Annotated in this window: 53 protein-coding genes (2 of these 53 only partly in view); 22 read left to right on the top strand and 31 right to left on the bottom strand. The window is 68.2% G+C overall.

Going from position 1 to position 56,349, the window contains the following annotated elements; translation table 11 throughout:
• On the bottom strand, nucleotides 1-932 hold the 5' portion of the coding sequence (locus tag AB0J62_RS18135; protein ID WP_363871602.1) for a LacI family DNA-binding transcriptional regulator. Its footprint begins 88 nt before the window's first position; 932 of the gene's 1,020 nt are visible here — the first part of the coding sequence; the start codon lies at nucleotides 930-932; its stop codon lies beyond the left edge, outside the window.
• A gap of 321 nt (nucleotides 933-1,253) precedes the next feature.
• On the opposite strand from AB0J62_RS18135, the gene AB0J62_RS18130 reads away from it, so the two are divergent.
• From AB0J62_RS18130 to AB0J62_RS18105, 6 genes are read left to right on the top strand one after another with little or no spacing between them, the layout of a single operon-like run.
• Nucleotides 1,254-2,066 carry an endo alpha-1,4 polygalactosaminidase gene (locus AB0J62_RS18130; RefSeq protein WP_363871599.1) on the top strand — a complete coding sequence of 271 codons (813 nt, stop codon included), beginning with the start codon at nucleotides 1,254-1,256 and terminating at the stop codon, nucleotides 2,064-2,066.
• 30 nt (nucleotides 2,067-2,096) lie between these two features.
• A complete protein-coding gene (locus AB0J62_RS18125) occupies nucleotides 2,097-3,389 on the top strand; it encodes an ABC transporter substrate-binding protein (protein ID WP_363871596.1) in 1,293 nt (430 codons plus the stop codon).
• Nucleotides 3,389-4,315 carry a sugar ABC transporter permease gene (locus AB0J62_RS18120; protein ID WP_363871593.1) on the top strand — a complete coding sequence of 309 codons (927 nt, stop codon included), beginning with the start codon at nucleotides 3,389-3,391 and terminating at the stop codon, nucleotides 4,313-4,315. Before AB0J62_RS18125 ends, AB0J62_RS18120 begins: the two co-directional genes overlap by 1 nt.
• Nucleotides 4,312-5,130, top strand: a complete 819-nt coding sequence (locus tag AB0J62_RS18115) for a carbohydrate ABC transporter permease (protein WP_134105143.1) — start codon at nucleotides 4,312-4,314, stop codon at nucleotides 5,128-5,130. The genes AB0J62_RS18120 and AB0J62_RS18115 overlap by 4 nt, the downstream gene beginning before the upstream one ends.
• A 3-nt stretch (nucleotides 5,131-5,133) precedes the next feature.
• Nucleotides 5,134-6,048, top strand: a complete 915-nt coding sequence (locus AB0J62_RS18110) for a carbohydrate kinase family protein (protein ID WP_363871589.1) — start codon at nucleotides 5,134-5,136, stop codon at nucleotides 6,046-6,048.
• Nucleotides 6,045-7,334: an alpha-glucosidase/alpha-galactosidase gene (locus tag AB0J62_RS18105; protein ID WP_363871586.1), complete on the top strand. Its 1,290-nt coding sequence runs from the start codon at nucleotides 6,045-6,047 to the stop codon at nucleotides 7,332-7,334. The genes AB0J62_RS18110 and AB0J62_RS18105 overlap by 4 nt, the downstream gene beginning before the upstream one ends.
• On the opposite strand, the gene AB0J62_RS18100 is transcribed toward AB0J62_RS18105, so the two are convergent.
• Nucleotides 7,298-8,254, bottom strand: a complete 957-nt coding sequence (locus AB0J62_RS18100) for a nitronate monooxygenase (protein WP_363871583.1) — start codon at nucleotides 8,252-8,254, stop codon at nucleotides 7,298-7,300. The two genes, AB0J62_RS18105 and AB0J62_RS18100, sit on opposite strands and share 37 nt — an antisense overlap.
• Before the next feature lie 80 nt (nucleotides 8,255-8,334).
• On the opposite strand from AB0J62_RS18100, the gene AB0J62_RS18095 reads away from it, so the two are divergent.
• A complete protein-coding gene (locus AB0J62_RS18095) occupies nucleotides 8,335-9,588 on the top strand; it encodes an SGNH/GDSL hydrolase family protein (RefSeq protein ID WP_363872006.1) in 1,254 nt (417 codons plus the stop codon).
• Between the two features lie 51 nt (nucleotides 9,589-9,639).
• On the opposite strand, the gene secA is transcribed toward AB0J62_RS18095, so the two are convergent.
• Nucleotides 9,640-12,630: a preprotein translocase subunit SecA gene (secA, locus tag AB0J62_RS18090; RefSeq protein WP_363871580.1), complete on the bottom strand. Its 2,991-nt coding sequence runs from the start codon at nucleotides 12,628-12,630 to the stop codon at nucleotides 9,640-9,642.
• Between the two features lie 196 nt (nucleotides 12,631-12,826).
• The gene (locus AB0J62_RS18085; protein WP_363871577.1) at nucleotides 12,827-14,041 is read right to left on the bottom strand and encodes a crosslink repair DNA glycosylase YcaQ family protein; all 1,215 of its coding nucleotides are present in this window, start codon (nucleotides 14,039-14,041) and stop codon (nucleotides 12,827-12,829) included.
• A 210-nt stretch (nucleotides 14,042-14,251) separates the two neighbouring features.
• On the opposite strand from AB0J62_RS18085, the gene AB0J62_RS18080 reads away from it, so the two are divergent.
• Nucleotides 14,252-15,064 carry a serine protease gene (locus AB0J62_RS18080; RefSeq protein ID WP_363871574.1) on the top strand — a complete coding sequence of 271 codons (813 nt, stop codon included), beginning with the start codon at nucleotides 14,252-14,254 and terminating at the stop codon, nucleotides 15,062-15,064.
• Between the two features lie 67 nt (nucleotides 15,065-15,131).
• Here AB0J62_RS18080 and raiA read toward each other — a convergent pair whose 3' ends face one another.
• The 5 genes from raiA to mtrA all read right to left on the bottom strand — a co-directional run bounded on the left by raiA (nucleotide 15,132) and on the right by mtrA (nucleotide 21,016).
• Nucleotides 15,132-15,758 carry a ribosome-associated translation inhibitor RaiA gene (gene raiA / locus AB0J62_RS18075; protein ID WP_363871571.1) on the bottom strand — a complete coding sequence of 209 codons (627 nt, stop codon included), beginning with the start codon at nucleotides 15,756-15,758 and terminating at the stop codon, nucleotides 15,132-15,134.
• Between the two features lie 238 nt (nucleotides 15,759-15,996).
• A complete protein-coding gene (locus AB0J62_RS18070; RefSeq protein WP_363871568.1) occupies nucleotides 15,997-16,725 on the bottom strand; it encodes a phosphoribosyltransferase family protein in 729 nt (242 codons plus the stop codon).
• Between the two features lie 24 nt (nucleotides 16,726-16,749).
• The gene (locus tag AB0J62_RS18065; protein WP_363871565.1) at nucleotides 16,750-18,522 is read right to left on the bottom strand and encodes an LpqB family beta-propeller domain-containing protein; all 1,773 of its coding nucleotides are present in this window, start codon (nucleotides 18,520-18,522) and stop codon (nucleotides 16,750-16,752) included.
• Nucleotides 18,519-20,090 carry an MtrAB system histidine kinase MtrB gene (mtrB, locus tag AB0J62_RS18060; protein WP_363872002.1) on the bottom strand — a complete coding sequence of 524 codons (1,572 nt, stop codon included), beginning with the start codon at nucleotides 20,088-20,090 and terminating at the stop codon, nucleotides 18,519-18,521. The genes AB0J62_RS18065 and mtrB overlap by 4 nt, the downstream gene beginning before the upstream one ends.
• A gap of 248 nt (nucleotides 20,091-20,338) precedes the next feature.
• Nucleotides 20,339-21,016, bottom strand: a complete 678-nt coding sequence (mtrA, locus tag AB0J62_RS18055; protein WP_130445425.1) for an MtrAB system response regulator MtrA — start codon at nucleotides 21,014-21,016, stop codon at nucleotides 20,339-20,341.
• A 280-nt stretch (nucleotides 21,017-21,296) separates the two neighbouring features.
• Between mtrA and AB0J62_RS18050 the strand changes: the two genes are divergently transcribed.
• The 5 genes from AB0J62_RS18050 to AB0J62_RS18030 are packed head-to-tail and all read left to right on the top strand — an operon-like array spanning nucleotide 21,297 to nucleotide 26,335.
• Nucleotides 21,297-22,307: a hypothetical protein gene (locus tag AB0J62_RS18050; RefSeq protein ID WP_363871561.1), complete on the top strand. Its 1,011-nt coding sequence runs from the start codon at nucleotides 21,297-21,299 to the stop codon at nucleotides 22,305-22,307.
• Nucleotides 22,304-22,936 carry a DUF4129 domain-containing protein gene (locus AB0J62_RS18045; protein ID WP_363871558.1) on the top strand — a complete coding sequence of 211 codons (633 nt, stop codon included), beginning with the start codon at nucleotides 22,304-22,306 and terminating at the stop codon, nucleotides 22,934-22,936. The genes AB0J62_RS18050 and AB0J62_RS18045 overlap by 4 nt, the downstream gene beginning before the upstream one ends.
• Entirely contained in the window at nucleotides 22,933-24,075 is a 1,143-nt protein-coding gene (locus tag AB0J62_RS18040; RefSeq protein ID WP_363871555.1) for a DUF4350 domain-containing protein, read from the top strand. The genes AB0J62_RS18045 and AB0J62_RS18040 overlap by 4 nt, the downstream gene beginning before the upstream one ends.
• Nucleotides 24,072-25,043, top strand: a complete 972-nt coding sequence (locus tag AB0J62_RS18035; RefSeq protein ID WP_363871552.1) for a MoxR family ATPase — start codon at nucleotides 24,072-24,074, stop codon at nucleotides 25,041-25,043. Before AB0J62_RS18040 ends, AB0J62_RS18035 begins: the two co-directional genes overlap by 4 nt.
• Nucleotides 25,043-26,335: a DUF58 domain-containing protein gene (locus AB0J62_RS18030; RefSeq protein WP_363871549.1), complete on the top strand. Its 1,293-nt coding sequence runs from the start codon at nucleotides 25,043-25,045 to the stop codon at nucleotides 26,333-26,335. The genes AB0J62_RS18035 and AB0J62_RS18030 overlap by 1 nt, the downstream gene beginning before the upstream one ends.
• Here AB0J62_RS18030 and AB0J62_RS18025 read toward each other — a convergent pair.
• From AB0J62_RS18025 to AB0J62_RS18010, 4 genes are read right to left on the bottom strand one after another with little or no spacing between them, the layout of a single operon-like run.
• Complete coding sequence (locus tag AB0J62_RS18025; protein WP_363871546.1) at nucleotides 26,302-26,754, bottom strand: hypothetical protein; 453 nt, start codon at nucleotides 26,752-26,754, stop codon at nucleotides 26,302-26,304. The genes AB0J62_RS18030 and AB0J62_RS18025 overlap by 34 nt on opposite strands.
• Complete coding sequence (locus tag AB0J62_RS18020; protein ID WP_363871543.1) at nucleotides 26,751-27,548, bottom strand: VOC family protein; 798 nt, start codon at nucleotides 27,546-27,548, stop codon at nucleotides 26,751-26,753. Before AB0J62_RS18020 ends, AB0J62_RS18025 begins: the two co-directional genes overlap by 4 nt.
• Entirely contained in the window at nucleotides 27,548-27,880 is a 333-nt protein-coding gene (locus tag AB0J62_RS18015; RefSeq protein WP_134105160.1) for a metalloregulator ArsR/SmtB family transcription factor, read from the bottom strand. Before AB0J62_RS18015 ends, AB0J62_RS18020 begins: the two co-directional genes overlap by 1 nt.
• Before the next feature lie 32 nt (nucleotides 27,881-27,912).
• Nucleotides 27,913-29,082, bottom strand: a complete 1,170-nt coding sequence (locus tag AB0J62_RS18010; RefSeq protein WP_363871538.1) for an MFS transporter — start codon at nucleotides 29,080-29,082, stop codon at nucleotides 27,913-27,915.
• A gap of 58 nt (nucleotides 29,083-29,140) precedes the next feature.
• Between AB0J62_RS18010 and AB0J62_RS18005 the strand changes: the two genes are divergently transcribed.
• Complete coding sequence (locus AB0J62_RS18005) at nucleotides 29,141-30,109, top strand: winged helix-turn-helix domain-containing protein (RefSeq protein ID WP_363871535.1); 969 nt, start codon at nucleotides 29,141-29,143, stop codon at nucleotides 30,107-30,109.
• Here the strand turns inward: AB0J62_RS18005 and AB0J62_RS18000 are convergent.
• The 5 genes from AB0J62_RS18000 to AB0J62_RS17980 are packed head-to-tail and all read right to left on the bottom strand — an operon-like array spanning nucleotide 30,095 to nucleotide 35,677.
• A complete protein-coding gene (locus AB0J62_RS18000) occupies nucleotides 30,095-31,030 on the bottom strand; it encodes an ABC transporter ATP-binding protein (RefSeq protein ID WP_363871532.1) in 936 nt (311 codons plus the stop codon). The two genes, AB0J62_RS18005 and AB0J62_RS18000, sit on opposite strands and share 15 nt — an antisense overlap.
• Before the next feature lie 3 nt (nucleotides 31,031-31,033).
• Nucleotides 31,034-31,975 carry an ABC transporter ATP-binding protein gene (locus AB0J62_RS17995; RefSeq protein ID WP_363871529.1) on the bottom strand — a complete coding sequence of 314 codons (942 nt, stop codon included), beginning with the start codon at nucleotides 31,973-31,975 and terminating at the stop codon, nucleotides 31,034-31,036.
• The gene (locus tag AB0J62_RS17990; RefSeq protein WP_363871526.1) at nucleotides 31,975-32,859 is read right to left on the bottom strand and encodes an ABC transporter permease; all 885 of its coding nucleotides are present in this window, start codon (nucleotides 32,857-32,859) and stop codon (nucleotides 31,975-31,977) included. The genes AB0J62_RS17995 and AB0J62_RS17990 overlap by 1 nt, the downstream gene beginning before the upstream one ends.
• Complete coding sequence (locus AB0J62_RS17985) at nucleotides 32,856-33,878, bottom strand: ABC transporter permease (RefSeq protein ID WP_363871523.1); 1,023 nt, start codon at nucleotides 33,876-33,878, stop codon at nucleotides 32,856-32,858. Before AB0J62_RS17985 ends, AB0J62_RS17990 begins: the two co-directional genes overlap by 4 nt.
• Complete coding sequence (locus AB0J62_RS17980) at nucleotides 33,875-35,677, bottom strand: ABC transporter substrate-binding protein (protein WP_363871520.1); 1,803 nt, start codon at nucleotides 35,675-35,677, stop codon at nucleotides 33,875-33,877. Before AB0J62_RS17980 ends, AB0J62_RS17985 begins: the two co-directional genes overlap by 4 nt.
• 211 nt (nucleotides 35,678-35,888) lie before the next feature.
• On the opposite strand from AB0J62_RS17980, the gene AB0J62_RS17975 reads away from it, so the two are divergent.
• The 5 genes from AB0J62_RS17975 (at nucleotide 35,889) to AB0J62_RS17955 (ending at nucleotide 41,392) form a co-directional block, all read left to right on the top strand.
• On the top strand, nucleotides 35,889-37,340 hold the full coding sequence (locus tag AB0J62_RS17975) for an amidase (RefSeq protein ID WP_363871517.1): 1,452 nt from the start codon (nucleotides 35,889-35,891) through the stop codon (nucleotides 37,338-37,340).
• Nucleotides 37,341-37,506: 166 nt separating this feature from the next.
• The gene (locus tag AB0J62_RS17970) at nucleotides 37,507-38,109 is read left to right on the top strand and encodes a helix-turn-helix domain-containing protein (RefSeq protein WP_363871514.1); all 603 of its coding nucleotides are present in this window, start codon (nucleotides 37,507-37,509) and stop codon (nucleotides 38,107-38,109) included.
• 2 nt (nucleotides 38,110-38,111) lie between these two features.
• A complete protein-coding gene (locus AB0J62_RS17965) occupies nucleotides 38,112-38,996 on the top strand; it encodes an ABC transporter ATP-binding protein (protein ID WP_363871511.1) in 885 nt (294 codons plus the stop codon).
• The gene (locus tag AB0J62_RS17960; protein ID WP_363871508.1) at nucleotides 38,993-40,579 is read left to right on the top strand and encodes an ABC transporter permease; all 1,587 of its coding nucleotides are present in this window, start codon (nucleotides 38,993-38,995) and stop codon (nucleotides 40,577-40,579) included. The genes AB0J62_RS17965 and AB0J62_RS17960 overlap by 4 nt, the downstream gene beginning before the upstream one ends.
• Before the next feature lie 39 nt (nucleotides 40,580-40,618).
• Entirely contained in the window at nucleotides 40,619-41,392 is a 774-nt protein-coding gene (locus tag AB0J62_RS17955; protein ID WP_363871505.1) for a DUF899 family protein, read from the top strand.
• Here the strand turns inward: AB0J62_RS17955 and AB0J62_RS17950 are convergent.
• Nucleotides 41,364-42,131, bottom strand: coding sequence for a DUF1206 domain-containing protein (locus AB0J62_RS17950; protein ID WP_363871502.1), 768 nt, complete (start codon nucleotides 42,129-42,131; stop codon nucleotides 41,364-41,366). The two genes, AB0J62_RS17955 and AB0J62_RS17950, sit on opposite strands and share 29 nt — an antisense overlap.
• Before the next feature lie 28 nt (nucleotides 42,132-42,159).
• Nucleotides 42,160-43,155, bottom strand: coding sequence for a stage II sporulation protein M (locus AB0J62_RS17945; RefSeq protein WP_363871499.1), 996 nt, complete (start codon nucleotides 43,153-43,155; stop codon nucleotides 42,160-42,162).
• Between the two features lie 73 nt (nucleotides 43,156-43,228).
• Here AB0J62_RS17945 and AB0J62_RS17940 point away from each other — a divergent pair, with 73 nt between their 5' ends.
• Nucleotides 43,229-44,191 (top strand): RDD family protein, encoded by a 963-nt coding sequence (locus AB0J62_RS17940; protein ID WP_363871496.1) that lies wholly within the window; start codon nucleotides 43,229-43,231, stop codon nucleotides 44,189-44,191.
• A 54-nt stretch (nucleotides 44,192-44,245) separates the two neighbouring features.
• Here the strand turns inward: AB0J62_RS17940 and ahcY are convergent, their stop codons facing one another.
• Nucleotides 44,246-45,682, bottom strand: coding sequence for an adenosylhomocysteinase (gene ahcY / locus AB0J62_RS17935; protein WP_363871493.1), 1,437 nt, complete (start codon nucleotides 45,680-45,682; stop codon nucleotides 44,246-44,248).
• Between the two features lie 274 nt (nucleotides 45,683-45,956).
• On the opposite strand from ahcY, the gene AB0J62_RS17930 reads away from it, so the two are divergent.
• Nucleotides 45,957-46,316: a MerR family transcriptional regulator gene (locus AB0J62_RS17930; protein WP_350848619.1), complete on the top strand. Its 360-nt coding sequence runs from the start codon at nucleotides 45,957-45,959 to the stop codon at nucleotides 46,314-46,316.
• Here the strand turns inward: AB0J62_RS17930 and AB0J62_RS17925 are convergent.
• The 8 genes from AB0J62_RS17925 to AB0J62_RS17890 form a co-directional block, all read right to left on the bottom strand.
• Nucleotides 46,313-47,272 (bottom strand): cation diffusion facilitator family transporter, encoded by a 960-nt coding sequence (locus tag AB0J62_RS17925; protein ID WP_363871489.1) that lies wholly within the window; start codon nucleotides 47,270-47,272, stop codon nucleotides 46,313-46,315. The genes AB0J62_RS17930 and AB0J62_RS17925 overlap by 4 nt on opposite strands.
• 39 nt (nucleotides 47,273-47,311) lie before the next feature.
• A complete protein-coding gene (gene manA, locus AB0J62_RS17920) occupies nucleotides 47,312-48,460 on the bottom strand; it encodes a mannose-6-phosphate isomerase, class I (protein ID WP_363871486.1) in 1,149 nt (382 codons plus the stop codon).
• Nucleotides 48,460-49,536: an SIS domain-containing protein gene (locus AB0J62_RS17915; RefSeq protein ID WP_363871483.1), complete on the bottom strand. Its 1,077-nt coding sequence runs from the start codon at nucleotides 49,534-49,536 to the stop codon at nucleotides 48,460-48,462. Before AB0J62_RS17915 ends, manA begins: the two co-directional genes overlap by 1 nt.
• A 10-nt stretch (nucleotides 49,537-49,546) precedes the next feature.
• Nucleotides 49,547-49,750 (bottom strand): Trm112 family protein, encoded by a 204-nt coding sequence (locus tag AB0J62_RS17910; RefSeq protein ID WP_130444460.1) that lies wholly within the window; start codon nucleotides 49,748-49,750, stop codon nucleotides 49,547-49,549.
• Nucleotides 49,751-51,136: a phosphomannomutase/phosphoglucomutase gene (locus AB0J62_RS17905; RefSeq protein WP_363871478.1), complete on the bottom strand. Its 1,386-nt coding sequence runs from the start codon at nucleotides 51,134-51,136 to the stop codon at nucleotides 49,751-49,753.
• Between the two features lie 37 nt (nucleotides 51,137-51,173).
• Entirely contained in the window at nucleotides 51,174-51,929 is a 756-nt protein-coding gene (locus AB0J62_RS17900) for a ThuA domain-containing protein (protein WP_363871475.1), read from the bottom strand.
• Nucleotides 51,922-53,010 carry a Gfo/Idh/MocA family oxidoreductase gene (locus AB0J62_RS17895; protein WP_363871472.1) on the bottom strand — a complete coding sequence of 363 codons (1,089 nt, stop codon included), beginning with the start codon at nucleotides 53,008-53,010 and terminating at the stop codon, nucleotides 51,922-51,924. Before AB0J62_RS17895 ends, AB0J62_RS17900 begins: the two co-directional genes overlap by 8 nt.
• A 90-nt stretch (nucleotides 53,011-53,100) precedes the next feature.
• A complete protein-coding gene (locus AB0J62_RS17890; RefSeq protein ID WP_363871469.1) occupies nucleotides 53,101-53,547 on the bottom strand; it encodes a metallopeptidase family protein in 447 nt (148 codons plus the stop codon).
• A 31-nt stretch (nucleotides 53,548-53,578) separates the two neighbouring features.
• Here AB0J62_RS17890 and AB0J62_RS17885 point away from each other — a divergent pair, with 31 nt between their 5' ends.
• Nucleotides 53,579-53,962 (top strand): DUF3499 domain-containing protein, encoded by a 384-nt coding sequence (locus tag AB0J62_RS17885; RefSeq protein WP_363871466.1) that lies wholly within the window; start codon nucleotides 53,579-53,581, stop codon nucleotides 53,960-53,962.
• Between the two features lies 1 nt (nucleotide 53,963).
• Here AB0J62_RS17885 and AB0J62_RS17880 read toward each other — a convergent pair whose 3' ends face one another.
• A complete protein-coding gene (locus AB0J62_RS17880) occupies nucleotides 53,964-55,448 on the bottom strand; it encodes a DUF5719 family protein (protein WP_363871463.1) in 1,485 nt (494 codons plus the stop codon).
• Nucleotides 55,445-56,349, bottom strand: partial view of a glycosyltransferase family 2 protein gene (locus AB0J62_RS17875; RefSeq protein ID WP_363871460.1) — the 3' portion only. Its footprint extends 2,011 nt past the window's final position; 905 of the gene's 2,916 nt are visible here — the last part of the coding sequence; its start codon lies off the right edge, out of view — the gene reads right to left on this strand; it ends in the stop codon at nucleotides 55,445-55,447. Before AB0J62_RS17875 ends, AB0J62_RS17880 begins: the two co-directional genes overlap by 4 nt.

Below are 56,349 nucleotides of genomic sequence, written 5' to 3'. Positions count from 1 at the left end.
AGCTGGTTGAGCGTCAGGGCCGCCGCCTCGCCGAAGGCGAACGGGTCGGCGCGGACGGTGGTCAGGCCGGGATGGACGTACTCGGCGAGCTCACTGTCGTCGAAGCCGGCGATGCTCAGGTCGTCCGGAACGGTCAGACCGGACGCCTGGGCCGCGCCGAGACCGGCGATCGCCATCCGGTCGTTGGCATAGAAGATCGCGGTCGGCGGCTTCGGCAGCGCGAGCAGCCGGCGCGTGGCCTCGATCCCACCCGCGGCAGTGAAGTCACCGGTCTCGGTCAACGGCTCGAGGCCGGCCGCGGCCAGGGTCTCGACAAAGGCGGTGGTGCGCGCGGTCGCATGCACGAAGGCGGGCGGACCGGCGACCTGGGCGATCCGGGTGTGACCGAGCTCGATCAGGTGCTCGACGACTGCCCGCGTCCCGGGCCGGTCGTCCAGGGTGACCGCTGGGAACGGCGACTCGCCGTCCGGCCGGTTCAGCGTGACCGCGGGCAGACCGAGCTCGACGAGCAGATCGATCCGCGGATCGTCGTGCCGGAGGTCGGACAGGAACACCCCGTCGACCCGCCCGTCCCGCGCGAGCCGCCGGTACCCGTCCTGCTCGGTCTCACCGGCCATGACGACCTGCAGAACCAGCGCCTGACCACGCGTGGACAGAACGCTCTCGACCCCGGCGATGAACGCCGGGAAGAACGGGTCCGACGACAGCACGGCCGGGTCCCGGGTGATGACCAGGCCGAGCGCGAACGCCTTCGAGACCGACAGCGAACGGGCCCGGTTGCTCGGCCGCCAGCCGAGCTCGTCGGCGGCCGCGAGAATCTTGTCGACGGTCGCCTGCGCGAGTCCGGGCCGCCCGTTGAGCGCGAACGACACCGATCCTTTGGACACACCGGCCCGCCGGGCCACATCCGCGATCGTCGGGCGCTTACTCACTGGATCCTCCGTTTAAACCGGTTTAAACAGAACTTAAACCGGTTTAAATCCATCCGTCAAGGGCCGGGCGCGCCCGGAGAAGGGGACACCTGACCGGGCTCCTCGCTCGTCCTCGGCATGCGCAGTGCCGCGCTATCAGCGGGAATTCGCGCACTAGTTTGCAAGTTTGCCCTTGACCACACCGTCGTCCCGTCGCTTAACTTGTTCGGCAGTGACGCACCCAGCCGGTAGCAGGCCGAGGCCTGAAGTCCGGTTTTCCGGCGCCAGGGTTCAGGTGAGGCCCGAGGCGGGGTCGCGTCCCCGGGACCGATGGAGCAAATCGTGTCCAGACTCTCTCGCCGCCTCCTCGCCGGAGTCGCGGCCATGTTGACGCCGGCCCTGGCAGTCACAGGAACCGTCCTCGCCCGCACCTCCGCCGACGCGGCCGTCACCCTGCCGCCGACGCACGCCAAGTTCGACTACCAGATCGGCGGGGCCTATACGCCGCCCGCCGGCGTCCAGGTGGTCACCCGCGACCGGACCGCCGCACCGGCCGCCGGGCTCTACAACATCTGCTACGTCAACGCCTTCCAGGTCCAGCCCGGCGAACAAGGGCAGTGGGACTCCGACCTGCTGCTCCGCGACGCCAAGGGCAGGCTCGTCATCGACCAGGACTGGGGCGAACCGCTGCTCGACGTCCGTACGGCGGACAAACGGAACCGGATCGCCGCCAAGGTCAACGGCTGGATCGACGGCTGCGCGGCCAAGGGGTACAAGGCGATCGAGCCGGACAACTACGACAGCTACACACGCTCGAAGAAGCTGCTCACCGCTGCCAACGCGAAGGCCTACCTGACGCTGCTCGCCACGCACGCGCACGCCAAGAACCTGGCCATCGCGCAGAAGAACACGGTCGAGCTGGCCGGGTTCCGGCAGGCGGTCGGCCTGGACTTCGCGGTCGCCGAGGAGTGCGGCCAGTACGACGAGTGCGGCGACTACGTCGATGCCTTCGGCAACAACGTGATCGTGATCGAGTACACCGACAGCGGCCGGTCCACGGCCTGCTCGCAGTACGGCGGGACGTTGACGATCGTGCAGCGCGACGTGGACGTCTCGACTCCGGGTGAGCCCGGATACGTCCGCAAGACCTGCTGAATTCCCTCCTCCATCGCTCTGGAGATCCTCATGCATGCTCGAACTCTGTCCCGCCGCGACATCCTCCGGGCCGCGGCCGCCGCAACCGTCGCGGGATCTCTGGCCGCGTGCGGCAAGAACGACGACGAAGGCGCCGATGCCAACGGTGTCGTCACGCTCGACCTCTGGCACGGCCAGGTCGACACCGGTAAGGCCGCGATCGATTCCTTGATCACCGCGTTCAACAGCAGTCATCCGAAGATCAAGGTGGTCGGCGGCGGTGGCGGGGTCACCGCGGACAGCATGCTGCAGAAGGTCACCGCCGGTCTGGCGGCGGGGTCCTACCCGGACATCGCGTACATCTTCGGGTCGGACCTCGCCAGCCTGACCAAGAGCCCGAAGGTCGCCGACCTGACCGGCGCCCTGAAGATCGACGACTACTGGCCGGCCGCGAAGGACGCGGTCAGCGTGAAGGGCAAGGTCCGGGCCGCGCCGGCCCTGCTCGACTCGCTCTGTGTGGTCTACAACAAGAAGCTGTTCGCCGCGGCCGGCTTACCGGCGCCGAAGGACGGCTGGACCTGGGACGACTTCGTCGCCACCTCGAAGCAACTGACGAACCCGGCGAAGGGCATCTTCGGCACCGGCTGGCCGGGCGTCGGCGACGAGGACACCGTCTGGCGGATCTGGCCGATGATCTGGGACCTCGGCGGCGACGTCGTCAGCGGCGACGGGAAGAAGGTCGGCTTCGACTCGGTCGGCGCTCAAGCCCTGCAGACGCTGGACCGGTTGCGCACCGACAAGTCGCTGTACGTCGACCCGAAGCCCGGCAGCGAGCAGCTGTACCAGGTGTTCCTCGGCGGGCGGATGGGAATGGTTGCCACCGGCCCCTGGCAGCTCCCGGAGCTGAAGGACAACGGTCTCGACTACGGCGTCGTACCGCTGCCGTCGTACTCCGGGAAGCCGTTGACGATCTCCGGGCCGGACACCTGGACCGTCTTCGACAACGGTAAGGCGAAGGTGAAGGCAGCCACCGAGTTCGTCGCCTGGCTGGCCGAGCCGGCGCAGGACATCCAGTGGGACATGAAGGGTGGCAGCCTGCCGATCACCAAGGCCACCGCCGACCTGCCGCAGTGGAAGAAGCATTCCGCCGAGACGAACGGGCTGGACGTGTTCGTCAAGGCGCTCGACACCGCGAAGGTGCGGCCCACGATCACGACGTACCCGCAGATCTCGCAGCACGTGGGCGAGGCGATTGCCGCCGTACTGCTGGGGAAGCAGAGCCCCGCGGATGCGTTGAAGCAGGCCGTTGATCAGTGCAACCAGGTGCTGGCGGTGCCGAGCTGATGGCCAGCGTGGTCGGCACCTTCACCGTCGACCCGCGGAGCCGGGCGGCCGCGAAACGCCGAGCCCGGACCGAGGGTGCGACCGGGTGGGCGTTCGTCAGTCCATCGGTGGTGATCATTCTCGGGCTCAGCGTCGTACCGGTGTTGTGGTCGTTGCTGTTGTCGTTCCAGGTCAACGATCTGGTGTCGCCCAGCGAATGGGTCGGGTTGGCGAACTACAAGGCGTTGCTCAAGGATCCGACATTCGGGTCGGCTGTCTCGCACACGCTGATCTACACCGTTCTGTATGTGCCGCTCAGTGTGATTGCGGGGTTGGCGATCGCGATCGCGCTGGACCGGAAGATCGCGTTCATCGGGCTCTATCGGACGTTGGTGTTCGTGCCGTTCGTGGTGTCGGCGGCGGCGCAGGGCGTGCTGTTCTCGTTCGTGCTCGACCCGGAGTTCGGCGTCGCGAACTCGCTGCTGCACAAGCTCGGGTTGCCGGCACAGGGGTTCTTCAGCGATCCGGGCCAGGCGCTCTATCTGCTGGTCGCGATCTCGTTGTGGAGCGGGACCGGGTTCTGCGTGATCGTCTATCTGGCCGGCCTGCAAGGAGTTTCGAGCGAGCTGGTCGAGGCTGCGCGGATCGACGGCGCCGGGCGGTGGGGTGTACTGCGGCACGTCACCCTGCCCGCCTTGACGCCGGTGACGATCTTCCTCGTGCTGTTCCAGACGATCAACGCGTTGCAGGTGTTCGATCTGGTGTTCGTCACCACGAAGGGCGGGCCGCTCGGGTCGACGACGGTGATCGTGTACTTCATCTGGGAGAGGGCGTTCAAGACGTTCACGGCCGGCTACAGCGCGGCAGCGGCGTACACCTTGGCGGTTGCGTTGCTGGTGGTCGGTGTGGTCCTGCAGGTCTACCGCCGAAGGGTGGCCTCTCGATGAAGCGTCTGCCCTTCAGTGCTTGGCATTTCGTCCTTGCGCCGCTGGCCTTGCTGTTTGCCTTGCCGTTGGTCTGGTTGCTGGTGAGCTCGGTGATGAGCAACGCCGAGATCAACCGGTTCCCACCGGCGCTGTGGCCGCACGGGATCAATCTCGGCGGATACCGGTACGTGCTCGGGAACGCGTTGTTCCCGCGATGGTTCCTGAATTCGTTCATCGTCTCGGCGGTTGCGGTGACGGCGAACCTGGTGCTCGGCTCGCTCGGCGGGTACGCGTTCGCACGGATCCGGTTCGCCGGGTCGAAGGTCGTGCTCGGGCTGATGCTGGCCACGATGGTGATCCCGTTCCAGCTGACGATGATCCCGACGTTCCTGGTGATGAAGGAGCTCGGGCTGATCGACACGCTCGGCGCGCTGATCGTGCCGTCGCTGGTCACGCCGCTGTCGGTGTTCCTGTTCCGGCAGTTCTTCGTCTCGCTCCCCCGCGAGCTCGAGGAGGCGGCCTGGATCGACGGGTGCGGGCGGCTGCGGATCCTGATCTCGATCGTGCTGCCGTTGGCGCGGCCGGCGCTGAGCACCGTCGCCGTCCTGACGTTCCTCGCGACCTGGAACGACCTGACCTGGCCGCTGATCGCGATCAACAGCGACTCGACATACACGCTGCAGCTCGGCTTGACCACCTTCCAGGGCCAGCATCACACCCAGTGGGCGGCCGTAATGGCCGGCAACGTCATCACCGTGCTGCCTGTGCTGCTCGGCTTCCTCCTGGCCCAGAAGGCGTTCATCCGCTCTCTGGCCTCTACCGGACTCAAAGGCTGATCCATGACTTTCGATCTTCTCGTGATCGGTGACGCGAACCCTGACGTTGTGGTCGGGCCGGTCGCGCAACCGATCCTCTTCGGCCAGAAGGAACGGCTGGTTCCTTCCGGCTCGCTCGTGCTCGGCGGCTCGGCTTCGATCATGGCGTGCGGCGCGGCGCGGCTCGGACTGCGCGTCGCCTTCGCGGGCCGGGTCGGTGACGACGCGGCCGGCGAGTTCGTCCGTACGGCGCTTGCCGAGCGCGGGGTCGACGTGTCCGCGCTGGTGACCGACCCATCACTCCCGACCCCGCTCACCACCATCCTCACGTCGGGCGACGATCGCGCGATCCTCACCTCCACCGGCTGCCTGCCGGCGGTCACGGCGGACGACATACCAAACAGTATGGTCCGCTCGGCGCGGCACGTGCATGCGGGCTCGTTCTATCTGCTGCCCGAGTTGGCAGTCGGGCTGGCGAGGATCTTCAAGGAGGCCAAAGCCGCCAAGGCGACCACCTCGCTCGACCCGAACGACGACCCGGCGGGCAAGTGGGACCGGATGGTTCTTGATCCGATCCTGCGCGTCACCGACTACTTCCTCCCCAACGCCGCCGAAGCCCTCGCCCTGACCGGCCATCACTCGGTAGTGGACGCCGCCGGCATCCTGGCCCGTCGTGGTCCGCTCGTCGTGGTGAAGAACGGCGCGGAAGGCGCTCTTGCCCACAACGGCTCCAAGGTCATCACCGCACCGGCGGTGAAAGTGGAGGCTGTTGACACCGTCGGCGCAGGTGACAGCTTCGACGCCGGCTGGGTGGCCGCCGTACTCAACGGCATGAAACCCGACCGCGCCCTGGCGATCGCTGCCGCCTGCGGTTCGCTCTCCACCCGCGCCGCCGGCGGAACCGCCGCTCAACCGACTTGGGAAGAAGCCACAGCATGACGAGGATCGCTTTCATCGGCGCGGGCAGCGTCGTGTTCACCCAGGGCCTGCTGGCCGACCTGTTCGACCTCGACCTGGGTCCGTTGCACATCGCGCTGCACGACATCGACCCCGAGCGGCTCGACACGGCGGCAGCGGCCGCGTCGTACCTCGCTCAGGGCCGGCCGGTGCAGATCACCGCGCACCTCGAACGCCGGGCAGCCCTGGAGAACGCGGACTTCGTGATCAACATCGTCCAGGTCGGGATGAACGAGGCGACGAAGATCGACTTCGAGATCCCCGCGCGGTACGGGATCCGGCAGACGATCGGGGACACGCTCGGCGTCGGCGGCGTGTTCCGCGCGCTCCGGACCTTCCCGGTACTGCGTGGGCTCGCGGCCGACATCGCCGACGTCTGCCCGGACGCGTGGCTGCTGAACTACACCAACCCGATGGTGATGAACGTCTGGTACCTGAAGGCCCTCGGCGTGCGGAACGTCGTCGGCCTCTGCCACTCGGTGTACTGGACGATGCACGGCCTGTCCGAGCTGGTCGGCGTGCCGTACGAGGACGTCACCTACCTGGCCGCGGGCGTGAACCACCAGTCCTGGGTACTGCGGTTCGAACGCGGCGCCGAGAACCTGTACGACCGGTTGGACGAGGCGATCGCCGCGGACCCGGAGCTCCTGCGGCGGGTGCGCGTGGACATGTACCGGCGGCTCGGGTTCTATCCGACGGAGACGAGCGAACATTCCTCGGAGTACGTCCCGTGGTATCTCGGCCATGCCTCGGAAGTCGATCGCCTGCGGTTGCCGATCGGTGCCTACCTGGAGATCGTCGCGGAGAACCTCGCGTCCTACGAGCAGACCCGCAGCGCCCTGAAGGCCGGCGAGCCGCTGACTGTCGACCCGACGATGGAGTACGCCCCGCAAATCATCCACAGCATCGTGACCGGCACCCCCCGCACCGTCTACGCCAACGTCCCCAACACCGGCCTGATCACCAACCTGCAGTCCAACGCCGTCGTCGAGGTCCCCAGCCTGGTTGACGCTACGGGCGTCCGACCCACCGCAGTCGGCGACCTCCCGCCCCAGTGCGCCGCCCTCAACCGCTCGTACCTCAACGTCGCCGAGCTGACCGTCCAGGCCGCCATCGACCAGGATCCCCGCGCGATCCGCCAGGCCGTCATGGTCGACCCGGCGACGGCCGGCACGCTACCGGCCGAACAGATCTGGGCCCTGTGCAACGATCTGGTCGTTGCTCACAACAACTACTTGGACCCGTCGTTGAGGGCGGCCCTCAAGTAGTCGCGGTACGTCGCGAACTCCTCGATCACCTCGGCGGCCGTCGGCTGACCCGTCAATGCCCCGACACCCTGGCCCGCGTAGATGGATGCGCGGGCCGGGTCGGCGGTCTTCGACCCGTCCACGTACTCGGCATGACCGGCGTCGTCCGACTTCAGCTCGTCCTCGCGGCCTTCCCAGTTGTCGAAGTACGCGTTCCGCAGTGCCCGGCCGCCGAACTCGTCCGGCCACCCGGCCCGTGATGCCGCGTCGAAGACCGTGCCGTAGACAGTGGCCGTCTCGTCGGCCGCGATGATCGCCTGACGCGCCGATTCCTTGGTCTGGGCCTCGACGCAGGTGATGAACGCGGTCCCGATCCAGCCGCCGGCAGCACCGGCCGCCATCACAGCCGCCAGACCGCGTGCTCCGGAGATCCCGCCGCCCGCGAGCACCGGCAGGTCGGTCAGGTCGAGGATTGCCTGCAGCAACGGCAGCGTCGCCACCGCGTTCCGCCCGTGCCCGCCGGCCTCGGCACCGCGGGCCACGATCACATCAACGCCCGCGTCGATCGCCGCGCGCGCATCCGCGACCGTGCCGGCCTGGGTCGCGACGACGATCCCGGCAGCCTGCAGCGTCCCGACGTACGGCGTGTAGTCGCCGAAGCTGAGCGAGACCAGCGCGGGCTTCAATTCCAGCACTGCCTCGAGATGCTCCGGGCGGTCCTGCACCGACCACGCCATCAGCCCGACCCCGTACGGCTTCCCGCTCTCCGCTGCGATGGCGCCCTCGGTCCGGATCCAGTCAGCCGTCACGGCAGAGCCGGCGCCGAGCATCCCCAGCCCACCCGCCGCCGAGATCGCCGCGGTCAGCCGGCCGCCACTCACATTCGCCATCGGCGCACCGATCACCGGCACGGACAGTCCGAACGTCTCCGTCAGCCACATGTGCTCATCATCACCCATCACAACCTCGGCATCCCCCTGCGCATCGAGAGAGTGACGAAAGGAACGCTGACGTGCGGTTGATGCGGAGTTGGTGCGCGCTCGCTGGAGTGCTGGCTGTGCTCGCGATCGTGGTAGCCCACACCTCGCTGGTGCCGGCCACGGCGCGACAGACCCCGCCTACGGCACCACCAACGTGGAGTACTGCGTGGATGACCGCGCTACAGCAACCCAACGCGAACCAGAACTGGTCCAAGCAGGGTTTCGCCAACCAGTCGGTGCGCCAGGTGATCCGGCTGAGCTCGGGCGGGTCCGACGTACGGATCAGGATCAGTAATCAGTACGGCGTACAGCCGCTCACCCTCGCAGGTGCGACCGTGGCCAAGGCAGCAAAGGGCGCGGCGGTCGTGTCTGGCTCGGTGCGCCCGGTGCAGTTCGGAGGCACAGAGTCGGTCAGCATCCCGGCCGGCGGCAAAGTCGTCGGCGACGCGGTGACGCTGCCCGGCCTGACCAGCGGAACTCAGCTGGCAATCACTCTGTACTTCGCCCAGGCGACCGGCCCGGCCACCTTTCACGAGTTCGGTAGGACGGGAGCGTCGTACCGGGCAGCGGGCGACAAGCTCACGGAGACCAGTGGTACGGCGTACCGGGAGACAAGCGGCGGCTGGTATTTCCTGGCCGGCGTCGACGTCACCCCAACGGGCAGCGGTTCGGTGGTCGCGTTCGGGGACTCGATCACGAACGGCTACACCAGCGCACCAGGGACGAGGTACCCGGACCTGCTGGCCGCGCGCCTTGCCGCCGCGGGCCGTCCGATGCCGGTCCTCAACGCCGGACTCGGCGGCAACCGGCTGCTGACCGATTCCGCCTGCTACGGCGAGAAGGGTCTGGCCCGGTTCCACCGCGACGTACTCGACCAGCCCGGTACGACGACCGCGATCGTCCTGATCGGCATCAACGACCTCGGGTACCCCGAAATCGCGCCGACGTCCTGTACGAGGCCGAACCCGGCGATCACTCCCGCGCAGCTGATCGCCGGCTACCGCACGCTGATCGACGATGCGCACTCCCGCGGCATCCGCGTCGTCGGAGTGACCCTGACTCCCTTCCGCGGCGCCTCGGTCTACACCGCCCACAGCGCGCAACTCCGGACGGCGGTCAACGCCTGGATCACCACGAGCGGCGAGTTCGACGCCGTCGCCGACTTCGTGAGCGCTCTCGCCGACCCGGCCGATCCGACCCGGCTGGCGCCGGAGTACGACAGCGGCGACCACCTGCACCCCAACGCGGTCGGCTACCGGGCGATGGCGGACGCCGTCGACCTCAAGTCTCTCTGAGCACAGCGAAAGGGCCGGTCCGCCTGGACCGGCCCTTTCGCTACGTGCTGCTCAGAACTTGTAGACGTCCGACTGCGGGTCGCCGTGGCAGCGCTTGTACTTCTTGCCGGAGCCGCACGGGCAGGCCGCGTTGCGCGGAGTCCCGGCGTACTCGAGCTTGCCGTCCTCGACCGCGTCCTCGTGCCGCGCGACCTCGTCGTCACCGTCGATGGTCGGCGCGGAGTACGACAGCCGCTGCGGGCGGCTCTCGGTGCTCAGGCCCTTGGCGCGCAGGCGCGGCGTGTCCCGCGGCCGCGGCGTGTCCTGAGGCCGCTCCTCGTCGCCGCCCTCGGTCCGGCCGGGGAACTCCGCCACCGGCGCACCCGGGGTGAGGATGTCCTCGATCCGGCGGCCGGCCAGGTTGTCCTCGTCGGCCAGCGCCGCCTCGGAGGCCAGCTCCATCTCGGCCCGCATCGCCTCGATGTCGACCTCGACGTTGAAGATGAAGCCGACCGACTCCTCCTTGATCGATTCCATCATCGACGCGAACATGTCGTAGCCCTCGCGCTGGTACTCGACCAGCGGGTCGCGCTGCGCCATCGCGCGCAGACCGATGCCCTCGCGCAGGTAGTCCATCTCGTACAGGTGCTCGCGCCACTTGCGGTCCAGCACGCTCAGCACGACGCGCCGCTCCAGCTCGCGCATCGCCTCCTCGCCGAGCAGCTCCTCGCGCCGTTCGTACGCCGCGGTCGCGTCCTCGATGAACCGCTCGATCAGGAAGTCCTGGGTCAGACCGGCCTTCTCGCCGCCGGCCTCCTCGATCAGGTCCTCCTCGGTCAGCTCGGTCTGGTACAGCGTCCGCATCGCGGTGAACAGCGCGTCCAGGTCCCAGTCCTCGGCGAACCCGTCCGCGGTCGCGCCCTGCACGTACCCGGTGACGGTCTCCTCGAGCATGTCCTGCACCTGGTCGCGCATGTCGGCGCCCTCGAGCACGCGGCGACGCTCGTCGTACACGACGTGGCGCTGCCGGTTCATCACGTCGTCGTACTTGAGGATGTTCTTCCGCGTCTCGAAGTTCTGCGCCTCGACCTGGGCCTGCGCGGAGGCGATCGCCTTGGTGACGACCTTATTCTCCAGCGGCTGGGTGTCGTCGTTGTTGCGCGACATCGCCCAGTCGACCATCTCGCGCTTGAACAGCCGCATCAGGTCGTCCTCCAGCGACAGGTAGAACCGGGACTTGCCCGGGTCACCCTGCCGGCCGGCGCGACCGCGCAGCTGGTTGTCGATCCGGCGGGACTCGTGCCGCTCGGTGCCGAGGACGTAGAGGCCGCCGAGCTCGCGGACCTCTTCCTGCTCCTCCTTCACCTGCTTCTCGAACTGCTCGAGGAGGTTCGGGTACTCCGCCTCGTACTCCTCGGCGTCCTCCGCCGGGTCCAGGCCGCGGGCCCGCAGCTCCTTGTCGGCGAGGAACTCCGGGTTGCCGCCGAGGATGATGTCGGTACCACGACCGGCCATGTTGGTGGCCACCGTGACCGCGCCCTTGCGGCCGGCCTCGGCGACGATCGCGGCCTCACGGGCGTGTTGCTTCGCGTTCAGCACCTCGTGCGGGATGTTCTCCTTCAGCAGCTGCCGGGACAGCCGCTCGGACTTCTCGACCGACGTGGTGCCGACCAGGATCGGCTGACCGGTCGCGTGCACCTCGACGATGTCCTTGACCACCGCGTCGAACTTGGCGTCCTCGGTGCGGTAGATCAGGTCCCGCTCCTCGACCCGGATCATCGGCTTGTTGGTCGGGATCGGGACCACGCCGAGCTTGTAGACCTTGGAGAACTCGTTCGCCTCGGTCATCGCCGTACCGGTCATGCCGGCCAGCTTGGTGTAGAGGCGGAAGTAGTTCTGCAGCGTGATCGTCGCGAGGGTCTGGTACTCCTCCTTGATCTCGACGCCTTCCTTGGCCTCGATCGCCTGGTGGAGACCCTCGTTGTAGCGCCGGCCGTGCAGCGTGCGGCCGGTGTGCTCGTCGACGATCAGGACCTCTTCCTGCCCCGGGCTGCCGACGACCACGTAGTCCTTGTCCCGGTGGAACAGGTCCTTGGCCTTCAGCGCGTTGTTCAGGTAGCTGATCAGCGGGGTGTTGGCCGACTCGTACAGGTTGTCGATGCCGAGCCGGTCCTCGACCTTCTCGATCCCGCGCTCGAGGATCGCCACCGTGCGCTTCTTCTCGTCGACGTCGTAGTCGGCGACCCGGCGCTTGGTCTCGTCGATCTCGAGGTCGGTGACGCGGGGGTTCTTCCGCTTCAGCTCCGCCTCGTCGGCCAGCGTCCAGGCTTTCAGCACGTTCGCGATCCGGGCCATCTCGACGTACCAGCGCTGGGAGTCCTCGGCCGGGCCGGAGATGATCAGCGGGGTCCGGGCCTCGTCGACCAGGATCGAGTCCACCTCGTCCACGATCGCGTAGTTGTGCTCGCGCTGGACGCAGTCCTCGATGCTCTGCGCCATGTTGTCGCGCAGGTAGTCGAAGCCGAACTCGTTGTTGGTGCCGTAGGTGATGTCCTTGCCGTAGGCGATCCGGCGCTCGGCCGGGGACATCTCCGGCAGGATCACGCCGTAGTCGAGGCCGAGGAAGTGGTACACCCGGCCCATCCACTCCGCCTGGTACTTGGCCAGGTAGTCGTTCACCGTGACCACGTGCACGCCCTTGCCGGACAGCGCGTTCAGGTACGTCGGGAGGGTGCCGACCAGGGTCTTGCCCTCACCGGTCTTCATCTCGGCGATGTTGCCCAGGTGCAGGGCCGCGCCACCCATGATCTGCACGTCGTACGGGCGCTGGTGCAGGGTCCGCTTCGCGGCCTCCCGGACCACCGCGAAGGCCTCCGGAAGCAGCGCGTCGAGGGACTCCCCGTTCTCGTGACGTTGCTTGAAGTCGGCGGTCTGGCCGCGCAGCTCCTCGTCGGACATGGCGACGAAGTCGTCCTCGATGGAGTTGACCATCTTCGCGATGCCCTGGAGCTGGCGGAGGATCTTGCCCTCGCCGATCCGCAGGACCTTGTCGACAACCTTCATGGTGGGGAGTTCTCTCCTTGCTGCTGCTGCCTGGAAGCGGGCGACGCCGCACGGCACGGCCGACCCCTCTGGGTTGGCGTGCGTCCCCCATCGTACGGGGCCGGGTGTGCCAAGCCACGCCCGCAGCGTGCCCCCGCGACTGTCACCGGGTTATCCGACCCACGCTCAAGCGGGCGGGAAAGTTCCCAGCAGGCTCTCAGAATCCTCGCAGGGCGTCACTGAGCGCTGGCGACAGGTCACCGCCACCGGCCACCCTGACCTGCTCCAGCCCGAGCCAGCCGGCCAGCTGGACCAGCTCGGCGGCCAGCTCCTCGGCGGTCTCCACCGGCGCCTTCGGCTCGGCATGCGCCGACTGGACCAGCAGGACGCCGCCGGTGCGGTCGGCCTTGAGGTCCACCCGGGCGACCAGCCGATCACCCAGCAGGAAGGGCAGCACGTAGTACCCGTAGATGCGCTTCTCCGCCGGGACGTAGATCTCGATCCGGTACCGGAAGTCGAACAGCATCTCGGTCCGCGTGCGCTCGAACACCAGCGAGTCGAACGGGCTGACCAGGGCTCGCGTGTTCACCCGGCGTGGCAGCCGTGCGTCCTTGTGCAGGTACGCCGGGCGCTTCCAGCCGTCGATCCGGACCGGGACGAGCTCACCCTCCTCGACCAGCTCGGCGATCGCCTGCAGCGTCGGCTCCGGCGCGGTCCGGAAGTAGTCCCGCAGACACTGCGCGGTCGCGACCCCATGAGCCCGCGCCGCGATCGAGATCAGGCCGCGGTGTGCTTCGTCGAGCGTCGGGGTCGGCGTCTCCACGACATCGCGGGGCAGCACCCGCTCCGGTAGGTCGTACAGCCGCTCGAACTGCTGGTTGCGGCGGGCCACCGTGATGTCACCGGCGAAGAACAGGAACTCGAGCGCCCGCTTCACGTCGGACCAGTTCCAGCCCCAGTTGTCCTTGGTGCGCTCGACGTCGTCGTCGATCTCACGAGCGGTCAACGGACCGTGGTCGCGGACGTCGGCCAGCACCTGTTTCACCAGATCCGGCCGCTCCTTCGCGATCGACCGCGGGCCACCCCACGCCTCGGTCGTCGCCCGCGCCATCCGCCAGCGCATCAGCGGGTGGGTGTCGACCGGGATCAGCGACGCCTCGTGCGCCCAGTACTCCACCAGTCGCCGGGGCGACTTGCCGGCGGCCCGGTCGAGCAGGTCGCGCGGATACGGCCCCAGGCGGGAGTAGAGCGGCAGGTACTGCGTCCGGCTCAGCACGTTGACCGAGTCGATCTGGATCAGCCCGATGCGGCTCAGCACCCGGCTCAGCGCTCGCATGTCCGGAGTGCCCTTGGGCCTGGGGTCCGTGAACCCCTGAGCCGCGAGCGCCACCCGGCGCGCCTGAGCCGTCGAGAGCTGGAGCTGCGTCGTCATGAGCCGATTCTGCCGGGTAGCGCCGACAGTCCCGACTTTGAGCACGCACCAACCACTTCGGCGGCCCGAAAACGGTTGGTCGGCGCTCAAAGTCGGCTGGGGCCATAACTCCGGAGTTACCGAAAGTGGGAGGTGCGCTACGGATGGTGTTCGGGAGAGCCTGCGAGGAGGCCACCCGCCCGCGTGGCCCCTATTTCCCTGGAGTGAGGCATGACAGGAAACATGCATGTGGTCCGCGCTGCCCTGGCGGCCGGCGTACTGACCGCGGCGTCCCTTGGTGCGGTAGCCGTCGCCGGCTCCGCGTCGGCCGCGCAGTCGCCCGACGTACCCAAGACCCGGATCGTCGGCGGCACCGTGGCGCACACCGCGGACACGCCCTGGGCCGTCGCCCTGAACAACAGCGGCTCACCGTCCCCGAGCGGTCAGTGGTGCGGCTCGACGCTGGTCAAGGCCGACAAGATCGTCACCGCCGCGCACTGCGCGCAGGAGGCGGTCAGCACCTACACAGCGATCCAGGGCCGCGACGTGCTGACCCAGTCCGACGGCAAGACGTCGAAGATCGCCAGCATCTGGGTGGATCCGGAGTACGGCAAGTCGCCGGCTCACGACGTCGCCGTGATGACGCTGGCGACACCGTTCGACGGCGTCGACACGCTGCCGCTCAACACCGACAAGGCGGCCGATACGGCCGGTGCGGCCTCAGTCGTCTACGGCTGGGGCTCCACGGAGGGCACCGGACCCGAGGACACCTTCCAGACAGTCGACGTGCCAGTGCTGGGTGACGCGTACTGCGGGAAGGCGTACGCCAGCGAGGGCTACACCGCCGACGGCGAGATCTGCGCAGGCTACGAGGAGGGTGGCAAGGACTCCTGCCAGGGCGACTCCGGCGGCCCCCTGGTTCTGAACGGCCGCCTGTTCGGCGTCGTCTCCTGGGGCGTGGGCTGCGCGGACGCCGGCAACCCGGGCGTGTACGCCGAGGTCGCGACGTACGCGGCCGAGCTGCAGGCACAGATCGACAGCTGACAGCCGGTAGGACACAGCGAAGGGGCCGGGCGATTGCCCGGCCCCTTCGTCGTGCTCCTCCCGAGGTCTAGACGGCCAGGCGGATCACGCCGTAGTCGTAGCCGCGGCGACGGTAGACGACGCTGGGCTGGTTCTCGTCGGCGTCGACGAACAGGTAGAAGTCGTGCCCGACCAGTTCGAGCTCGTAGAGCGCCTGGTCCAGGGTCATCGGCTTGGCGGTGTGGGTCTTCTCCCGCATCACCAGCGGTCCATCGCCGGTGACCAGGACAGATCCGTACTTGTGTGTCGCCACTTCGTCCTCGGCGACTGGTTCCTCCACTACCGGTGCAGCGCCGTTGAGCGGCTGCTTCGCGTTCACGTGCCGCAGGCCCTCCGGGCCGCGCTCACCGCGGTGCACCCGGCGGCGGTCGGCCGCCTTGCGGACCTGGGACCGGAGCCGGTCCAGACAGACGTCGAATGCCGCCTGCTTGGTCTCGCCGCAGGCTTCTGCGCGGACCACGGGTCCCTTGGTGTACATGGTGAGCTCGACACGCATCGCCCGATCGTGCTGTCGCGGGTTCTTTTCCTGGCTGACTTCCACCTCGCAACGCAGTACCCGGTGATCGACCTTCTCGATCCGTTCGAGTTTTTCCTCGACGTACTGCCGGAAGCGGTCACTGACCTCGCAGTGATGACCCTTGACAACGACGTCCACGGAAACCTCCATCGATCGGCGACTCTCTGTTACGTCAGCGGGCCCCCATCTTTCGTGTCCTCGCTCTGTCGGTGGCGATTGGGGCGCCCGAAACGAGAACACCCGCGGTCGAGCCGGTCGGACTCCGCGGCCAGGAATCCGGCTGATCCGGTCCTGCGCCACTCCACTGCCCGACAAGCCCCTGCGGGTGTCATAGGCCAACGCTAGTCGGCTTCGGCGAAAACCGGTAGGGAAGTTCTCATGAACCAGACGGCGGCAGCCGTTGGGTCGCGGCCAGAACGGCACAGCCGAGGACCGGGATTCCCCGGGATTCCAAGGCTCGGCAGGCTTCACTGAGCGTGGAACCGGTGGTGATCACGTCGTCGACCAGCAGGACCGGTTGATCGATCAGCGTTTCAGCCCAGCGCGAACGCAGCCCGAAAGCCCCGTCCAGGTTGGCGGTACGGCGTTCCGCGGACAGCCCGGCCTGATCCTCGGGCCGTCGTACGACGCGCAGCGCGTCGGCCGGCCGGGCGTCGATTCCCTGTCTCCGCAGGGATCTGACGGCGGCCTTCGTAATCCGCCGGAGCGGATCGTGCCCGCGCTGCCGGACCGTTGCCGGTGACGACGGCACCGGGCACAACCAGGTCGCCTCTCCGTCCCCCAAGGCGGCCCGGACGACGCTAGCCAACAGCGCGCCGAGCGGCTTCGCGAGGGCGTACCGGGCGTGCTCCTTGTGGGCCAGGATCAGCGCCCGCAGCTCCCCGGCGTACGGCGCGGCGGCGGTCGGCGTACGGAGTCCGGGCGGGGGCGGGTCGGGCCATGCACGGAACGGAGTCAGGGTCGTCAGTAGCCCCCGGCAACCATCACAGAGAGTTACACCGGGCCGCTCGCAGCCCGCGCACCGGCCGCCCAGGACGAGATCCACGAACGCGTCCCGGACCGGCACCGCACCACCATCGGCGAACCGGCCGCCGACCGCAACCACGCGGCCGCCTGCCTGTGGACAATGTCAGCCGGGGTACGTCGGGGTGATCGCCGCCGGGCCGCCGCCGACGGAGTCGGGCGAGACCCAGATCAGGTCCCGGCTGAGCCAGTGGATGCGGCCGACGTCGTCCTCGATCACCGGCAGGGTGTCCTTGTTCGGGTTCGAGGCGACGTACTGCGGCCTGAAGTCCGGCGTCGAACCGGGCAGCAGCTGCAGGCTGGAGCCGTCGGTGTTGACCAGCCAGGCCTGCCGGACCGAGTTGCTGGTCTGGTTGCTGGCTCCGATGACCACGATGCCCTGCTTGTTCCAGGCCGCGTCGGTGATGTTGTTGAGCGCCAGCCGCAGCTGACGGAGCTGTGTGAGCACCAGCTGCTTGCCACTGCCGGTGGTCTGGATCGTGCCGGTCTGCACGTAATTCTGGCCGCCGGACTTCGGTTTCATCACCAAGAGAGCGCGGACACCGTCGGGCGCCATCCGCAGGTCGAGCGGGGTGTCGCCCTTGAAGTCGACCGCGACCGAGGTCAGGTGGCCGTCGTGATCGCGGACCCGCAGCCGCGGGTGCGGGGTGGTGGCCCGGTCCAGGATCCACAGGCTGTCCTGGTTGTCGAAGCTCGGCTGCAGCGTCTGCCCCTCGACCTTGATCGGGATGGCGTTGGCATCCTTGTCGGTCGTGTCCAGCGGCCCGTACAGGACCTCGTTCCCGCTCGCGGTGACGATCGCCCCGGCTTCACCGCGCAAGCTGACCGCGAAGGACTGGGCCTTGTGTGCCCACAGCGGGCTCGAATTGAGCGGTTGGGCGGCGATCTCGGTGGCCCCGTCCATGCCGACGATCCGCTGCACCTTCTGGCGCTGCAAGCCGTACAGCTTGGTCTGGGACCCGGCCGACACCTGCGGGTCGAACTGGCTGAAGTTGGCGAACGGCAGCACGTCCGGGTCGTCCGGGAGCAGCGGTGCGCCGCCGACGGTGATCTTGGCCCGGAGGTTGAGCTGGTTGAGCGTCCAGACGATCTGAGCGGCCAGCAGCCGTCGGTCCTGGTCTCGCAGCGCGCCCGCGGTGTCGTTGAGCGCCACAGTGGCCACGCCGAAATCCACCGGCACAGACACCTGCACCTCGGTACCCGGTGGGGCCAGGGTGACCACGCCGTTGCCGAGCCGGCTGGTCGGGCCCTTCAGCAGCTCCTGGATCAGCTGCGTCGCGCCCTGGCCCGGTGAGAGGTTCTGCGGCAGGTAGACCGGGTCGGGCACCAGGATCTTCAAGCTCGGGTTGAAGAAGTACAGGTCGCGGGGTGCCAGCTTCAGGTCGACCTGGTTGCTGCCGAGGTACGCACCGGGCGGGACCGAGTCGACGCGGAACTGCCCGTCGATCTTCTTCAGCTTGAAGAAGAAGTCGGCTCGGTCGGTCGCCGCCGCGGGGATCCACTCACCGCGCTCGCCGATGGTGGCGATCTTCAAGGCGGTCAGCTTGACCCCGTCACCCACGCGGGTGAGGGACTCGGGACTCTGGTCGTAGACCACGGTCTGCGCTTCGGGCTGCCACTTCGCCGCCGCCTCCGGCGTCATGTACTGCCGAGCGACGTCGAAAGCCTGCGAGTCCGACATGGCCTCCAGGAACCCGCTCACGATCGCCATCTCGCTGACGTTCGCCCGCGGCGGCTTCGCCTCGACACCGACACCGCCCAGGTCCTGTGCGCGCCCCTGCCGTTCCCCGCTGCGGATAGTGCCCTTGGTGGGTACGGCGGCGCAGCCGGCGAGCAGTGCTACGGCGGCCAGCAGGACCACGGGCAACCTGCGCCTCACCGGTCCTCACCGCCGTTCAGCTTCTGGTACGGCGCTCCGACGTCGACGAGCTCGGTCACGACGCGGGTGGCGTCGGGCGGCCGGGGCGGCAGCGGCGAACCGGTGAGCGCCGTATCGGGCCGGCGCGGCAGGGTGAGCCGGAAGTACGCACCGTCGCCCGGCGAACCCCAGGCGTCCAGCCGACCGCCGTGCAGCCGGGCGTCCTCGAGCGCGATCGACAGTCCGAGTCCGGTGCCGCCGGTGGTCCGGGCGCGGGCCGGGTCGGCCCGCCAGAACCGGCTGAACACCATCTCCGCTTCCTCGGGGCGGAACCCGACACCGTGGTCGCGGACGGCCACGGCGGCCGCGTCCTCGTCGCACGCCGTGCTGATCCGGATCGGCAGGCCTTCGCTGTGTTCGATGGCGTTGCCGATGAGGTTGCGCAGGATCCGCTCGATCCGGCGCGAGTCCACCTTGGCGCGGCACGGCTCGCGCATGTCCAGCTGGACCTCGCAGCCCTTGCGGTGCAGCAGAGTCTCGTGGTTCTCCAGCACCCGGTTGACGATGTCGCGCAGGTCGACGTCCTCCAGGTCGAGGGCGGCAGCGCCCGCGTCGAACCTGCTGATCTCCAGCAGGTCGGCGAGCAGCTCCTCGAACCGATTGAGCTCGTTCTGCAGCAGTTCGACCGAGCGACGGCTGATCGGGTCGAACTGGTCGCGGGTCTCGTGCAGTAGGTCGGCGGCCATGCGGACGGTGGTCAGCGGTGTCCGCAGCTCGTGGGAGACGTCAGAGACGAACCGCCGCTGCAGCCGGGACAGCTCCTCCAGCCGGCGGATCTGCCGCTGCAGGTTGGAGGCCATCTTGTTGAACGACACCGCCAGGCGGGCCAGGTCGTCGGTCCCCCGGACCTGCATCCGCTCCTCGAGCTTGCCTGCCGCGAGCCGCTCAGCGATCCGCCGTGCCATCCGGACCGGCGTGACGACCTGCCGGGTGACCAGCCAGGCCACAGCACCGAGCAGCACGATCAGCAGCAGACCTGCGGTCACCAGTGCACGCTGTACGACGTCGAGGGTCTCCTGCTGCGCGGTGAGCGGGAAGAGGAAGTAGATCGCGTACCGGTCGCCGGTGGAGTTGATCCGGATCTGCGAGCCGATCACCAGTCCCGGCACGCCGGGCGCGTCGCGGTAGTTGATCTCGGTGTAGGTGTCCCACAGCTTGGAGTCGTCGCTCATCACCGAGGACGCCAGCGCCTCCGGGATCGAGTCGCTGTCGACCAGACCGGTGTAGCGGATCGCGTTGGACGCCGCCTGGTCGGTCGGGACGAGGAGGACGTCGTACAGGCCAGGGCGGTTGGAGCCGAGGACCAGCTCGGACAGCTGCTGGTTGATCGTGTTGCGGTTCGCGGCGTCGATCGTGATCGACAGCTGGGCCAGCTGCGCCCGGACTTCGGCCTGGGCGCTGGTCCGACGTGACTCGAGGACGCCGTCGGTGACCTGGCTCATCATCACCCAGCCGACCAGGATCAGGACCAGCGTCGACATCAGCAGGGTGCCGGTGACGATCCGGGCCTGGATGGAGCGGCGCCAGATGTCCGGCCAGTGCTTCGGGTGCGTCCGCCAGATCGGCTTCGGCTGGGCAGACCAGTCCGCCGCGGTGACGGTCAGTTCGAGCTCCGTCCCGCGGGACTGCGGCGCCTCCTGCTCCGGAGATGCCGCCGACTGCGCCTGCTGTGGACCAGCGTGCTGCCCGGTGTGTTGTCCGGTGTGCTGCTCGGCTACCGGGTCGGTTGCCGGGTCACCAGTGGCAGCCTGCGACTCTTGGCCGCGTCCGTACTCGATCAGTCCGCACCCGCCTTGTATCCGACCCCGCGGACCGTGACCACGATCTCCGGGTGCTCAGGGTCCTTCTCGATCTTGGAGCGCAGCCGCTGGACATGCACGTTCACCAGCCGGGTGTCGGCCGCGTGGCGGTAGCCCCAGACCTGCTCCAGCAGCACCTCGCGGGTGAACACCTGCCAGGGCTTCGACGCCAGGCAGACCAGCAGGTCGAACTCCAGCGGCGTCAGCTGGATCGTCTCACCGGCCCGCTTCACCGAGTGGCCGGCCACGTCGATGGTGAGGTCGCCGATCGTCAGCGACTCCGGACCCGGCTCGTCCATCCGGCGCAGCCGGGCCCGGATCCGGGCCACCAGCTCCTTCGGCTTGAACGGCTTCACGACGTAGTCGTCGGCGCCGGACTCCAGGCCGAGCACCACGTCCACGGTGTCGCTCTTGGCGGTCAGCATCACGATCGGCACACCGGACTCGGCCCGGATCGCCCGGCAGACGTCGATCCCGTCCATCCCGGGCAGCATCAGGTCGAGCAGCAGCAGATCGGGCTTGAACTCCCGGAATGCCGGCACCGCCTTGTCACCGGTTGCGACCAGATAGGTGTCGTAGCCCTCGTTGCGCAGCACGATGCTGAGCATCTCCGACAACGCGGTGTCGTCGTCGACGATGAGGATGCGGCCCCGCATCGTCCGGTTACCGTCTGCCACGCCCTACTCCTTGCCGCTCCGTTTGCCGATCCGTTTGCCGTCCGGTCCCGACCGATCGGTGTGCGCCCGGCGGGGTGCCAGGCCGTACGCACTACGGATAGTGTCCCATTCCCCCGGTAGTGCACACGCCGGATCGCCGTGTGACCCCCGAGTTGGGCTGTGATCATCCGGGATCATGGTGCACGGCCGGGGTTCACCACAACTCACGTGCCGGGCCGTAGGACGGTTCAGAGGCTTCATCCGGGGAGGAGGGACCGCAGTGGCCGACCAGAACATGCACCTGCACGACGACGTCGCCACCGAGCCGCTGCGGCCGTGGCTGCCGGCGGATCTGCTCGACAACGCCGCCCGGACGATCTCCGACAACAAGACGATCATGCTGGGCCTTCCGGTCCTCGCCGGGATCGCACTGGTCGCGGTGCAGGCCATGCTGACCGAGGTCGCCGTACCGGGTGGCCTTCCCGGGTTCTTCGGCGCCGACGACCCGTTCGGGCAGGCCGGTGCGGCCCTTTTGCTCACGTACGGCGTTCAGGTGGTCCTGTTCTCGGTCGTGTCGAGCATGCTGTCCGGAATCATCGCTCTGGCCGCGGTGCGGAGTCAGCTGGCGCATCGGGTCGGTCCGCGTGAACTGATGCGGCTGGTGCGACCAGCGCTCCCGGCACTGGCTGTTGTCGGTCTGATGCAGTCGCTGTCGTTCATGCTGCTGATCGGCGGCTGGGGGCTCGCAGTACTCGGCATCGGTGCCGGTGCGGACGCGGCCATCTCCTCCGACGCGGCCGGTGCGGTGGCCGTCGTGCTGATGCTGGTCGGCGGCGTCCTCGTGCTGGTCTTCGGGATCAGGCTGGTGCTGGCCGGGACCGTCGTACTGATGGAGGGCCGGCACGCGCCGGACATCGGTCTCTACATTCCCGTCCGGGTCGGTGTCTGGGGAGCGCTGCGGCGGTCCTGGCAGCTGGTGAAAGGCAAGTTCTGGCGGGTCTTCGGGATTTTGCTGTTCGGCGGGCTGGTCGTGCAGATCATCGGATACGCGCTGCAGTTCGGGATCACTTCGCTGGTTCTCACGGTCGGCTCGTGGGCCGACAGCTCTGGGGCGACGGTGGTGACCGTTGTCGTCAGTGTGGCCGTGGGGATCTTCACCCTGATGACGCTGATCGCGAGCCTGGCGTTCATGTCCGCCGTACAGGCGCTGATCTACCTGGACCTTCGGGTGCGGCGGGAAGGTCTCGACCTGTGGATGCGCCCGGCCCTGCGCTTCGGGGAGACTGCGTGATCCTCTTCCTGCAGGAGCCGCCCGTCGACATCGACAGGGAGCGTGCCGCCCGCGAGGCGGCCGAGGAGCTGTCCAAATCGACGTACCGGGACTCCGGCGGTTCGCTGATCCAGAAGGCGATCGGCAAGGTGCTGGACTGGATCGGTGGCCTCCTGAACAGCTTGACCGGCTCATCTCCGAACGGGCACGCCGGTCTGGCCATGCTGATCGCTCTGCTCGTGCTGGTGGTGCTCGTGGTCCTCTGGCGAGCCGGAGTACTGCGCACCAGCCGCAGAGTGAAGTCGCAGGCCGTTTTCGACACGGCCCGCCCCGCGAGCGCAGCGGAGTACCGTGCGCTGGCGGAGCGGGAGGCCGCGTCCGGGGACTACGCGCTGGCGATCCGCAGCCGCTTCCGTGCCTGCGTCGCGGAGCTGACCGAGCGGACCGTGCTGGACGAGCGGGCAGGACGTACGGCGTACGAGGTCGTTGCCGACGCCTCGCGGATCGCGCCCGTACTGCGGGAACCGCTGCAGCCGGCCGCGCTCGTGTTCACAGAGGTTGTCTACGGCAACCGTCCCGGGACGGCGGGGCGGTACGCCGCTGTAGTCGCTGCTGACGACGCCGCACGGACTGCGCGGGTGGCTGTATGAGCACGCCGCTCGGGCGGAGCGCGGGTGAGAGCTGGCGGGTACTACGGACGCCGCTGCTCGTGACTGGGCTGATCGTGCTCGCTGCGATCGTCATCCTGATCGCTACCTCGGCACGGACGTCAGGGCCTTTCAGTCCGGACTCCACGGACTCGGATGGGGCGCGTGCGCTCGCAGCGTTGCTGGAGAACCACGGTGTCGACGTACACAGCACGGAGACGCTGGAGGACGCTGTACAGCCTGGAGAGGGCAAGGCGCTCATCATCGGCCCGGCGGGCTCACTCGGTCGCCCTGACCTGGAGCGTATCGCTCAGGCTCGCTGGAGCCACCTGGTGCTCATCCGGCCCGGTAGTCGCGCGCTGGAGATCCTGGCGCCGGGTGTGCTGCAGACGGGCGATGTGCTGTCGTCACGCAGTCGGGAGGCCGGGTGCGACCTGCCGGCTGCCGTTCGAGCAGGCACGGTCACCGTCAGCGGGCCGACGTACAGCGCGCCGTCGGCGGCTGTCGCTTGCTACGGCGATGGCATCAGCAACACGGTGGTCCGGTTGGAGGTCGGCGACCGGATCGTCGATGTCGTTGGTACGCCGACGTCGTTTACCAATGCGCAGCTCGCCGACGACGGCAACGCGGCGTTGGCGCTCAACCTGATCGGTACGCACCAGGACCTGACCTGGTACCTGCCGCAGTTCGAGTCGACGGACACCGACACCGGTGACTCCGGTGGTGCTCCCCTGATTCCGCCGGATGTTCGCTACATCGGGTGGGCGCTGGCGTTCGCAGTACTGATCGTGGCGATCTGGCGTGGGCGGCGGCTCGGTCCGGTCGTGGCTGAGCGGCTGCCGGTGATCGTGCATGCAGCGGAGACGACAGAGGGCCGGGCTCGGCTCTACCGACGCTCACGGGCTCGGGACCGCGCGGCGGCGGCGCTGCGCGAGTCAGCGCTCGGACAGCTACACAAGGCGCACGGCATCCCACGGCGGGCCGATCCGTTGGCAGTCGTGACGACAGTGGCCGCGCGGACCGGGCGGGACCCGGTCATGCTGTACGAACTGCTCTACGGCCTGCCGCCGCTCTCTGACGCCGCTCTGATGTCTTTGTCCCATGAACTCGACGTACTGACGCAGGAGGTACGGAAACCGTGACGACTACCGAAGTCACCGCCGAACAGGCCCGGCAGGCGCTGGTTGCGCTGCGGACCGAGATCGGCAAGGCGGTGGTCGGCCAGGACACTGCGGTGACCGCACTGGTGCTCGCCCTGCTCTGCCGCGGCCACGTGCTGCTGGAGGGCGTGCCGGGTACTGCGAAGACGCTGATGGTGCGGGCGCTGTCGATGGCAATGCGGCTGAACACCAAGCGCGTGCAGTTCACCCCGGACCTGATGCCGGGTGATGTCACCGGTTCACTGGTCTACGACGCGAAGACGTCCGAGTTCGAGTTCCGTCCCGGGCCGGTGTTCACGAACATCCTGCTGGCGGACGAGATCAACCGGACGCCGCCGAAGACGCAGGCGGCGTTGCTGGAGGCAATGGAAGAGCGACAGGTCACCGTGGACGGTGAGCCGCGCAAGCTGCCCGTCCCGTTCGTCGTGGCGGCTACGCAGAACCCGGTCGAGTACGAGGGCACCTATCCGTTGCCGGAGGCCCAGCTGGACCGGTTCCTGCTCAAGGTGACGCTGGACATCCCGCCACGGGATGCTGAGATCGCAGTACTCGCTCGTCACGCGCAGGGGTTCGATCCGCGGGACCTGGAGGCGGCTGGACTACGCCCCGTTGCCGGGCCGGAGGACTTGCTGGCCGGACAGAACGCAGTACGGCGGGTTGCGGTGCGGGACGACGTACTGGCATATGTGGTGGACCTGTGTCGGGCGACGCGGCAGTCTCCGTCGCTGCAGCTCGGGGTCTCGCCGCGTGGTGCTACTGCGTTGCTGGCGGTGTCACGGGCGTGGGCGTGGCTGTCCGGGCGGGACTACGTGATTCCGGATGATGTGAAGGCCATGGCGCGTCCTTGCCTTCGGCATCGAGTCCAGGTACGTCCGGAGGCCGAGCTCGAGGGTGTGAGCGCGGACGCCGTACTGGAGAGCGTGCTCGCCACGGTGCCGGTACCGCGCTGATGGTGCTCACCGGGCGGGCTGGGGTGCTGGCTGCGGCCGGCGTGGTGTTCGTTGCCCTGGTGATGCCGTCGTGGGCTGGGGTCGGTCTGGTCGTTGCTGTTGTGCTGGTGGTGTGTGGGGTCGACATGCTGCTGGCCGGGTCGCCACGGCGGCTGCAGTTCAGCCGGGACGGGGACAACGCCGTACGGCTTGGTGAGCAGGCTGTTGTGCAGCTGCTGGTGACGAACCCGGGGCGGCGGGTGCGCGGGTGGTTGCGGGACGCCTGGCCGCCTTCGGCCGGCGTACAGGACCCGCCGCACAAGGTGGACCTGCCGTCTGGCGAGCGTCGGCGGTTGGTGACGCATCTGCTGCCGACTCGGCGTGGTGATCGGCATGCTGTGCGGGTGACTGTGCGGGCGTTCGGACCGATGGGGTTTGCGGGGCGGCAGGGGTCTCATGAGGTGCCGTGGACGGTGCGCGCTTTGCCGCCGTTCAAGAGCCGGAAGCATCTGCCTTCGCGGTTGGCGCGGTTGCGCGAGCTCGATGGCCGTACTGCGTTGTTGGTGCGCGGGCAGGGGACGGAGTTCGATTCGCTGCGGGACTACGTGCCCGGGGACGACGTACGCAGCATCGACTGGCGCGCCACGGCCCGGCGCGGGAACGTCGTACTGCGGACCTGGCGGCCGGAGCGGGATCGGCAGGTCGTCATCGTGATCGACTCCGGTCGGCTGTCTGCGGGACGAGTCGGGGATGCGCCACGGCTGGACCATGCGATGGACGCCGCGTTGCTGCTGGCCGCGTTGGCCACGCGGGCCGGGGATCGGGTTTCGTTGCTGGCTTGCGACAGCGCGGTGCGTGCCGACGTACGACGTCCTGCGCCGCAGGATGTGCTGCCCTCGTTCGTGAACGCACTGGCGAACGTCGAGGCCGAGTTGGTGCAGACCGACTTCCGCATTGTGGTGTCGCAGGTGCTGGAGCGGTTGGGTCAGCGGTCGCTCGTGGTGTTGTTGACCGGGCTGGACCCTGCTGTCATCGAGGAGTCCTTGCTGCCGGTCGTCGGGCCGCTCCTACGGCGGCACGTCGTGGTTCTGGCGTCGGTGGCCGACCCGCGGCTGACCGAACTCGAATCCAGCCGGGCGGACCTACCTGAGGTCTACGCCGCAGCATCCGCCGCCCGCACCCGCCTCGACCGAGACCGCCTAACCGCCACCCTCACCCGCGCCGGCGTCACAGTCGTCGACGAAACCCCAGACCACATCGCCCCCACCCTCGCCGACACCTACTTATCCCTGAAGAAGGCCGGCCGCCTGTAAACCCCTGGGCGCCTCTCGAGCCACTCCGGGATCCAGTGGATGATGTTGCGCCAGAAGTAGAAGGCCTTCTTGCCGCCTGGGAGTAGTGACTGTACGACGGTGACGCGGCAGCCCTCGTCGATCGCTTCGAAGTTGATCCGGGTCTCGGTGTCGTCGACCGAGCTGCGGTAGGCGAAGAGCGCGCCGGGCTGCCAGTCGGTGATCTTGCCGAGTTCGAGGACGTCGTCCGGGGGCGAGTACACCTCGAGGATGCGCCCGCCGACACCCGGCTCGATCTGCATCGCGGTCGCGCGCGCCGCGTCGAAGAAGTTGATCGGGCCGCGGACCCACCACAGGTCGATTTCCTCGGTGAACACCTTGAACGCGGTCGCCGGATCGACGCCGACCTCGATGGACGCGGTGACTGATGCTTCGGTCATGGCTGCGTCGGGCGGGCTTGCAGGAAGGTCCAGCGATGCCCCTCGAGGTCCTCGGCCTCGTACGAACGGAAGCCGTATTGATGGATCTCCTGGACGATCCTGGCGCCGTTCTCCTGGCTGTGCGCGAAGTGCGCGTCGAGGTCGTCGACGTACACCCAAGCGGCATGATCCGCGGCCGGCGTGCCCGGCTCGGTCCGCTTGAGGAGGATGATCGAGCTGGCGCCGGCGTGGAGCTCCATCCAGCTCGGTTGGCGGCCTTCTTCGGGGATGCGATCCCACGTCTCCAAGCCGAAGACGGTGTACAGCCAGCGTGCCGCGGCGGCGGGATCGTCGTACGACAAGGCGATTGCGAGCCGTCCGACCTCGCGAGGCGTCGACGGCGCGGTGTCGCGGCGCGTGACCCAGGCCGGGAACCAGTACAGGACGTTCTGCCACGAGTAGTCGGCCCTGGTGCCGCCCTCGACCAGCGCTTCGACCACGGTGACGCGCGTACCGCCCTCGATCGGGGCGAACGTGATCGTGGTTTCGGTGTCGTCGACCGAACTGCGGTACTCCAGGCGTTCACCCGGCTCCCAGGCCGTGATCACGCCGCGCTCCAGCGCGTCATCGGCGTACACCTCGAGGATGCGGCCGCCGACGCCCGGCTCGATGCGTACTTCGATCGCGCGCGCAGAGTCCCAGAAGTTGATCGGCCCGCGGACCCACCACAGGTCGATCTCCTCGGTGAAGATCTTGAACGCGGCCGGCGGCGCGACGGGTACCTCGACCGCGACCTCGACGGACTGCTCGGTCATCAGGACTCCTTCTGCTCGACGTGGCGTTTGAACGAGCCCAACTGGTCACGCCAGTGCGCCTGGACCTGATCCAGCCAGGCCTGCACGGCGACCACGGGCTCGGGATTGAGCCGGAAGACGCGAACGCGGGCATCGTCCGGCACCCGCTCATCGGCGACCAGCCCGGCCTCCAGCAGGATCCGCAGATGCCGGCTCATCGCCGGCGAGGACGCCCCCGTCGCGACCGCCAACTGCCCCGCCCGCCGCGGCCCCTCCCCCAACAACCGCACAACCTGCCGCCGCGTCGGATCCGCCAAGACCTCAAAGAACCGATCCACAGCATCTTCCGCCATACTGCAATAGTTCTACCACTTGTTAACTATTGTCAACGGCCAGAACCATGCGGAAGCTCTCGGACGTCCCTGAAGATCAAGGAACTCCAGGCCGCGGCCGCGTAGACGCACGCGGCGGCGAGAGTGACCCGCCGAGCTCCGAAGTGGTTGGCGAGGGGGCCGGCGGCAAGCAGCCCGGCCGGGATGGCGGCGTACGAGAGGAGGTCGTCGATCGATGCGAGCCGGGACAGAACTCCTCGGTCGATGTGCTCCTGGAGCGACGTGTCCCAGCTGATGCCGGAGATCGAGAAACCAGCTCCGGCGGTGAAAGCGGCGAGCAGCAACCAGCCGGGTCCGGCGCCGACGCCGAGTGCCAGGAGGGGTAACGCACCGAGAGCGCTGAAGACCTGGCCGGTCCGCAGAAGATGCCGGACGACGAGCCGATACATGAGCGCGCTCATCACCAGCAGCCCTACCCCGCGAATGCTGAGCGCGACACCCCACAGCTTCGCGCCGGTCAGTGGCGGGCCGAGGACCTGCCACGCACCCGTCTGCGCCAAGTTCATCAGCGCGGACGACAGCGTCACCGCCCACACCCACCGGATGCTCCTGAACTCCCGCCAGCCACGGCGTACGACGAGCCGCGTCGGCGAGCCGACCTCCAGCCGACCGAGCAGCACGGCGGCCAGCAGATAACTGAGCGCATCGACCGCGATCGTCGGCCCGCTGCCCACGACCGCGACGAGTACGCCCGCCACCGCCGGTCCGACGATCTTCGTGCCATTGCGAACCGAGCTGAGCAAAGCGTTGGCCTTCCGAAGCTGATCCTTCTCGACCAGTTCGGGCACCAGCCCACGAAGCGCCGGCGAGGTGAACGCGTCCAAGATCCCGTTCACCGCGCTCAATGCGCCGATCAACACCAAGCCGTAGTTGTGGGTCATCAGCAGTACTGCGACAGCCCCCTGCGTCGCCGCGCCGCCCGCGTTCGTGACGACGAGTACGGTACGCCGGGGAAAGCGATCGGCGACCGCACCGCCGACGAGGACGAAGCACAGCATCGGAACCATCCGCGCGGCGAGCACGATCCCCAACTGCGACGGATCACCGGAGGCATCGAGGACTGCAAAGGCAAGTGCGACGGGCGCCATCGAACTACCCAGCAGCGAGACCGAGCGGCCGGCCATGAAGTAGCGGAAGGCCGGACGACCAAGCGGAGAATGCACTGCGCGACAATGCGGGTTGCTCATCCGCACGGTGAAGTCTTTCGCGAGGAGGCGAAAGTTGACACTCCTCAGGCTCAGTCCCCTGGCGCTCTCCAGATCGAGATTCGCGCTGTCCCCGCTCGCCGAGACGGTCGGCGCGATCATCAGCCTCCGCCGGGCCCGACCGAATCCCTGGATGTCGGCGTGGTACGCGACTCATCAGGCATCGTTCGATCGCCGACTCAAGCGCGACCCGTTCCTGCGCGGCCTGGCCGACCTGCTCAGCCAGACGAAGTGGCTTCCCGATGGCGTGGTGCTACCGCCGACCGGAGGAATGGGTACGTCGTTGTCGGCCGAGCTCGAACCGGTCGGCGCGATGACCGACGCCGAGATCCGCGCGGCGTTCGAGGTATCGCTGCGGCACAGCTGGGTCGAACAGGATCTCCGCTGGGCCGAGGGGTCGGACCTGGGGCCGGCGCTGGCTTCCGCCGTACGCACGGTTTGGTCGCGTCACGTGGCGCCCGACTGGGCGCGTCGACGGGAGGCTCTGGAGCGCGAGGTCATGTACCGCGCGGGACTGCTCGCTGCGTACGGTTGGCCGAAGGCGGTGGAGGGGATGAGTCGTCGGAGTCGGTGGATCGGTGCCGACAGCATCCAATTCAGCGATCGTCCCGGCGCCGATCGGCACATCGGGGATGAAGGGCTCCAGTTCGTTCCGGTGACGTTGCAGAGCGGCACCTGGCTGTGTGAGAGCACGACGGCGGGTTATGCGTTGGTGTATCCGGCCCGGCGCGCGTCAGTCGAATTCCCGACCGAGGGACGGGTCGCGCTCGAACGGCTGATCGGACGTGGCCGTGCCGAGCTGTTGTCACGGCTGACTCGTCCGGGGACGGCGAGTGAATTGGCTCGAGAGCTTGGGGTCTCGCTCGGCACTGTCGGTCGGCATCTGCGGATCCTGCGCGACGCCGGTCTGATCGTCGGCCTGCGCGAAGGGCACAAGGTCGTCTACCAGGTGACTGTGCGTGGGGCGGGGTTAGCGGGGGACTAGGTGGCAGGCGACTTGGGGGGTTGGGGTGGCGGGGAGGATTTGGAGGGGTTGGGTGGTGCAGGGGTCGGTGTCTTTGCGGGTGGCTAGCAGTTGGCAGCGGGGGTGGAAGCGGCAGCCGGTGGGGATGTGGGTGGGGTCGGGGGGTTCGCCGGTGAGGATGATGCGTTGGGGGGATTCGGGGAGGACGGAGAGGAGGGCTTGGGTGTAAGGGTGTTGGGGGTTGGTGAGGATGGCGTCGGCGGGGCCGGATTCGACGATGCGGCCCAGGTACATGACAGCCACTCGGTCGGCGATGTTCCAGGCCAGGCCCAGGTCGTGGGTGACGACGAGGGCGGACAGGCCGAGGTCGTCGCGGAGGCGGAGGATGAGCGAGAGGATCTCGCCGCGGACCGAGGCGTCAAGGGAGGCGACGGGTTCGTCGGCGATCAGGACCTTGGGGTCGAGAGCGAGCGCTCCGGCGATGACGACGCGTTGGCGTTGACCGCCGGAGAGTTCGTGCGGGTAGCGGTGGAAGAAGCGTTCGGGCGGGCGCAGGCCGGCGCGCGACAGTGCCGAGGAGACGACGGATTCCTCGTCGGGAAGGCCGTGGATACGGGGGCCTTCGGCAACTGCTTCGTAGACGGTGTGGCGGGGGTTGAGGGAGCCCATCGGGTCCTGGAGGACGAGCTGCACCTGGCGCCGGAAGGCCTTCAAGGCGCGGCCGGAGTAGTTGAGCGGCGTGCCGTCGTACGCGATCTGGCCGGCGGTCGGGCGTTCCAGGCCGAGAAGAGTGCGGGCGAGGGTAGTCTTGCCGCAGCCGGATTCGCCGACGAGGGCGACGATCTCGCCGGCCCCGATGGAAAGGTTGACGCCGTCGACGGCACGGGCCCGCCGGCCACCCCGGCCGGAGAACTCGACGTGCAGATCAGTTGCCTCTAGCAAGAGTCACTCCCCTACCAGGATGCACGCGGCGCTTCGGTCGCCGACCGGACGCAACTGTACGTCGGACGTCGCGCACGTCTCGATCGCGACCGGACAACGCGGATGGAACGAGCAACCTCCCGGCAGCTCCTGCGGATCAGGTGGATCTCCGGCCAGCCCCCGCGGGGCGAGGCGCGACGCCGGGTCGCCGACCGTCGGGAACGCAGCGGCCAGCGCCCGGCTGTACGGATGACGGAAGTCGCCCGACGAAGGGCCGAGCTCGACCAAGCGCCCGGCGTACATGACGGCAAGACGGTCGCACACGTCGGCGAGGACCGACAGGTCGTGCGAGATCATCAGCAGCGAGATCCCGTGCGAGGCGATCAGGTCCCGGATGAGCGTGAGTACTTGCGCCTGGACCATCAGGTCGAGCGCTGTCGTCGGCTCGTCGGCGACGATCAGTTGCGGTGAGCAAGCGAGCGCCATCGCGATCATGACTCGTTGCCGTTGGCCACCACTCAACTCGTGTGGATAGCTGCGGGCTCGCCAGGCCGGTAGGCCCACCTGTTCGAGAAGCTCTTGCACCCGCGCAGCGGCGGCTGAGCCCGACGCCAGTCGATGAACCACGAGCGGCTCCGCGATCTGGTCGCCGATTCGTTGAACCGGGTTGAGGCCGTGCTGCGCGCCCTGGAACACGATCGACGCGGACGACCAGCGTACGGCGCGCAGCCGTCCCCACTTCATCGCGAGAACATCCTCGCCGTCGAGCAGGATGCGCCCGCCGACGACGGCTGATCGTGGCAGCAACCGCAGCAACGCCAGTGCCACGGAGGATTTCCCGGACCCCGACTCGCCCGCCAGGCCGACCGCCTCGCCCGCCGCGATCGACAACGAGACACCCCGGACAGCAGGCACCTCGCCGGACCCGATGCGGTAGTTCACGGAAAGGTCGTCCAACTCGAGCATCAGGCTCCCCCGGTTCGTAGGCGCGGGTTCAGGACGGTCTCCAGAGTCCTTCCACACAAGGTGAAAGCCATCACCACGATGACGATGCACAGACCCGGCAGCAGGATGTACCACCACGCTCCGGCAGTCGCCGCGCCCCAGTCGTACGAGCCGCGCAGCATCGTCCCCCACGACGTCTTGTTCGCGCTCACCCCGAGGAACGCCAGCGTCGATTCCGTCACGATGGCGCTCGCCACCTCCAGCGTCGTACTTGCCAAGAGCAACGGTGCGACGTTCGGCAGCACGTGCCGGGTGGTGATGTGCCAGTGCCCGCCACCGAGCGCCAGCGACCTCTCGATGTACGGGCGTGCCTCGACGGCCAGCGTCTGCGCGCGGATCAACCGCGCCGTGGACGGCCACGACGTCACCCCGATCGCCACGATGATCGTCGCCGTCGAACCGCCGAGAATCGCCGCGAGCACCAACGCGGTCACCAGCGACGGCAACACCAGGAACCAGTCGGTCACCCGCAGGATCACCGCGCCGACCCAACCACGGAAATGCCCGGCCGCGATCCCGAGCACGGTCCCGATCACCATGCTCAGCAGGGCCGCCAGGAATCCGATCAGCAGCGAGGTCCGCGAACCCCACCAGATCATCAGCAGCACGGACCGGCCCGACTCGTCCGTCCCGAGCGGATCGTCGAGGCTCGGCGGCGCCAGCTTCGCGCCGGTGCCCGACACCACGTTCGTCACGCCGGCGTCGATGAACAGCGGTGCGATCAATGCCAGGAAGACGGCGATCGCGAGAATCACCAGCCCCGCGACCCCGGCCCGGTGCGTACGGAAGTCGGCCCAGAACCGCCCGGCGGCGCGCCGTCGACGTACCCAGGTCACGTTGCTCATGCCGATCTCACCCGCGGATCCAGCAAGTGATAGATGACGTCGGCCAACGTGTTCATCAGGATCACCGAGACCGTGATCAGCAGGAACGTCCCCTGCATCAACGTGAAGTCCGGCACCCGGATCGCCTCGTAGAACAGCTGCCCGAGCCCCGGCCAACTGAAGATCGCCTCGACCGTCACGGCACCCCCGACCACGAATCCGATCCGCATGAACACCAGCGTCACCGTCGGCAGCAGCGCGTTCGGTACGGCGTGCTTGCGGCGTACGTCGTCATCGCGCAAACCCTTCGCCCGCGCCGTCGTGATGTAGTCCTGCCCGACCTCGTCGATCACCGACGACCGCATCACCAGCAGGTACTGCGCATAGACGACCGCGACGAGCGTCAGGCATGGCAGCACCATGTGTACGCCGACATCCAGCACGCCCGCGAACCCGTCGGGCTTGTCGACGCTCGAGCTGCCGCGCGTCGGGAAGACCCCGGGAATCGGCCCGATCCCGGCCGCGAACACCATCAGCAGCAACAGCCCCAGCCAGAACGTCGGAACCGACCACAGGACGAGCGAGATCGCGGTCGACACCTTGTCGAACCGGCTGCCCGGCTTCCACCCGGCGCGAGCGCCCTGCCACAGGCCGAGGCTGACCGCGATCACCAGCGCAGTACCGGTGAGCAGCAGCGTCGACCCGATCCGCTCGCCGATCAGGTCGACCACCGGCCGCTTGTACTCGTACGACACGCCGAGATCGAACTGCAGGGTCTGTTTGACGAAATGCAGGAACTGTTCGGGGATCGGCTTGTCGAGCCCGAGCCGAGCGCGTTCGAGGTCCAGTTGCTCCGGCGTCATGTTCCGGCCCTGCGCCAACGCCCTGACCGGATCGCCGGGCAGCAGGCGGAAGAGGAAGAACGTCGCGACGATCACCATCGCGATGCTGAGCAGGGCCCCGCCCGCCTTGGTCGCCGCGTAGCGCAGTAGACCGTGGCGAGCAGGGCTCCGCTCAGGAGCTTCGACCGAGACCGTCATTCGCGCTCATCGGCCGCGCCCTGACGGCGTCGCAGTACGAAGAACCCACCGATCAGTACGATGACCACGGCCGCCGCGATACCCGCGATCAGGCCGCTGCTGATCCCGCCGCTTTCGGCCGCGGCGCCGTCCTTCGACACCGCCTCCAGCGTGTAGAACGGCCAGTACCCGGACCCGCCGTACAGCAGGCCCTTGTCCTCCGGGATCGGCGTGATGCTGGCGATCCGGTCCTTGCGGTAGCCCTCGAGGTCGTTCGGGTAGTACAGCGCGATCACCGGTGCGTCGACGTACAGCCGCTCCTCCATCTTCTTGATGATGTCGGCGCGTTTGGTCCGGTCGAGCTCCTTCTGCTGCTGCAGGTACAGGCTTTCGTACTGCGGGTCGCAGTAGAAGGACTCGGTCCCGCCACCCTGGCCATTCGCGGTCGGACGCCGGCTGCACAGGTGCGTACCGAGCACCTCCTCCGGGTCCGGGTTCACCGACCAGCCACTGATCGCGATGTCGAAGAGTGCCGTCGTACCGGTCTCCTCGGTGAACTTGCTGGAGTCGAGCCGCTTGGTCGTCAGCGTGATGCCGATCTCCTTGAACCAGCCCGTCAGGTACTCCGCGAGCTTGTCCTCGATCGGCGTATCGGTGTGGATGCTGAACCGGAACTGCAGCTTGCGCGATCCGTCCGGCATCGTCCGTACGCCGTCCGGACCCTTCTTGTAGCCGGCGTCGTCAAGGATCTTGTTGGCCTTGGCGAGGTCGAACGTCACCTTCTCGGCGCCGCTCGCCTCCCAGAAGAAGTCCTTGTACAGCGGCGGAATGATCGACCCGTCCGCCGGTTTCGCGAGGCCGCCCTGCACCTCGTCAACCAGCTTCTGCTTGTCGATCGCGTAGTGCAGCGCGGTGCGGACCTTGGGGTCCTTGAGCGCCGGGTGGCCGTCGCCGATCGGCTTGTTGTCGCTGGTCGTCGCGCCGTGATTGATCTGCAGGTACGCCGCCCGCCGGCCCTGCGTGTTCCATTGGACGATGTTGTCATCGCCCTTCAACGACTCGAAGTCCGGCGGGTTCAGTCGCCCGATCAGGTCGATGTCACCCTTCTTCAGCCCGACGATCGAGGCGGCCGGGTTGTCGTAGAAGATGACCTGGAGCTCGTCGACCTTCGGCCGGCCGCGCCAATAGTCGGGGTTCGCCTCCAGCCGGACGAACTGGTCCTTCTTGTGCTCGACCGCGACGTACGGTCCGCTGCCGACGGTCGGGTACGTCTCCCCGTCGTACTTGGAGATGTCCTTGATCTTCTCCCAGACGTGCTTGGGCATGATCGGCACCGGGTTGTCCAGCATCGACGCCTGCGGGGTCTTGAGCTTGATGGTCAGCTCCTGGCCGTTCGCGCTGACGCTCTGGAAGTTCTCCACCGCCGGGCCGTTGCCGGTCTTCGCGCCGTCGTCGGTCATCATCTTGTTGAACGTCCACGCCGCGTCGTCGGCCGTGATCGGCTGACCGTCCGACCACTTCGCCTGGCGGATCTTGAACGTCCAGGTCAGCCCGTCCGGCGACGTCGTCCAGGACTCCGCGAGATCCGGACTGGGTTGCAGCGTCTTGGAATCCGGCACCGTGAGAAAGCCGTAGATCAGCCGCTGGATCGAGCCGGTGACCAGCCGCACCGCCAAGAACGGATTCATCGAGTCGACCGACTGCGTCACCCCGATCTTGATCACCTTCTTCGGCGCATCCTCCTGCTGGCCCGCGTACGCCGTACCGGGCACCACGCCCAGCAAGCACAACGCCGCCAGCCCCGCCAACAGCTTCCTCATAGCCGCCCCACCTTCCCCAGCCGGTGTTGGTGTCTGGGGAAGAAACCACACCAGCAACCACCCCTGTGTCAACAAGCTACGGACCTTTGTCACATGGAAGTAACCTTCTTACCGGTCGGATCTGGTCCACTCCGTGAGGCAGGACGCGTTCTGTTCCGTTGCGTGAAGTGGTATTTCGTGGCTTCGTTCGGGCGTGGTTAGCGTCGGATTCATGGAGTGGATTTTTCGGACGGCCGAAGAGTTGGTGGCCGCACTGCGTGCCGGTGAAGTGAATTCGGTGGAGCTGATCGATGAGGCGATTGCGCGGATCGAGCGCGAGGACAAGGTGATCAACGCGATCTGTGTGCAGGACTTCGATCGTGCGCGGGCCGCGGCGCGCGATGCCGACGAGGCGCGCGCCCGCGGCGAGGATCGGCCGTTGCTCGGTGTTCCGGTGACGGTCAAGGAGTCGTACAACATGGCTGGGTTGCCTACGACCTGGGGCATGCCGCAACACCGGGACTATGTGCCGGCCGAGGACGCCGTACAGGTGTCGCGGCTCAAGGCCGCGGGCGCGGTCGTGCTGGGCAAGACCAACGTGCCCTTGGGGTTGCAAGACATCCAGAGCTTCAACGAGATCTACGGCACCACCAACAATCCGTGGGATCACGGCCGTACGTCGGGGGGATCGTCCGGCGGATCAGCGGCGGCCCTCGCGTCCGGGTTCGGCGCGTTGTCCATCGGCTCGGATCTTGCCGGTTCGCTGCGTACGCCCGCGCATTTCTGCGGCGTCTATGCGCACAAGCCGACCCTCGGACTGGCGGCAACCCGCGGGATGGTCGCGCCGCCGGCTCCGCCCTGGCCGATCGACCTCGACCTCGCCGTCGTCGGTCCGATGGCGCGCTCTGCCCGCGACCTCACGCTCCTGCTCGACGTCATGGCCGGACCGGACCCGCTGACGCACGGCATGGCGTACGACGTGAAGCTGCCGCCCGCACGCCACGAGCGGATGAGCGACTTCCGGGTCCTGGTCGTCGACGAGCATCCGCTTATCCCGACCGGGTCCGCCGTACGGGCGGGCGTGAACCGGGTGGCCGACGCGCTTGTCGACGGCGGCGCCCGTGTCGAACGGCGTACTCCGTTGCTGCCCGATCTGGCCGAAGGCGCCTTGATTTACATGCAGTTGCTGTTCTCGGGGTCTGTCGCGCGTTTTCCCGTCGACGCCTACGAGGAGCTGCGGACCCGCGCCGCCGGGCTGAGCCCAGATGACCAGAGTCTCGACGCGGCGCAGCTACGCGCGATGGTGTTCAGCCACCGCGACTGGATCGAGACGAACAACCGCCGCGAGATCCACCGTCAGGGCTGGCGGCAGCTCTTCACCGAGTTCGATGTCGTGGTGTGCCCGATCACGCCGACTCCCGCGTTCCCGCACGACCACAACCCCAACCCACTGGAACGCCGGATCGACATCGACGGCGTCGACTACCCGTACTTCAACCAGCTCGTCTGGGCCGGCATCCCCACCATGCCCGGCCTCCCCGCCACCGCCATCCCCACCGGCCACTCCCCCACCGGCCTACCGGTCGGCGCCCAACTCATCGGCCCCCTGTTCGAGGACCGCACCCCACTAAGACTCGCCGAACTACTAGAACAAAACCTCGGCGGCTTCCAGCCACCCAGGTAGGGCTGTGCGGTCCCCTCGACAGCCGGACCGTGATCGCACCAGGCTTCCACGCCGGCCGCTTCCAGGCCGGCGTATCGCCGCGGGGGAGATACGGGGCGAACAAGTTTGGGGTTGACTACACGATTGTGTAGTAGTTTGCTTTTGTGTGTAGGGAGAGGAGTTGGCTGTGGATCGGGCGGCGGAGGATCTGACGGCTCGGGCTCGGATTCGGGATGCGGCGATCAAGTTGTTCGGGGAGCGGGGGATCGAAGGGGCTTCGATTCGGGATATCGCCGCGGAGGCGGGGGTGTCGTCGGGGCTTGTCAGGCATCACTTCGGGTCGAAGGAGGCGTTGCGGGACGCCTGTGACCGGTATGCGAAAGAGCGCATGATGCAGATCGGCGCGGAGCTCACGCAGGACGGTGATCTCACCGGGCTGGATCCGCTCGCGCTACATCCGATCGCGTTTCCGCTGCAGTTGTACCTCGTGCGCTCGATGATGGACGGCTCCGAGACCGCGACCGCGCTGTTCCTCGAAGGGGTCGACGCGGTCGAGGCGTGGGCGGCCGGTTACGGCATCACCCCGAAGGATCCCCGCGGGTACGCCGCCGCGCTCGCCGCGATCAAGCTCAGCGTTCTCATCCTGCGCGATCAGGTCTCGAAGGCGCTCGGCGAGGACATCACCACCCCGGCGGGCTACAACCGGATCGGCCAGGCCCTGATGGAGGTCTTCACGATCCCGCTGCTCACTCCGGAACAAATCGACAAGATTCGGAAACAGGAGAAGTGATCATGCCGGCTGCGATCAGCACGGAAGGTCTGGTCAAGTCGTTCGGGCGGACCCTTGCCCTGGACGGTCTCGACCTCACGGTGCGAACCGGTGAGGTGCATGGGTTCCTCGGCCCGAACGGCGCGGGGAAGACCACCACGATTCGCATCCTGTTGGGCATGACCCGCGCGGACGAGGGGACCGCGCGGGTCCTCGGCGGCGATCCCTGGTCGGACGCGACCGACCTGCATCGCCGCCTGGCCTACGTTCCCGGTGACGTGACGCTCTGGCCGAACCTGTCCGGCGGCGAGGCGATCGACCTGCTCGGTCGCATGCGCGGCGGCATCGACAAGAAGCGCAAGGCCGAGCTGCTCGAACGCTTCGACCTCGACCCGCGGAAGAAGGCCCGTGCGTACTCGAAGGGCAACCGCCAGAAGGTCGCGCTGGTCGCCGCATTCGCGTCCGACGTCGAGCTGCTGCTTCTCGACGAGCCGACAAGCGGCCTGGATCCCTTGATGGAGGAAGTGTTCCGCGAAGTCGTGAAGGAGACGGGTCGGACAGTTCTGCTGTCCAGCCACATCCTCTCCGAGGTCGAGGCGCTCTGCGATCGGGTCACGATCATCCGGGCCGGCCGTGCGGTCGAGAGCGGAACGCTCTCCGAGCTGCGACACCTGACACGTACGTCGATCCAGGCCGAGCTGGTCGGACCGATGAACGGCCTGGCCCAGCTGACCGGCGTACATGACCTCAAGGAGACCGAGGGACGCGTTCAGTTCGACGTCGACGCGGACGAGCTCAACCCGGTGCTGCGACGTTTGACGGAGATCGGCGTACGGAGTCTCGTGAGCCAGCCGCCCTCGCTGGAGGAGCTGTTCCTGCGGTTGTACGAACCCGAGGCCGTGAAATGAAGACCCTGGCGGGCACGGGCGGCCTGATTCGGCTGATCCTGCGCCGCGATCGGATCGTCCTGCCGTTGTGGATCGTGCTGCTGGTGGCGATCTCGGTCAGCTACGTGAAGGAGTACGGCGATCTGTTCCCGACGCCGGACTCCCGCATCAAGTACGCGAGCAACGCCGGCTTCATCACCTTGTACGGCGAACTGTCCGGGCCCAGCCTCGGCGAATTCGTCACCTGGCGACTCGGATTCGTGCCGGTGATGGTCGGACTGATCAGCCTGCTCACGGTGATCCGGCACACCCGGGTCGAGGAGGAGACCGGTCGTCGTGAGTTGCTCGGGGCAACCGTCATCGGACGGCACGCACAGCTGGCGGCGGCACTGATCACAGTCTTCGGCGCAAACCTGATCCTCGGCGTGCTACTTGCCTTGGGCATGCACAGCCAGGACCTGCCACTGGCGGGATCCATTGCTATAGGCATCGTTTACGCCAGCACCGGATGGTTCTTCGCGGCAGTTGGTGCGGTGGCCGCGCAGTTGACTGCCAGTGCTGGTACGGCGCGTGGCATGGCGATCGGCGTGCTCGGCGGCGCCTACGTACTCCGGGCAGCCGGCGACACCAGCGCACACACCAACGGGCCGCTCGCCTGGTTGTCGTACCTGTCCCCGATCGCTTGGGCACAGCGGATCCACCCGTACGCCGAGAACCGTTGGTTGTTGGGAGCACTGATGCTCGCGGCAACCATCGCACTCACAACGACAGCCGTCGTTCTCGCAACCAGACGGGACATCGGCGCCGGACTGTTGCCGGACAAGCTCGGCCCCGCAGAGGGCGCCCTCGGCTCCCCACTCGCGCTCGCCTGGCGGCTGCACCGCGGTCTCCTCGCGGCCTGGACGGTCGGATTCGCCTTGCTGGGCTTCTTGTTCGGCGGTGTCGCCAAGGGTGTCGGCGACATGATGAAGGACGATCGGACCATCCAGGAGATGTTCCAGCGGATGGGCGGGTCGGCCGGATTGATCGACTCGTTCCTGGCTGGAGTGATGACGCTGGTCGGGTTGATCGCGTCGGCGTACGCCGTGCAGGCAATGCTGCGGATGCGCATCGAGGAGAGCAGCGGGCGGGCCGAGCCCGTGCTGGCGACCGCGACGAGTCGCTGGCAGTGGGCCGCGAGTCATCTCGTCTTCAGCCTGCTCGGCCCGGCGGTTGCGTTGCTCGCGGCCGGTGTGGCCGAAGGCCTGGCGTACGGCGTCGCGATCGGCGACGTCGGGGGGCAACTACCGCGACTGGTCGGCGCGGCGCTCGCGCAACTCCCGGCCGTGTGGGTCCTGGCCGCGATTGCCATCGCGATCTTCGGGTTCTTCCCGCAGGCGTCGATGATCTCGTGGGCCGGACCCGCTGTCTGCATTCTGATCGGCCTCGTGAGCGCGGGTGTCACCACAGCCGGGTGGATCCGCAACATCTCGCCGTTCACCCACCTCCCGTCGCTACCGGGCGGAACCGTGTCCGCAGGTCCACTGATCACCCTGCTCGCGATCGCTGTTGTCGTCGGCTTCGCGGGCTTGGTCGGGCTGCGCCGGCGCGATCTTCCTGCCTGACCACGTCGAGAACCGGGTACCGGCTCCGACGTGGCCGGTATGAGAGAACACGAACGAGCAGTTCCCGACAGCACGCCACTCCCGCCGGTGGTGGATCGGGCGACGTTCGACGCGGACCTTGATCAGCTGCGCGCCAGGGAGAAGGCCCACACGCGAGAAGCAGACGCGATTGCGGCCCAGCGACGCAGATTGCCGATGGTCGAGGTCGACGCGAGCATCACGATTACCGGATCGAGCGGTCCGGTCACCCTGCTCGAAGCATTCGAAGGACGCAAGCAACTCCTCGCCTACTACTTCATGTGGCACACAGGCCATCCGGCAGCAGAACAGTGCCAAGGCTGCACCTGGTGCACAGGACAAGTGCAGGAGATCTCCTACCTGCACTCGCGCGACATCACGTTCGCCGTCTTCGCCCAGGGCCCGTACGCCGAGAGCCGTGCGTACCGAGACTTCATGGGCTGGACGATGCCGTGGTACTCCGGGGTCGGATCGCTGGAGCGCCTGCTGGTCGGGCGGAACATCGGGCAGATGTACCTGATCTCGTACATGCGCCAGGGCGATCGTGTCTTCGAGACGTACTGGACGACCATGCGCGGCGTCGAGGTGATGGACAACAACTACGCGCTGATGGACCTCACGGTCTACGGACGCCAGGAGCCGTTCGAGGACTCGCCGGACGGCTGGCCCAAACAGTGGGCGCGCGAGGACCCGGTGCTGCCGAAGACCATCGACGGACGGCCGATCTCGCAGTGGTCGCGGATCGAGGGCGGTCGCTCCGACGAGCTCACTTCCGGGCGTTCCTCGACCAGCTGAACGCGTAGAACCCGAACGCGGCGATACCGATCGCGAGCACCGTCAGCAGCACGGATCCGAATGGCTGGTCCTTGATCGTGTGCAGCGCCGTGTCGAGACCACCGGCCTTCTTCGGGTCGTAGCTGATCGCGGCCCAGCCGAACAGGATGCCGACGACCACGAACGCGACGCCCTTCGCGGCGTACCCGATGCGGCCGAGCAGGACGGTCACCTCGGAGACGCCGCCGACCAGGTCCTCCATGAACTTCTTCGTGATCGCCTTGTAGACCTGGTAGCAGCCGATCCCGATGATCGCGACGCCGACCGCGACGATCAGGACCCGCCCCGGACCGTGAGCCATGATCCGGGCGGAAAGCGTCTGCTGCCCCCCGGTGCTCGACCCGCCGGAGCCGACGGCGACCTTCACCGCACTGATGCCCAGCACGAGGTAGACGATCGCGCGCCCCACGGACGAGACCTTCTTCTGGGTGTCGAGATGGCCCCAGACGAGCTCAAGCACCCGCCACACGACCAGTGCGAACATGCCGATCGCCACGATCCACAGCAGGACTCCACCGAGCGGCTGCCCGGCCAGTTCCTGCAGCGCGCCTTGTTGCGAGGCTTCCTTGGAGGACTTGCCCCACGCGAGTTGCAGGGCGATCCACGCGATCAGGAGGTGTACGACGCCGTACGCGATCAGACCGACGGTGATCCCGACGTCGTAGGTCCGGCTGTATCTGACTTCCTGGGCGGTGCTCATACCCCTCCCGGTGCCCTCCGCGAAACGATCAGGCGGAGACGGGTGCGCTCGCTTCCCGGTCTGCTTCGTCGATATCGCCGTACTCACCGTGACGATAGGCGCGGCGGCCGAGGGTCCAGACGTAGGTGAAGAACGCCAACTCGGCCAGGATGCCGATCGTCACGCGGACCGGTGCCGGCAGGAACGGTGTCACGAAGCCCTCGATCAGACCGGTCAGGAGGAGTACTGCGGCCAGACCGATCGCCATACCGATCGTGGCGCGTCCTGTCTGGGCGAGCGCCTGCATTCGAGTGCGGGGCCCAGGAGCGACCCAGGACCAGCCGAGACGCAGTCCGGCCGCCGTCGCGACAAACACCGCGGTCAGCTCGAGCAGCCCGTGCGGCGCGATCAGGGTGAAGAACAGGCCGCCCTCGTCGTGGCCGATCATCAGACCGGCGCTCAGACCGAGGTTGATCGCGTTGTCCCACAGGACGAGGACGGACGGGACCAGGAGGATGCCCAGGGCGAGTACGGCGGCACTCAGAGTCGCGTTGTTGATCCAGACACGGAGAGCGAAGTCCTGCGCCGGGTTGTCCGAGTAGTACGACTGGAAATCGTGCTCGACGAACTGCTTGATCTGGTCCGGCGTGCCGATGGAGTCGATCACCTCTGGGTGGGCCAGCACTCGCCAAGCAGTCCAGGCAGCCACCAGGTAGAACAGCAGACCGATGGTGAGCCACCAGCGTCTGGAGGCGTACAGCGCGGCTGGGAAGCTCACCAGGAAGTACTTCGAGATGTCACGCCAGACAGGAGCCTGCGCACCGGTCACCGCACCACGGGCGTCGGCGATCAGGCCGGACAGGCGACCGATCGACACCGGATCCGCCCCGGCGGCCCGGAGCGCGGCCAGGTGCGTGCCAACGCGCTGGTAGAGGATGACGAGCTCTTCGGCCTCCGCACCGGACAGGCGGCGCTGGCGACGGGTCAGGTAGGCCAGGCGGTCCCACTGCGGCTGGTGCACCGATACGAACGCTTCGACGTCCACAGCTACCCCCTTCCTCCACCCGACTGCTGGCAGACTAGCCGGACGCAGTGTCTAGGCAGGAGGGGGCGACGACGTGTCTCAGCTGGTCACCGGCGAAGCGGTCGTCCTCCAGGTGCGGATCGCCAGGATGCCGACGCGGGCGCTGGCGTGTGCGATCGACGTGGCGCTGCAGGGCGTCGTACTGGTGGTGCTGGTCTCGTTGCTGGCCGGGTTCCTGCTCGGGAGCGAGTCCAGCGAGGCGCTGGCGGTCGCGCTGATCTTCATTGTCGTACTGCTCGTGGCGGTCGGCTATCGGGTCCTGATGGAGACGCTGACCCGCGGGCGGACCATCGGCAAGATGGTGCTCGGACTGAAGGTGGTCCGTGACGACGGCAGTTCGATCCGGTTCCGGCACGCGCTGGTGCGGACGCTGATGTGGTTCTTCGTCGACTTCGCGCCGTGGTTCGCGGCCTGTCCGGGGATCGTGGCGAGTCTGATGAACAAGCAGGGCAAGCGGATCGGTGACATGGTCGCCGGTACGGTCGTCATCCGCGAACGCCACCAGCCGATGGCGTCACCGCCGCTGTTCGTCCCCGGCCATCTGGTGCAGTGGGCGCAGTCGCTGGAGCTCTCGCGCCTGTCCGACGACCTGGCCAACTCGGCCCGCGACTACCTGGCCCGCTACACCGACCTCCTGCCCGGCGCGCAGATCGCGCTCGGCGAGGCACTGGCCGCGCGCATGGCCACCGTGACGGCCCCGGCTCCACCAGTCCCGATCATCGCCCCTGCGTACCTCTCCGCGGTCCTGGCCGAACGCCGCCGCCGCGAGCTCATCCGCCTCTCCACCCACCGGCCCACCCAGACCGGCCCGTTCGCAAACCCGTCGTACGCCGTCCCCGCCGGTCCCTTCACCCCACCCAGCCCGTACGGCGCACAGGTTCCCGTACACGCACCGAGCCCCTTCATCCCACCCCCGCCACCCTCAACTCCCCGCCCAGCCACCGTGAACGCCCAAGGCTGGGCGACTCCAGGCAGCAACGAAGCCGGGTGGTTCTGACCCAAAGCGAAGCGCCCCACAGGTCTGACCTGTGGGGCGCTTGCTGTGGGGGGATCAGTAGCGGTAGTGCTCCGACTTGTACGGTCCTTCGACCGGTACGCCGAGGTACGCCGCCTGCTCCTTGGAGAGCTCGGTCAGCTTGACGCCGAGCGCGTCCAGGTGGAGGCGGGCGACCATCTCGTCCAGGTGCTTCGGGAGCACGTAGACGTCGGTCGGGTACTCCGCGGTCTTCACGAAGAGCTCGATCTGGGCCAGGACCTGGTTGGTGAACGAGTTCGACATCACGAACGACGGGTGGCCGGTGGCGTTGCCCAGGTTCAGCAGGCGGCCCTCGGACAGAATGATGATCGTGTGGCCGTCCGGGAACCGGAACTCGTCGACCTGCGGCTTGATGTTGATCCGCTCGACACCGGGGGTCTTGTACAGGCCGGCCATGTCGATCTCGTTGTCGAAGTGGCCGATGTTGCCGACGATCGCCTGGTGCTTCATCGCCGCCATGTGGTCGGCGGTGATGACGTCCTTGTTGCCGGTGGTGGTGACGAAGATGTCACCGATCCCGACCACGTCGTCCATCGTGCTCACCTGGTAGCCGTCCATCGCGGCCTGCAGCGCGCAGATCGGGTCGATCTCGGTCACGATCACCCGGGCGCCCTGGCCGCGCAGCGACTCCGAGCAGCCCTTGCCGACATCGCCGTACCCGCAGACGACCGCGACCTTGCCGCCGATCAGCACGTCGGTGGCGCGGTTGATGCCGTCGATCAGCGAGTGCCGGCAGCCGTACTTGTTGTCGAACTTCGACTTGGTCACCGAGTCGTTGACGTTGATCGCCGGGAACAGCAGCGCGCCGGCCTTGTGCATCTCGTACAGCCGGTGCACGCCGGTGGTGGTCTCCTCGGTGACACCCTTGATGCCCTGGCCGATGGTGGTCCACTTCGACGGCGACTCGGCCAGCGTGCGGGTCAGCAGCTTCAGGACGACGCCGTACTCCTCGGAGTCCGCGGTCGACGGGTCCGGTACGGCGCCCGCCTTCTCGAACTCGGTGCCCTTGTGGACGAGCATGGTGGCGTCGCCGCCGTCGTCGAGGATCATGTTCGGGCCTTCGGCACCCGGCCAGGTCAGCGCCTGCTCGGTGCACCACCAGTACTCCTCCAGCGTCTCGCCCTTCCAGGCGAACACCGGGACGCCGGCGGGGGCGTCGGCCGAGCCCTCGGGGCCGACGACGACCGCGGCCGCGGCGTGGTCCTGGGTGGAGAAGATGTTGCAGGAGACCCAGCGCACCTCGGCGCCGAGCGCCACCAGCGTCTCGATCAGCACCGCGGTCTGGATCGTCATGTGCAACGAACCCATGATCCGGGCCCCGGACAGCGGCTTGCTGTCGCCGTACTGCTTGCGCATCGCCATCAAGCCGGGCATCTCGTGCTCGGCCAGCCGGATCTCCTTGCGCCCGAACTCGGCCAGGCCGAGATCCGCCACCTTGTAGTCGAAGGTCATGCCGCTCCCCTGAAGACTGTGATTGGTACTCGCTTAGGTGATGGCTGGTGACTCCGCGCCGTAGCGAGCAAGTGCTCGGCGCGGTAGCTCGGCGCACGGGGGCGAAGGTCTCGATGCGGAGCATCGTGGCCTTTGCACCCGTGCGGCGAGGTGCCGTGCCGAGTGCTGCGCAGTAGGCGGGGAGTCACCAGCCATCACCTCAGCCTAGAGGGGCGAGCCACGCGGTTTGATCGCTCCGGGCGCGATTTTGACACCGAAATGTCAAGATTGAGATATGCGCATCACCGAGGCCGCTCGCCAGCTGGGTACCACTCCACGCATGCTGCGCTACCGGGAGGCGCTCGGGTTGCTCCCGCGGTCCCGGTCCGAACACACGGCCCAGCGCCAGTACGACGACCGCGACCTCGCTGCCGTCCAGCTCGCACTCGACCTCGAACGCCGGTACGACGTGACGCCGGCCGCGCTGGCGTTCGCGCTCCGGGCACTCGCCGAGCCCTCGGTGGCCGCCGACATCCGCAACCTCGGCTACCGCACCGGCCGCCTCACCGCACCCCCGACCCAGGCCCAGATCGACCGCGACCGCGCGCTCAGGTGGCTGGGCCGGTCCGGCGTGCTCCCACCCAAGCCTCGTTAGTGCGAGGGTGCCTCGGGTACGGCGGGGCGCTCGTCGGGGACGTGGTTCTCCTGGTAGACGTCGGGCTCGAGGTAGATGTGCTGACTCATCGGCTCGGCGGCGCGGATCGCGCGTTCGGCCGCGTCGATGGTCTCGGCCACGACCGACGCATCGGTGGTCGGCTCGACGCCGAGCTTGGCGGCGACCAGGACCTCCTCCGGGCCGAGGTGCAGGGTCTTGATGTGGATCAGCCGCTGGACCCCCGGGGTGTTCTCGATCGCCGCGACGATCTTCGCCTGCGACTCGCTGGTCGCGGACTCGCCGAGCAGCAGCGACTTCATCTCGATCGCCAGGAAGATCGCCACGCAGACCAGCAGCGCGCCGATCGCCATCGATCCCAGACCGTCGAACACACCGTTGCCGGTGGCAAGCGTCAGCACGACGCCGATCAGCGCCAGCACCAGACCGGTGAGCGCGGCGAAGTCCTCGAGCAGGATGACCGGCAGCTCCGGGGCGCGGGCGTTGCGGACGAAACGGACCCAGGGCACGTGGCCGCGGATCTTGTTCGCCTCGTGGATCGCGGTCCGGAACGAGAAGCTCTCCATCAGGATCGCGAGCACCAGCACCGCGACCGGAACCCACTTCCAGCTGTCGATCCCGTGCGGGTCGTGCACCTTGTGATAGCCCTCGTACAGCGCGAACAGACCGCCGACGCTGAACAGCACGATCGACACGATGAACGAGTAGACGTACCGCTCCCGGCCGAACCCGAACTGGTGCAGCTCGTCCGCGGCTCGCTTCGCCCGCTGGCTGCCGACCAGCAACAGCACCTGGTTGCCCGCGTCGGCGAGTGAGTGGATCGCCTCGGCCAGCATCGACGCCGACTGGGTCAGGGCCCAGGCGGCGAACTTGGTGACCGCGATCCCGGTGTTCGCCAGCAAAGCCGCGACAACGGCCTTGTTTCCGCCACCAGCCATGGTTGTTCAGGTCCTCCCAGAAAACGGTGCCGTCAGGGATCAGCGTGCGGACACGACGAATGCCGTGCCGGAACCACGCAAGATACAGGGTCCTTCGGGTCCCGCGGCGAACGCGGACTGGCCTGTGGACAACGTCACCGAAGAATCTTTGCCCGCAGCATCGATCGTGCCCGCGACACAGCAGATGATCCGCGGTCCGACTCCGTCGACGGTCCGCTCGCCGCCGTCCAGATCGACCCGGTGGATGGCGAAGTACGGGCAGCCGGTCTCGTAGACACCCTCGTCATCGGCCGTCAGCACCGGGTCGTCCAGCGGCGCGAAGTCGACCACAGAGACCAGCTCCGGTACGTCGATGTGCTTGTGCGTCAGCCCACCGCGCAACACGTTGTCGGAGTTCGCCATCACCTCGAAACCCAGGCCGTGCAGGTACGCGTGCACGTTCCCCGCCGGCAGGTACACCGCGTCGAACCGCTCCAGGCGGACCCGGTTCAGCAGCAGTGCCGCGAGCACGCCGGGATCGTCCGGGAAGTCCGCGCACAACTTCGAGAGCGTCTCCCGCTCCAGCTCGAACGCGTCCCCGACGTACTGCGCGACGGCCTCGCCGAGCGCACCGACCAGCGGACGGATCGCGTCCCGGTCGGCACTCATGAATTCGGTGAACGCGTCGCGGAGCTTCCCGTCGCGCAGCTGGTCCGTGAGTTCACCGAACCCGGTCGGCGCCAGCGCCTCGAGCAGCGCGATCGTCCGGTCCAGCGGGCGGAAGCCCACCAGCGCGTCGAACGGCCCGAGCGCGATCAGGATCTCCGGCTTCGGCCAGGCGTCCTTGTAGTTCCGGTCCGCGGCGTCGCGGGGAATCCCGGCCGCCTCGTCCCGCTGGTACCCGTCGATCGCCTGGTCCCGGGAGGGATGCGCCTGGATCGACAACGGCTGCCCCGCCGCCAGCAGCTTGGCCAGGAACGGGAACCGGCCCTCGAACCGCTCGGCCGTCTCCTCGCCCAGCACCGCGGCCGGGTCGTCCGACACCACGTCGTACAGGGTGTCGCCGTTGGGCAGCACCGACGGCGCGGACTCGTGCGCGCCCATCCACATCTCGGCCTGCGGCGTCCCGTCCGGCTCCACGCCGAGCAGCTCGGGGATCGCGGTCAGCGAGCCCCAGGCGTAGTCCCGGATGGTGTTCTGCAGCCGCATTACCACGCCAGGTCCTCCGAAGGGTTCCCCGAACCGGCCGGGTCGTCCACGGTCGCCATACCGTGCCGGCCGAGGCCGATCCCGAGGTACGCCGCGGCGTAGCGGCCCTGCTGGGTCAGAGCGGCGTACCGGGCGACATCCGTGCCGTTGGCCTGCGTGATCGTGTGCACGCGAACGTCGTGAGCCTCGGCCTTGGACTCCAGCTTGCGGCGGTGCTCGGCGACGCCGGCCTCCTCGATACCGTCGTCGAGGATGATCAGCGCCGGCCGGAGCTCGGCCGGCTTGTCGAACGGGTCCGCGAACAGGTCCCGCGGCGGCTGGTTGAGCACCGGCAGCAGATGGCCCGCGTCAGCAGCCAGCGCCGGCCGGCCACTGGCCAGCCGCAGCGCCTCGACCACGCGGCGCGCTGCACGCGCGGCCAGCACAGAGCCACCCCAGACCAGCGGCAACGCGTCCGCCAGCACCAGAGCGAGATCCTTCGCCGGGTTGGATGCCACGTCGTTGTTGGGCGAGCACTCGATCGCTACGTCGTCCAGCAGCGCCGCGACGGCCTTGTGGTCCACCTCCGGCCCCAGCTCCATCTGGTGCAGCGCCTGCAGTACGGCGACGGCAGCAGCCAGCTGGTCGTCCGACTGGGACGGCAACCGGATCGCGTGCCGGAGACCAGCCGACGCGATCGCCACCGGGGAGTCCTCCGGCGCAGCCACCATCAGGCCGCAACCCCGGCGTACCGCTTCGCCGGCGGCCGACACCGCGTCCAGGTCCTCGGCGGCGCCGCCCAGCACGACCACCAGGTCCAGCGGACCGGCCCAACCGGGCAGCCCCGGACCAGGCCAGGCCAGGAAGGGCACCGGGCAGACCGGCTCGAGCACGGCCCGCACCAGCCGCGCGTCCCGGCCGGCCGCGACCACGGCCCGCGGCCGGAAGCCGTCGGACTGGAGCGCGGACAGCACGTCGGCGGACGCCTCCAGCTCGGCCCGGATCCGGGCCCCGGCCATGGCCAGCCGGCGGAGCAGGTCGTCTGCCGCCTCGAGAGCGGCCGGGTCGTCCAACCGGGTGTCGTCGAAGACGCTCATCAGTTTCCCGTCAGCTCTCTGTCGCGGCGGTTTCCCTGGTGTCCCGGGCTTCGTCGATCAGCAGCACCGGGATGTCGTCACGCACCGGGTACGCCAGCGCGCACGACGCGTTCGTGCAGACGAGCTCGTTGGCCTCGTCGTCCACGCGGAACTCCGAGCGGCACTTCGGGCAGACCAGGATGCTCAGCAGGTCCGGGTCCAGATTGACTGCCATTCAGTTCTCCTCCACCGATGCGCCGGTGATCAGGGCCAGTACTTCGTCACGGACACGTTCCATCTCGGACCGGTCCGAGGCCTCGACGTTCAGCCGCAGCAACGGTTCCGTGTTCGACGCACGGACGTTGAACCACCACTGTCCCGCCGACACGGTCAACCCGTCCAGATGGTCGACGGTCACGCCGTCGAGGCCAGAATACGTATCTTCGATCGCCGCGACCGTCGCCGCGGCGTCCGCGACCTTGTTGTTGATCTCGCCGGACGCGACGTACCGCTCGTACTCGGCGAACAGCTCGCTCGCCGGCTTGTCCTGCTCACCGAGCGCGGCCAGCACGTGCAGCGCGGCCAGCATGCCGGTGTCGGCCCGCCAGAAGTCGCGGAAGTAGTAGTGCGCGGAGTGCTCGCCGCCGAACACCGCGTCGGTCTCGGCCATCTTCTGCTTGATGTTCGAGTGCCCGACCCGGGTCCGGACCGCGACGCCGCCGTGCTCGGCGATCAGCTCCGGGACGGCCTTGGAGGTGATCAGGTTGTGCAGGATCGTCGCGCCGGGGTGTTTGGCCAGCTCCCGGACGGCGACCGCGCCGGTGATCGCGCTGGGCGAGATCGGGTCGCCCTTCTCGTCGATCACGAAGCAGCGGTCGGCGTCGCCGTCGAAGGCGAGCCCGAGGTCGGCGCCGGTCTCGCGGACCTTGGCCTGCAGGTCGACCAGGTTCTTCGGGTCGAGCGGGTTCGCCTCGTGGTTCGGGAAGTTGCCGTCGAGCTCGAAGTACATCGGGATGATCGTCACCGGCCCCTTGGCGAACACCGCCGGCACGGTGTGGCCGCCCATGCCGTTGCCGGCGTCGACGACCACGGTCAGCGGGCGGATGCCGCTCAGGTCGACCAGGTCGTGCAGGTGATCGGCGTACGCCGTGAGCAGGTCCTTGTGGGTGACATGTCCCGCCGCCCGGCCCGTCGCCGGCCCTTCGGTCACGGACTTCGCGACCAGGTCGGCGATGTCGCGCAGACCCGAGTCGGCGCCGACCGGAGCGGCGCCCGCGCGGCACATCTTGATGCCGTTGTACTTGGCGGGGTTGTGGCTCGCCGTGAACATCGCGCCGGGCAGGTCGAGCCGGCCGGACGCGAAGTACAGCTCGTCGGTGGACGCCAGGCCGATGTCGATCACATCCGCGCCGGTGCTGGTCACCCCCTCGGCGAATGCCGCCGCCAGGGCCGGGCTCGACGGTCGCATGTCGTACCCGATCACGACCGCCCCCGGACCCGCGAGGACGTCCAGGACCTCGACGAACGCGGCGCCGGTCGCCCGGGCCACCGCTTCGTCCAACTGGTCCGGGACGACCCCACGCACGTCGTACGCCTTGAAGATCGCCGCAACGTCAGCCATGCGTGGACCCTATCCGGCCCACGCACGAACCTGTATTTCAGGCCTTCTCGAACCAGCCGATGTCCTTGCGGTGGTGCACCGTCGGCAGCTGGCGCGGGACGACCGGGGCCGCCCACCTGGCCGCGTTGGCGAGGATCTGCTGGACCTCGTCCTGGTGGTACGTCGGGTACTCCTGGTCACCGGGACGGAAGTAGAAGACCCGGCCCTGGCCGCGGCGGTAGCAGCAGCCGGAGCGGAACACCTCGCCGCCGGTGAACGAGCTGACGAAGACCAGCTCGTCCGGCTGCGGGATGTCGAACAGCTCGCCGTACATCTCCTCGCGCTCGATCACCAGCGGGTGCGGGATGCCCTGCGCGATCGGGTGGCCGGCCGCGACCGTCCAGATCAGCTCGCGGTCGTTCTCGGCGCGCCAGTCGAGCGAGCACGTCGTCCCCATCAGCTTGATGAAGATCTTGCTGAAGTGCGCGGAGTGCAGCGCGATCAGGCCCATACCGGACAGCACGTGCTGCTGGACCCGCTCGACGATCGCGTCGTCGACGTCGCCGTGCGCGGCGTGCCCCCACCAGGTGAGTACGTCGGTGTCCGCGAGCACCTCCTCGGTCAGACCGTGCTCCGGATCCTGCAACGTGGCGGTGCGTACGACGACGTCCTCGCCCAGCTTGGCGCGCAGCGCGGCCGCGATCGTGCCGTGCATGGTGTCGGGATAGACCTTGCGCACGGACTCGTCGCGACTCTCGTGGACGTTCTCGCCCCAGACGGTGACCCGAATCGGACCTTGAGCTGTCCTAGTCATGCAGCACAACCTCTCGTCCCGCCTTCGCCGAGGCGTAGCAGGCGTCGATGACCTCGGTCCGTAGCAGCGCCTCGGACCCGTTCTGCCCTTCCCACTCGCCGGACTTCACGATCCGGACGAACTCCCGCACCACGCCGCGGTGACCGAGCCCCGGGCCGGTCGCGGGCTTCACCTCGGCGGCGACGCCGGCGACATCGGTGAAGATCCGCAGCGTGTCCTCGGTGGTGTAGTTCTGCACCTCGATCTTGGCGCCGCCCTCGGTGCCGAACAGCTCGATGCCGAAGTTGTCGCCCGGCGCCCGGTACGTCGCCCAGCTGGTCTCGAGCTGCAGCGCTCCGCCGCCCTGCAGTCGCAGGTACGCCGTGGCCAGGTCCTCGACCTCGAACTTCGAGCCGAGCGTGTCCACGGTCGGGCGGTCCGGCGTACTCGAACTGCCGCGGCCGCGCGGCCCCAGCTCCGCGAACGTGTTCGCCGACACCGTCGTCACCTGCGGTTCGCCGAGCAGGTGCAGCGCCATGTCGAGGATGTGCACGCCGAGGTCGATCAGCGGACCGCCGCCGGACAGCTCCCGGTTGGTGAACCAGCCACCCATCCCGGGGATGCCGTTGCGGCGCATCCAGTGCGCTTTCGCGTAGTAGATCCGGCCGAGCTGACCCTCGTCGATCTGGTGCTTGAGCGCGATGACGTCACCGCGCTCGCGGTGGTTGAACACCACCTTGAGCACCCGGCCGGCCGCCTTGGACGCCTCGACCATCGCCGTACCCTCGGCGACGGTCCGCGCCAGCGGCTTCTCGGACAGCACGTGCAGGCCCTTCTCCAGCGCCTTGAGCGCGATCGGGGCGTGCAGCTGCGTCGGCGTACCGATGCTGACCGCCTCCAGACCGGGCGTCTCGAGCAGGTCCTCCCAGCGCTCGTAGAGGTGCGGTACGCCGTGCTTGTCGCCCAGGGTGGTGAGCGTGTCCTTCTCGAGGCCCGCCAGCGCGATCACCTCGACGTCCGGCAGCTCGGAGAACGCCTCCAGCGCGGTACGTCCCGCGAAGCCCAGCCCGACGACACCGACCCGCAGTTTTTGATCGTTCACAGTTGACGATCCTCTCCCGCTGACAACGTTGGACACAATCAGCTTTCCACACTACGGAACAGGATCGAACGCGGGTGGGTGCGTCGTACCTCAGTCGTCGTCGGTGTCGAAGTCGGGATCGATCTGCTCGGGGGACAGCGCGAGCACGTCGGCCAGCTCGAGCACGAGGGCGCTGCGGACCAGCCAGGACAGGCCGGCGCCGGAGCGTTCGGCGCGGAGCTCGATCGGGCGGCGGAAGACGACGATCCGGTACGGCTCGTGGGAGGTGCCGCCGGTGGCGTGGGTGAGCGGGATCTCGGTGGCGTCCAGGTCGAGGTTCGGCACGTCCTCGATCGCGAACTCGACCCGCGCGACGACCTGCGGCAGCCGCTTCTCGAGCCGGGTCACCTCGATCGCGACCACCTCGTCGAACTGGGCCGCGGCGGACCGCTGCAACGGCAGACCGCGCGGCGCGAACTTGCTCGGCCGGCTGATCGGGCCGAGCATGCCGCGGCCGTGGCGGTCGATGTGCCTGCGATGACGGCGAGCCTCGGTCACGCGCTCAGCCTAGTGGGGGTAACGTCTGTGCGTGAGCATCGCCAGGATCTGTTCGCGCGCCGGATGTCAGAAGCCTGCCGTATCGACGCTCACCTACGTCTATGCCGACTCGACCTGCGTCCTCGGTCCACTGGCGACGTACGCCGAGCCGCACTGCTACGACCTGTGCGCCGACCACGCCGACCGGCTGACCGCTCCGAACGGCTGGGAAGTCATCCGGCTCGCTCCGGACCCGGCAGCTGCCGGTCCGTCCTCCGATGACCTCGAAGCCCTGGCGAACGCAGTCCGCGAAGCAGCGCGCCCCTTGCCGCGTCGTGAGCCCGGAGCGGGTACTCCGGGGGCTCCTGTCGAGATAGCCCGCCGCCGTCACCTGCGCATGCTCCAGGACCCCGGCGCCAACACCTCCGAAGGCTGAGCTACCGCAGAGCGGCGCTCACGTCCGGCTGGGCACCCAGCTGAGCACGGAACACCAGCGACGTCGTCAACGGCCACGCAGCGACCTGCGCCACGTCGTCCTTGGCAGGCTTCGCCGCCGGCATCAGCGTGACGCCGGCGACAACGGTCCCCCGCGTCTGCTGCACCATCAGGTACGTCGGACGCGGCTGCGCCGGGAGCGAGACCTGCGACGTCGCACCACCGACCACGTCGAGCGCACGCGTGACCAGCGCCCGCCCGGCCACGTCGCGCAGCTCGAACTTCACGCTGCCGGTCTTCCCGGGCGCGGTCACCTGCAGCACGACCGGCTGCTTGTGCGCCGGCAGGACCAGGTACGCCGGACCGGTCAGCGCATCCGCCGACCCGATCGACGCGAACTCGGTCCGGGCCGCGTCCGTGATCCGCATCGACGCGGTGACGGGCTGATCCGAGGTCAGAGTGATCGCGCTGGGATCACCGTGCAGCACCGGGTCGAGCATGATCGTCTTCACCGAGCCGGCCGCGACCTGCACGGTCTCGAATCCAGCTGGTTTGAACGACCCGTTCGGCCCGTTGACGGTGAGGCCCACGGTCGCTTGCAGGTCCGACGGGTTGGCGATCGACAGGATCCGCAGTCCACCACCCGGCGCGGCCGCGGGGACGAAGACCTTGGTGGCAGGCGCCGCCGACGTGTTCAGCCAGTCCACTCCAGCAGGAACGCTGTTGCCGGTGGACGCATTGGAGCGCACAGCTGCCGCCACGCGACCACCCGTCGACTCCACGTGCAGGGCGATATCCCGCAGGTTCGGAGCAACCTGCTTGAGGTACAGAAAGGACGTGCCACGGGCGGGTACGACGATGCCTCGTGCGGCGGGAAGGTCCTGCTGACCGGTCCGCGCGTACACGGTGACGTTCACCTCGGCGTTGATGCTGTCCAGGTTCGTGAGAACCAGTACGTCGCGCCGATCACTCGCACCGGATGCGCCGACGAACCAGAAGTCCGATCCGGGCTGCTGGCACGGCACGCTCGCCATACCGGAGTTCACACCCTCCTCAGCAGTCGTCGTGCTCGTGCCGGCTGTGCCGGCGGCGAGTGGTCCGGTACCTTCGATGGACAGCGGCTCCGGCTTCACGACCACAGGGCTCGAACCGATGAAGCCACGCTTCAGGATCGACCCGACCGGGTTGGACGTGGCCGGCAGTGGGGCGATCGTCAGCGGTTGAGCGCTACCCGCTGCGGTCGGCGTACCTTCGGGCAGCGTCGGCGACACACCGTTCACCACGCTGGCCATCTTGCCGCCGGCTGCGAGCACCGGGCAGGACAGCGCCGTACGGTTCACCACTGTGCGAGCAGGTTCGGTCGCGGCGGCTGCCGGGCTTGTGTCGGGTTTCTTGGGGTGCGTGACGACGCCGAGCCCTGCCAGCACGGCCATGGCAGCGATGACGGCCCCGAGCCGGAGACGCGGGTCGGACAACAACGGGCTCACCGCGGGTCCCTCCTGGCGTGGGTGCCATGCGGTACTGCGACCGTCCGGCGAACTGTCGGCAGGCAGAACACCAGCGCGATGATCCAGCCGATCAGGCCGAGGATGCGCCACATCGTGTGCGTCTGGTCGTTCAACGGCGTCTTGCCCTCGATCTTCGACCGGTCCACCAGCCACGAGGCATCGCCGTCGTTCGCACTCGCCCTGGTCAGGCCGGGCAACGAGTCGAGCGTGGACGCCAACGTCGGGTCCACCGGACCGGGCAGATACACATAGTCGATCGCGAGAGCGGCCAACTGCCGGCCTTCCTCGCCACTGCCGCCACCACCCAGGGTCGCGAGCACATCAGTGATCGGCTTGCTCTGCGCGGGCGTCGGCGCCGCCTCCAACGCACCCATCCGCGGTCCGCCGTCCTTGACCAGCGCGAATCGCATCTGCCCGGCCGGCGGTTTGCGCACGACCAGGATCGACTGGTTCTCCGGCGGATCCTGCGACGACACCAGGTACGCCGGGAGGTCCTGCGCCGGGCCGCTCCACAACGGGCCGTCGGTGCCACGCACCAGCCAGAAACCCGCCGTCACAACGGTTGTCAGCAACACGATGCCGAGCACGCCCTGCACGATGATCTCGGTGGACTTGCCGACCGAGTCCCACGCAACCGTGACGGCGATGATCCAGCCGGCCGTCATCAGGAACATCAACGGCCCACTGCCACCGCCCAGCCGGCTGGCAACCAGCGTGCCCGCCAGACCAGCCAGTGCGGCGAACCAGCCGAGCAGTTCGTACCGCTGGCGCGACTCGCGCAGCAGACTGACCAGCGCGACCAGAATCAGCGGTACTGCGAACCACCACGGCGCCGGCGCACCAATCGGCGTACCGGTCAGCAGATGCTGCAGACTGTTGC

Source organism: Kribbella sp. NPDC049584, from assembly GCF_040675555.1.
Classification (GTDB): domain Bacteria; phylum Actinomycetota; class Actinomycetes; order Propionibacteriales; family Kribbellaceae; genus Kribbella.
This window is presented reverse-complemented; position numbering and strand designations above follow the sequence as displayed.

Excerpts from the sequence above, each read along its gene's own strand:
- AB0J62_RS18015 (WP_134105160.1), bottom strand. The coding sequence starts at position 27,880 with ATGGCGGAAGATGCTGTGGATCGGTTCTTTGAGGTCTTGGCGGATCCG.
- mtrA (WP_130445425.1), bottom strand. The coding sequence starts at position 21,016 with ATGCGGGGCCGCATCCTCATCGTCGACGACGACACCGCGTTGTCGGAG.
- ahcY (WP_363871493.1), bottom strand. The coding sequence starts at position 45,682 with ATGACCTTCGACTACAAGGTGGCGGATCTCGGCCTGGCCGAGTTCGGG.
- AB0J62_RS18030 (WP_363871549.1), top strand. The coding sequence starts at position 25,043 with ATGGTGCTCACCGGGCGGGCTGGGGTGCTGGCTGCGGCCGGCGTGGTG.
- AB0J62_RS17930 (WP_350848619.1), top strand. The coding sequence starts at position 45,957 with ATGCGCATCACCGAGGCCGCTCGCCAGCTGGGTACCACTCCACGCATG.
- secA (WP_363871580.1), bottom strand. The coding sequence starts at position 12,630 with ATGAAGGTTGTCGACAAGGTCCTGCGGATCGGCGAGGGCAAGATCCTC.
- AB0J62_RS17955 (WP_363871505.1), top strand. The coding sequence starts at position 40,619 with ATGAGAGAACACGAACGAGCAGTTCCCGACAGCACGCCACTCCCGCCG.
- AB0J62_RS17990 (WP_363871526.1), bottom strand. The coding sequence starts at position 32,859 with ATGAGCAACGTGACCTGGGTACGTCGACGGCGCGCCGCCGGGCGGTTC.
- AB0J62_RS17900 (WP_363871475.1), bottom strand. The coding sequence starts at position 51,929 with ATGACTAGGACAGCTCAAGGTCCGATTCGGGTCACCGTCTGGGGCGAG.
- AB0J62_RS17965 (WP_363871511.1), top strand. The coding sequence starts at position 38,112 with ATGCCGGCTGCGATCAGCACGGAAGGTCTGGTCAAGTCGTTCGGGCGG.
- AB0J62_RS18110 (WP_363871589.1), top strand. The coding sequence starts at position 5,134 with ATGACTTTCGATCTTCTCGTGATCGGTGACGCGAACCCTGACGTTGTG.
- AB0J62_RS18080 (WP_363871574.1), top strand. The coding sequence starts at position 14,252 with ATGACAGGAAACATGCATGTGGTCCGCGCTGCCCTGGCGGCCGGCGTA.
- AB0J62_RS17915 (WP_363871483.1), bottom strand. The coding sequence starts at position 49,536 with ATGAGCGTCTTCGACGACACCCGGTTGGACGACCCGGCCGCTCTCGAG.
- AB0J62_RS17980 (WP_363871520.1), bottom strand. The coding sequence starts at position 35,677 with ATGAGGAAGCTGTTGGCGGGGCTGGCGGCGTTGTGCTTGCTGGGCGTG.
- AB0J62_RS17985 (WP_363871523.1), bottom strand. The coding sequence starts at position 33,878 with ATGACGGTCTCGGTCGAAGCTCCTGAGCGGAGCCCTGCTCGCCACGGT.
- AB0J62_RS17960 (WP_363871508.1), top strand. The coding sequence starts at position 38,993 with ATGAAGACCCTGGCGGGCACGGGCGGCCTGATTCGGCTGATCCTGCGC.
- AB0J62_RS17995 (WP_363871529.1), bottom strand. The coding sequence starts at position 31,975 with ATGCTCGAGTTGGACGACCTTTCCGTGAACTACCGCATCGGGTCCGGC.
- AB0J62_RS17950 (WP_363871502.1), bottom strand. The coding sequence starts at position 42,131 with ATGAGCACCGCCCAGGAAGTCAGATACAGCCGGACCTACGACGTCGGG.
- AB0J62_RS18105 (WP_363871586.1), top strand. The coding sequence starts at position 6,045 with ATGACGAGGATCGCTTTCATCGGCGCGGGCAGCGTCGTGTTCACCCAG.
- AB0J62_RS18120 (WP_363871593.1), top strand. The coding sequence starts at position 3,389 with ATGGCCAGCGTGGTCGGCACCTTCACCGTCGACCCGCGGAGCCGGGCG.
- AB0J62_RS18020 (WP_363871543.1), bottom strand. The coding sequence starts at position 27,548 with ATGACCGAGCAGTCCGTCGAGGTCGCGGTCGAGGTACCCGTCGCGCCG.
- AB0J62_RS17910 (WP_130444460.1), bottom strand. The coding sequence starts at position 49,750 with ATGGCAGTCAATCTGGACCCGGACCTGCTGAGCATCCTGGTCTGCCCG.
- AB0J62_RS18125 (WP_363871596.1), top strand. The coding sequence starts at position 2,097 with ATGCATGCTCGAACTCTGTCCCGCCGCGACATCCTCCGGGCCGCGGCC.
- AB0J62_RS17905 (WP_363871478.1), bottom strand. The coding sequence starts at position 51,136 with ATGGCTGACGTTGCGGCGATCTTCAAGGCGTACGACGTGCGTGGGGTC.
- AB0J62_RS18100 (WP_363871583.1), bottom strand. The coding sequence starts at position 8,254 with ATGTGGCTGACGGAGACGTTCGGACTGTCCGTGCCGGTGATCGGTGCG.
- AB0J62_RS17975 (WP_363871517.1), top strand. The coding sequence starts at position 35,889 with ATGGAGTGGATTTTTCGGACGGCCGAAGAGTTGGTGGCCGCACTGCGT.
- AB0J62_RS18095 (WP_363872006.1), top strand. The coding sequence starts at position 8,335 with ATGCGGAGTTGGTGCGCGCTCGCTGGAGTGCTGGCTGTGCTCGCGATC.
- AB0J62_RS18115 (WP_134105143.1), top strand. The coding sequence starts at position 4,312 with ATGAAGCGTCTGCCCTTCAGTGCTTGGCATTTCGTCCTTGCGCCGCTG.
- manA (WP_363871486.1), bottom strand. The coding sequence starts at position 48,460 with ATGCGGCTGCAGAACACCATCCGGGACTACGCCTGGGGCTCGCTGACC.
- AB0J62_RS17925 (WP_363871489.1), bottom strand. The coding sequence starts at position 47,272 with ATGGCTGGTGGCGGAAACAAGGCCGTTGTCGCGGCTTTGCTGGCGAAC.
- AB0J62_RS18085 (WP_363871577.1), bottom strand. The coding sequence starts at position 14,041 with ATGACGACGCAGCTCCAGCTCTCGACGGCTCAGGCGCGCCGGGTGGCG.
- AB0J62_RS18040 (WP_363871555.1), top strand. The coding sequence starts at position 22,933 with ATGAGCACGCCGCTCGGGCGGAGCGCGGGTGAGAGCTGGCGGGTACTA.
- AB0J62_RS18025 (WP_363871546.1), bottom strand. The coding sequence starts at position 26,754 with ATGACCGAAGCATCAGTCACCGCGTCCATCGAGGTCGGCGTCGATCCG.